At 56.9% G+C, this 52,045-nt stretch carries 74 protein-coding genes and 2 pseudogenes; 17 read left to right on the forward strand and 59 right to left on the reverse strand.

Going from position 1 to position 52,045, the window contains the following annotated elements; translation table 11 throughout:
• Positions 1 to 160 precede the first annotated feature (160 nt).
• From BN871_RS03255 to BN871_RS03270, 5 genes are all read left to right on the forward strand, one after another.
• On the forward strand, positions 161 to 730 hold the full coding sequence (locus BN871_RS03255) for a hypothetical protein (protein WP_053086929.1): 570 nt from the start codon (positions 161 to 163) through the stop codon (positions 728 to 730).
• Between the two features lie 18 nt (positions 731 to 748).
• Complete coding sequence (locus tag BN871_RS03260) at positions 749 to 2,368, forward strand: amidohydrolase family protein (protein WP_048744493.1); 1,620 nt, start codon at positions 749 to 751, stop codon at positions 2,366 to 2,368.
• A 130-nt stretch (positions 2,369 to 2,498) separates the two neighbouring features.
• Positions 2,499 to 2,963: a RidA family protein gene (locus tag BN871_RS03265; RefSeq protein WP_048744495.1), complete on the forward strand. Its 465-nt coding sequence runs from the start codon at positions 2,499 to 2,501 to the stop codon at positions 2,961 to 2,963.
• 221 nt (positions 2,964 to 3,184) lie between these two features.
• Positions 3,185 to 3,358: a hypothetical protein gene (locus BN871_RS28170; RefSeq protein WP_021881835.1), complete on the forward strand. Its 174-nt coding sequence runs from the start codon at positions 3,185 to 3,187 to the stop codon at positions 3,356 to 3,358.
• Between the two features lie 364 nt (positions 3,359 to 3,722).
• Positions 3,723 to 4,469, forward strand: a complete 747-nt coding sequence (locus BN871_RS03270) for an SDR family NAD(P)-dependent oxidoreductase (protein ID WP_048744496.1) — start codon at positions 3,723 to 3,725, stop codon at positions 4,467 to 4,469.
• A gap of 59 nt (positions 4,470 to 4,528) precedes the next feature.
• Here the strand turns inward: BN871_RS03270 and BN871_RS03275 are convergent, their stop codons facing one another.
• A complete protein-coding gene (locus tag BN871_RS03275; RefSeq protein WP_048744498.1) occupies positions 4,529 to 4,999 on the reverse strand; it encodes a TetR-like C-terminal domain-containing protein in 471 nt (156 codons plus the stop codon).
• A 268-nt stretch (positions 5,000 to 5,267) separates the two neighbouring features.
• Here BN871_RS03275 and BN871_RS03280 point away from each other — a divergent pair, with 268 nt between their 5' ends.
• The gene (locus tag BN871_RS03280; protein WP_157060186.1) at positions 5,268 to 5,603 is read left to right on the forward strand and encodes a hypothetical protein; all 336 of its coding nucleotides are present in this window, start codon (positions 5,268 to 5,270) and stop codon (positions 5,601 to 5,603) included.
• Between the two features lie 113 nt (positions 5,604 to 5,716).
• On the opposite strand, the gene BN871_RS03285 is transcribed toward BN871_RS03280, so the two are convergent.
• The 3 genes from BN871_RS03285 to BN871_RS03295 form a co-directional block, all read right to left on the reverse strand.
• Positions 5,717 to 7,213, reverse strand: a complete 1,497-nt coding sequence (locus BN871_RS03285) for an SWIM zinc finger family protein (RefSeq protein ID WP_157060187.1) — start codon at positions 7,211 to 7,213, stop codon at positions 5,717 to 5,719.
• Positions 7,207 to 7,389: a hypothetical protein gene (locus BN871_RS03290; RefSeq protein WP_021881083.1), complete on the reverse strand. Its 183-nt coding sequence runs from the start codon at positions 7,387 to 7,389 to the stop codon at positions 7,207 to 7,209. Before BN871_RS03290 ends, BN871_RS03285 begins: the two co-directional genes overlap by 7 nt.
• A gap of 123 nt (positions 7,390 to 7,512) precedes the next feature.
• Complete coding sequence (locus BN871_RS03295) at positions 7,513 to 8,193, reverse strand: hypothetical protein (protein WP_048744504.1); 681 nt, start codon at positions 8,191 to 8,193, stop codon at positions 7,513 to 7,515.
• 255 nt (positions 8,194 to 8,448) lie between these two features.
• On the opposite strand from BN871_RS03295, the pseudogene BN871_RS26505 reads away from it, so the two are divergent.
• Positions 8,449 to 8,595 (forward strand): annotated as a pseudogene (locus BN871_RS26505) (LuxR C-terminal-related transcriptional regulator); the annotation flags it as partial.
• A 38-nt stretch (positions 8,596 to 8,633) separates the two neighbouring features.
• Here the strand turns inward: BN871_RS26505 and BN871_RS03300 are convergent.
• The 33 genes from BN871_RS03300 to BN871_RS03455 form a co-directional block, all read right to left on the reverse strand.
• Positions 8,634 to 10,220 (reverse strand): recombinase family protein, encoded by a 1,587-nt coding sequence (locus tag BN871_RS03300; RefSeq protein ID WP_021881085.1) that lies wholly within the window; start codon positions 10,218 to 10,220, stop codon positions 8,634 to 8,636.
• 270 nt (positions 10,221 to 10,490) lie between these two features.
• The gene (locus BN871_RS03310; protein WP_021881086.1) at positions 10,491 to 10,970 is read right to left on the reverse strand and encodes an ArpU family phage packaging/lysis transcriptional regulator; all 480 of its coding nucleotides are present in this window, start codon (positions 10,968 to 10,970) and stop codon (positions 10,491 to 10,493) included.
• Positions 10,971 to 11,096: 126 nt separating this feature from the next.
• The gene (locus tag BN871_RS03315; RefSeq protein ID WP_021881087.1) at positions 11,097 to 11,789 is read right to left on the reverse strand and encodes a putative metallopeptidase; all 693 of its coding nucleotides are present in this window, start codon (positions 11,787 to 11,789) and stop codon (positions 11,097 to 11,099) included.
• 140 nt (positions 11,790 to 11,929) lie between these two features.
• The gene (locus tag BN871_RS03320; RefSeq protein ID WP_021881089.1) at positions 11,930 to 12,361 is read right to left on the reverse strand and encodes a hypothetical protein; all 432 of its coding nucleotides are present in this window, start codon (positions 12,359 to 12,361) and stop codon (positions 11,930 to 11,932) included.
• Positions 12,351 to 12,887, reverse strand: a complete 537-nt coding sequence (locus BN871_RS28780; RefSeq protein ID WP_021881090.1) for an ASCH domain-containing protein — start codon at positions 12,885 to 12,887, stop codon at positions 12,351 to 12,353. The genes BN871_RS03320 and BN871_RS28780 overlap by 11 nt, the downstream gene beginning before the upstream one ends.
• Entirely contained in the window at positions 12,884 to 13,357 is a 474-nt protein-coding gene (locus BN871_RS03330; RefSeq protein ID WP_021881091.1) for a hypothetical protein, read from the reverse strand. The genes BN871_RS28780 and BN871_RS03330 overlap by 4 nt, the downstream gene beginning before the upstream one ends.
• Positions 13,350 to 13,532 (reverse strand): hypothetical protein, encoded by a 183-nt coding sequence (locus tag BN871_RS03335; protein WP_021881092.1) that lies wholly within the window; start codon positions 13,530 to 13,532, stop codon positions 13,350 to 13,352. Before BN871_RS03335 ends, BN871_RS03330 begins: the two co-directional genes overlap by 8 nt.
• Positions 13,525 to 13,659, reverse strand: coding sequence for a hypothetical protein (locus tag BN871_RS29560; RefSeq protein WP_021881093.1), 135 nt, complete (start codon positions 13,657 to 13,659; stop codon positions 13,525 to 13,527). The genes BN871_RS03335 and BN871_RS29560 overlap by 8 nt, the downstream gene beginning before the upstream one ends.
• A gap of 30 nt (positions 13,660 to 13,689) precedes the next feature.
• Complete coding sequence (locus BN871_RS03340; protein ID WP_021881094.1) at positions 13,690 to 13,890, reverse strand: hypothetical protein; 201 nt, start codon at positions 13,888 to 13,890, stop codon at positions 13,690 to 13,692.
• A 47-nt stretch (positions 13,891 to 13,937) separates the two neighbouring features.
• Positions 13,938 to 15,116 carry a site-specific DNA-methyltransferase gene (locus tag BN871_RS03345; RefSeq protein ID WP_021881095.1) on the reverse strand — a complete coding sequence of 393 codons (1,179 nt, stop codon included), beginning with the start codon at positions 15,114 to 15,116 and terminating at the stop codon, positions 13,938 to 13,940.
• Between the two features lie 37 nt (positions 15,117 to 15,153).
• A complete protein-coding gene (locus BN871_RS03350) occupies positions 15,154 to 16,776 on the reverse strand; it encodes a DNA cytosine methyltransferase (RefSeq protein WP_048744509.1) in 1,623 nt (540 codons plus the stop codon).
• The gene (locus tag BN871_RS03355) at positions 16,776 to 17,153 is read right to left on the reverse strand and encodes a hypothetical protein (protein WP_048744511.1); all 378 of its coding nucleotides are present in this window, start codon (positions 17,151 to 17,153) and stop codon (positions 16,776 to 16,778) included. The genes BN871_RS03350 and BN871_RS03355 overlap by 1 nt, the downstream gene beginning before the upstream one ends.
• A 136-nt stretch (positions 17,154 to 17,289) precedes the next feature.
• Entirely contained in the window at positions 17,290 to 17,883 is a 594-nt protein-coding gene (locus BN871_RS26510; RefSeq protein WP_232312786.1) for a DUF3310 domain-containing protein, read from the reverse strand.
• A gap of 167 nt (positions 17,884 to 18,050) precedes the next feature.
• The gene (locus tag BN871_RS03365; RefSeq protein WP_048744513.1) at positions 18,051 to 18,500 is read right to left on the reverse strand and encodes a hypothetical protein; all 450 of its coding nucleotides are present in this window, start codon (positions 18,498 to 18,500) and stop codon (positions 18,051 to 18,053) included.
• Positions 18,497 to 18,670 (reverse strand): hypothetical protein, encoded by a 174-nt coding sequence (locus BN871_RS27395; RefSeq protein ID WP_021880965.1) that lies wholly within the window; start codon positions 18,668 to 18,670, stop codon positions 18,497 to 18,499. Before BN871_RS27395 ends, BN871_RS03365 begins: the two co-directional genes overlap by 4 nt.
• 79 nt (positions 18,671 to 18,749) lie before the next feature.
• On the reverse strand, positions 18,750 to 19,304 hold the full coding sequence (locus BN871_RS03370) for a hypothetical protein (protein ID WP_021880964.1): 555 nt from the start codon (positions 19,302 to 19,304) through the stop codon (positions 18,750 to 18,752).
• A complete protein-coding gene (locus tag BN871_RS27400) occupies positions 19,301 to 19,444 on the reverse strand; it encodes a hypothetical protein (RefSeq protein ID WP_021880963.1) in 144 nt (47 codons plus the stop codon). Before BN871_RS27400 ends, BN871_RS03370 begins: the two co-directional genes overlap by 4 nt.
• An 11-nt stretch (positions 19,445 to 19,455) precedes the next feature.
• Positions 19,456 to 19,710, reverse strand: coding sequence for a hypothetical protein (locus tag BN871_RS03375; protein ID WP_021880962.1), 255 nt, complete (start codon positions 19,708 to 19,710; stop codon positions 19,456 to 19,458).
• On the reverse strand, positions 19,710 to 20,063 hold the full coding sequence (locus tag BN871_RS03380; RefSeq protein ID WP_048744515.1) for a hypothetical protein: 354 nt from the start codon (positions 20,061 to 20,063) through the stop codon (positions 19,710 to 19,712). Before BN871_RS03380 ends, BN871_RS03375 begins: the two co-directional genes overlap by 1 nt.
• Positions 20,053 to 21,357: a DnaB-like helicase C-terminal domain-containing protein gene (locus BN871_RS03385; protein WP_048744517.1), complete on the reverse strand. Its 1,305-nt coding sequence runs from the start codon at positions 21,355 to 21,357 to the stop codon at positions 20,053 to 20,055. Before BN871_RS03385 ends, BN871_RS03380 begins: the two co-directional genes overlap by 11 nt.
• Positions 21,357 to 21,626: a hypothetical protein gene (locus BN871_RS03390; RefSeq protein WP_021880959.1), complete on the reverse strand. Its 270-nt coding sequence runs from the start codon at positions 21,624 to 21,626 to the stop codon at positions 21,357 to 21,359. The genes BN871_RS03385 and BN871_RS03390 overlap by 1 nt, the downstream gene beginning before the upstream one ends.
• A 2-nt stretch (positions 21,627 to 21,628) precedes the next feature.
• Entirely contained in the window at positions 21,629 to 22,447 is an 819-nt protein-coding gene (locus BN871_RS03395) for a DUF4373 domain-containing protein (RefSeq protein ID WP_021880958.1), read from the reverse strand.
• A 14-nt stretch (positions 22,448 to 22,461) separates the two neighbouring features.
• Positions 22,462 to 22,707, reverse strand: coding sequence for a hypothetical protein (locus BN871_RS03400; protein ID WP_157060188.1), 246 nt, complete (start codon positions 22,705 to 22,707; stop codon positions 22,462 to 22,464).
• Between the two features lie 294 nt (positions 22,708 to 23,001).
• Positions 23,002 to 23,424 carry a hypothetical protein gene (locus tag BN871_RS03405; RefSeq protein WP_048744519.1) on the reverse strand — a complete coding sequence of 141 codons (423 nt, stop codon included), beginning with the start codon at positions 23,422 to 23,424 and terminating at the stop codon, positions 23,002 to 23,004.
• Positions 23,424 to 23,825 carry a single-stranded DNA-binding protein gene (gene ssb, locus BN871_RS03410; RefSeq protein ID WP_048744521.1) on the reverse strand — a complete coding sequence of 134 codons (402 nt, stop codon included), beginning with the start codon at positions 23,823 to 23,825 and terminating at the stop codon, positions 23,424 to 23,426. The genes BN871_RS03405 and ssb overlap by 1 nt, the downstream gene beginning before the upstream one ends.
• Positions 23,826 to 24,464, reverse strand: a complete 639-nt coding sequence (locus BN871_RS03415) for an ERF family protein (protein WP_021880954.1) — start codon at positions 24,462 to 24,464, stop codon at positions 23,826 to 23,828.
• The gene (locus BN871_RS03420) at positions 24,457 to 25,005 is read right to left on the reverse strand and encodes a host-nuclease inhibitor Gam family protein (protein ID WP_048744524.1); all 549 of its coding nucleotides are present in this window, start codon (positions 25,003 to 25,005) and stop codon (positions 24,457 to 24,459) included. Before BN871_RS03420 ends, BN871_RS03415 begins: the two co-directional genes overlap by 8 nt.
• Before the next feature lie 192 nt (positions 25,006 to 25,197).
• Complete coding sequence (locus tag BN871_RS29565; protein WP_048744527.1) at positions 25,198 to 25,449, reverse strand: AbrB/MazE/SpoVT family DNA-binding domain-containing protein; 252 nt, start codon at positions 25,447 to 25,449, stop codon at positions 25,198 to 25,200.
• Positions 25,450 to 25,478: 29 nt separating this feature from the next.
• Positions 25,479 to 25,679 carry a hypothetical protein gene (locus BN871_RS03435; RefSeq protein ID WP_021880951.1) on the reverse strand — a complete coding sequence of 67 codons (201 nt, stop codon included), beginning with the start codon at positions 25,677 to 25,679 and terminating at the stop codon, positions 25,479 to 25,481.
• Positions 25,672 to 26,010 (reverse strand): helix-turn-helix domain-containing protein, encoded by a 339-nt coding sequence (locus tag BN871_RS26085; protein ID WP_021880950.1) that lies wholly within the window; start codon positions 26,008 to 26,010, stop codon positions 25,672 to 25,674. The genes BN871_RS03435 and BN871_RS26085 overlap by 8 nt, the downstream gene beginning before the upstream one ends.
• A complete protein-coding gene (locus BN871_RS03445) occupies positions 26,007 to 26,231 on the reverse strand; it encodes a hypothetical protein (RefSeq protein WP_021880949.1) in 225 nt (74 codons plus the stop codon). Before BN871_RS03445 ends, BN871_RS26085 begins: the two co-directional genes overlap by 4 nt.
• Positions 26,228 to 26,479 carry a hypothetical protein gene (locus BN871_RS03450; protein ID WP_021880948.1) on the reverse strand — a complete coding sequence of 84 codons (252 nt, stop codon included), beginning with the start codon at positions 26,477 to 26,479 and terminating at the stop codon, positions 26,228 to 26,230. The genes BN871_RS03445 and BN871_RS03450 overlap by 4 nt, the downstream gene beginning before the upstream one ends.
• Before the next feature lie 183 nt (positions 26,480 to 26,662).
• On the reverse strand, positions 26,663 to 26,869 hold the full coding sequence (locus BN871_RS03455) for a helix-turn-helix transcriptional regulator (protein WP_157060189.1): 207 nt from the start codon (positions 26,867 to 26,869) through the stop codon (positions 26,663 to 26,665).
• A gap of 188 nt (positions 26,870 to 27,057) precedes the next feature.
• On the opposite strand from BN871_RS03455, the gene BN871_RS03460 reads away from it, so the two are divergent.
• On the forward strand, positions 27,058 to 27,432 hold the full coding sequence (locus BN871_RS03460) for a helix-turn-helix domain-containing protein (protein ID WP_048744532.1): 375 nt from the start codon (positions 27,058 to 27,060) through the stop codon (positions 27,430 to 27,432).
• 167 nt (positions 27,433 to 27,599) lie between these two features.
• On the forward strand, positions 27,600 to 27,833 hold the full coding sequence (locus BN871_RS03465; protein ID WP_021882119.1) for a helix-turn-helix transcriptional regulator: 234 nt from the start codon (positions 27,600 to 27,602) through the stop codon (positions 27,831 to 27,833).
• A 214-nt stretch (positions 27,834 to 28,047) separates the two neighbouring features.
• Here the strand turns inward: BN871_RS03465 and BN871_RS03470 are convergent, their stop codons facing one another.
• The 11 genes from BN871_RS03470 to BN871_RS03510 form a co-directional block, all read right to left on the reverse strand.
• Positions 28,048 to 28,443, reverse strand: coding sequence for a LytTR family DNA-binding domain-containing protein (locus tag BN871_RS03470; protein WP_048744543.1), 396 nt, complete (start codon positions 28,441 to 28,443; stop codon positions 28,048 to 28,050).
• Between the two features lie 13 nt (positions 28,444 to 28,456).
• A complete protein-coding gene (locus BN871_RS29570; protein ID WP_021882117.1) occupies positions 28,457 to 28,591 on the reverse strand; it encodes a hypothetical protein in 135 nt (44 codons plus the stop codon).
• Positions 28,588 to 29,115, reverse strand: a complete 528-nt coding sequence (locus BN871_RS03475; RefSeq protein ID WP_021882116.1) for an accessory gene regulator B family protein — start codon at positions 29,113 to 29,115, stop codon at positions 28,588 to 28,590. Before BN871_RS03475 ends, BN871_RS29570 begins: the two co-directional genes overlap by 4 nt.
• Positions 29,116 to 29,745, reverse strand: coding sequence for a hypothetical protein (locus tag BN871_RS03480; RefSeq protein WP_021882115.1), 630 nt, complete (start codon positions 29,743 to 29,745; stop codon positions 29,116 to 29,118).
• 6 nt (positions 29,746 to 29,751) lie between these two features.
• On the reverse strand, positions 29,752 to 30,051 hold the full coding sequence (locus BN871_RS03485; protein ID WP_048744545.1) for a hypothetical protein: 300 nt from the start codon (positions 30,049 to 30,051) through the stop codon (positions 29,752 to 29,754).
• A gap of 92 nt (positions 30,052 to 30,143) precedes the next feature.
• Complete coding sequence (locus BN871_RS03490; protein WP_048744547.1) at positions 30,144 to 32,504, reverse strand: hypothetical protein; 2,361 nt, start codon at positions 32,502 to 32,504, stop codon at positions 30,144 to 30,146.
• A complete protein-coding gene (locus BN871_RS03495) occupies positions 32,501 to 33,184 on the reverse strand; it encodes a M23 family metallopeptidase (RefSeq protein WP_048744549.1) in 684 nt (227 codons plus the stop codon). The genes BN871_RS03490 and BN871_RS03495 overlap by 4 nt, the downstream gene beginning before the upstream one ends.
• A gap of 5 nt (positions 33,185 to 33,189) precedes the next feature.
• On the reverse strand, positions 33,190 to 33,651 hold the full coding sequence (locus BN871_RS03500; protein ID WP_048744550.1) for a hypothetical protein: 462 nt from the start codon (positions 33,649 to 33,651) through the stop codon (positions 33,190 to 33,192).
• A 112-nt stretch (positions 33,652 to 33,763) separates the two neighbouring features.
• Positions 33,764 to 33,907: a hypothetical protein gene (locus tag BN871_RS27405; RefSeq protein WP_021877622.1), complete on the reverse strand. Its 144-nt coding sequence runs from the start codon at positions 33,905 to 33,907 to the stop codon at positions 33,764 to 33,766.
• Positions 33,908 to 33,921: 14 nt separating this feature from the next.
• The gene (locus BN871_RS03505) at positions 33,922 to 34,179 is read right to left on the reverse strand and encodes a hypothetical protein (RefSeq protein WP_021877621.1); all 258 of its coding nucleotides are present in this window, start codon (positions 34,177 to 34,179) and stop codon (positions 33,922 to 33,924) included.
• Positions 34,163 to 34,984 carry a ParM/StbA family protein gene (locus BN871_RS03510; RefSeq protein ID WP_021877620.1) on the reverse strand — a complete coding sequence of 274 codons (822 nt, stop codon included), beginning with the start codon at positions 34,982 to 34,984 and terminating at the stop codon, positions 34,163 to 34,165. Before BN871_RS03510 ends, BN871_RS03505 begins: the two co-directional genes overlap by 17 nt.
• Before the next feature lie 173 nt (positions 34,985 to 35,157).
• Between BN871_RS03510 and BN871_RS03515 the strand changes: the two genes are divergently transcribed.
• Positions 35,158 to 35,391 (forward strand): hypothetical protein, encoded by a 234-nt coding sequence (locus BN871_RS03515; protein ID WP_048744553.1) that lies wholly within the window; start codon positions 35,158 to 35,160, stop codon positions 35,389 to 35,391.
• A 62-nt stretch (positions 35,392 to 35,453) separates the two neighbouring features.
• Entirely contained in the window at positions 35,454 to 35,690 is a 237-nt protein-coding gene (locus BN871_RS03520) for a hypothetical protein (protein ID WP_021877619.1), read from the forward strand.
• Here the strand turns inward: BN871_RS03520 and BN871_RS03525 are convergent.
• The 3 genes and pseudogenes from BN871_RS03525 to BN871_RS28790 form a co-directional block, all read right to left on the reverse strand.
• Entirely contained in the window at positions 35,634 to 36,866 is a 1,233-nt protein-coding gene (locus BN871_RS03525; protein WP_232312788.1) for a CofH family radical SAM protein, read from the reverse strand. The genes BN871_RS03520 and BN871_RS03525 overlap by 57 nt on opposite strands.
• 340 nt (positions 36,867 to 37,206) lie before the next feature.
• The gene (locus BN871_RS26515; RefSeq protein WP_374725872.1) at positions 37,207 to 38,382 is read right to left on the reverse strand and encodes a PLP-dependent aspartate aminotransferase family protein; all 1,176 of its coding nucleotides are present in this window, start codon (positions 38,380 to 38,382) and stop codon (positions 37,207 to 37,209) included.
• A 93-nt stretch (positions 38,383 to 38,475) separates the two neighbouring features.
• A pseudogene (locus BN871_RS28790) lies at positions 38,476 to 39,030 on the reverse strand (glycosyltransferase family 4 protein); the annotation flags it as partial.
• Positions 39,031 to 39,219: 189 nt separating this feature from the next.
• On the opposite strand from BN871_RS28790, the gene BN871_RS03535 reads away from it, so the two are divergent.
• A complete protein-coding gene (locus BN871_RS03535) occupies positions 39,220 to 40,386 on the forward strand; it encodes a diguanylate cyclase (protein ID WP_069202411.1) in 1,167 nt (388 codons plus the stop codon).
• A 3-nt stretch (positions 40,387 to 40,389) separates the two neighbouring features.
• Here BN871_RS03535 and BN871_RS03540 read toward each other — a convergent pair whose 3' ends face one another.
• The 6 genes from BN871_RS03540 to BN871_RS03565 form a co-directional block, all read right to left on the reverse strand.
• Entirely contained in the window at positions 40,390 to 41,094 is a 705-nt protein-coding gene (locus BN871_RS03540) for an HAD family hydrolase (protein ID WP_048744555.1), read from the reverse strand.
• A gap of 17 nt (positions 41,095 to 41,111) precedes the next feature.
• Entirely contained in the window at positions 41,112 to 41,837 is a 726-nt protein-coding gene (locus BN871_RS03545; RefSeq protein WP_048744557.1) for a metallophosphoesterase, read from the reverse strand.
• A 74-nt stretch (positions 41,838 to 41,911) separates the two neighbouring features.
• The gene (locus BN871_RS03550; protein WP_048744559.1) at positions 41,912 to 42,661 is read right to left on the reverse strand and encodes a DUF4247 domain-containing protein; all 750 of its coding nucleotides are present in this window, start codon (positions 42,659 to 42,661) and stop codon (positions 41,912 to 41,914) included.
• Positions 42,662 to 42,673: 12 nt separating this feature from the next.
• Positions 42,674 to 43,180, reverse strand: coding sequence for a DUF4178 domain-containing protein (locus BN871_RS03555; RefSeq protein WP_048744561.1), 507 nt, complete (start codon positions 43,178 to 43,180; stop codon positions 42,674 to 42,676).
• A 38-nt stretch (positions 43,181 to 43,218) separates the two neighbouring features.
• Positions 43,219 to 43,635, reverse strand: coding sequence for a DUF350 domain-containing protein (locus tag BN871_RS03560; RefSeq protein ID WP_048744563.1), 417 nt, complete (start codon positions 43,633 to 43,635; stop codon positions 43,219 to 43,221).
• Between the two features lie 65 nt (positions 43,636 to 43,700).
• Positions 43,701 to 44,366: a PspA/IM30 family protein gene (locus BN871_RS03565; RefSeq protein WP_048744565.1), complete on the reverse strand. Its 666-nt coding sequence runs from the start codon at positions 44,364 to 44,366 to the stop codon at positions 43,701 to 43,703.
• Positions 44,367 to 44,583: 217 nt separating this feature from the next.
• On the opposite strand from BN871_RS03565, the gene BN871_RS03570 reads away from it, so the two are divergent.
• Positions 44,584 to 45,663 (forward strand): AI-2E family transporter, encoded by a 1,080-nt coding sequence (locus BN871_RS03570; RefSeq protein ID WP_048744567.1) that lies wholly within the window; start codon positions 44,584 to 44,586, stop codon positions 45,661 to 45,663.
• A gap of 189 nt (positions 45,664 to 45,852) precedes the next feature.
• Here BN871_RS03570 and BN871_RS03575 read toward each other — a convergent pair whose 3' ends face one another.
• On the reverse strand, positions 45,853 to 46,626 hold the full coding sequence (locus tag BN871_RS03575; protein ID WP_157060190.1) for a DUF3891 family protein: 774 nt from the start codon (positions 46,624 to 46,626) through the stop codon (positions 45,853 to 45,855).
• Between the two features lie 160 nt (positions 46,627 to 46,786).
• Here BN871_RS03575 and BN871_RS03580 point away from each other — a divergent pair, with 160 nt between their 5' ends.
• A complete protein-coding gene (locus tag BN871_RS03580; protein WP_198158001.1) occupies positions 46,787 to 48,103 on the forward strand; it encodes a serpin family protein in 1,317 nt (438 codons plus the stop codon).
• A 7-nt stretch (positions 48,104 to 48,110) separates the two neighbouring features.
• Here BN871_RS03580 and BN871_RS03585 read toward each other — a convergent pair whose 3' ends face one another.
• The gene (locus tag BN871_RS03585) at positions 48,111 to 48,305 is read right to left on the reverse strand and encodes a hypothetical protein (protein WP_021877838.1); all 195 of its coding nucleotides are present in this window, start codon (positions 48,303 to 48,305) and stop codon (positions 48,111 to 48,113) included.
• A 226-nt stretch (positions 48,306 to 48,531) separates the two neighbouring features.
• Between BN871_RS03585 and BN871_RS03590 the strand changes: the two genes are divergently transcribed.
• From BN871_RS03590 to BN871_RS03600, 3 genes are all read left to right on the forward strand, one after another.
• The gene (locus tag BN871_RS03590; protein ID WP_048744573.1) at positions 48,532 to 49,560 is read left to right on the forward strand and encodes a LacI family DNA-binding transcriptional regulator; all 1,029 of its coding nucleotides are present in this window, start codon (positions 48,532 to 48,534) and stop codon (positions 49,558 to 49,560) included.
• Positions 49,557 to 50,555: an N-acetylglucosamine kinase gene (locus BN871_RS03595; RefSeq protein WP_048744574.1), complete on the forward strand. Its 999-nt coding sequence runs from the start codon at positions 49,557 to 49,559 to the stop codon at positions 50,553 to 50,555. The genes BN871_RS03590 and BN871_RS03595 overlap by 4 nt, the downstream gene beginning before the upstream one ends.
• Before the next feature lie 71 nt (positions 50,556 to 50,626).
• Positions 50,627 to 51,931, forward strand: coding sequence for a 6-phospho-beta-glucosidase (locus tag BN871_RS03600; RefSeq protein WP_021877841.1), 1,305 nt, complete (start codon positions 50,627 to 50,629; stop codon positions 51,929 to 51,931).
• Positions 51,932 to 52,045 lie beyond the last annotated feature (114 nt).

Raw genomic sequence — 52,045 nt, forward strand, 5'->3', positions numbered from 1 at the left:
CGCTGGAGGTCCGTCTCGAGATCGAGACGGGGCTCAGGCGCACGGGGGGTAGCGCCGGAGGCGGCGCTGCCGCTGGCGCGGGAGATCGCGGCGATGCCCGGCCTGGACCTGACGGGCATCTTCACGTACCGCGGCGCGATGCTCGGGCGGGGCGCCGACGATGGACCTGCGGGCGGCCGGCCACGAGGAAGGCCGCATGATGGCTGCCGTCGCACAGGAGCTGCGCCGGGGAGGCGTGCCGATCCGCGACGTGAGCGTCGGCTCGACTCCGACGGCGGTGTATGCCGCCGAGATCGAGGGCGTCACGGAGATCCGGCCCGGAACGTACGTGTTCCACGACCGGATGCAGGCGGCCTTCGGCCTCTGCAAGCTGGACGACTGCGCGGCCGAGGTATGGGTGACGGTCGTCAGCCGGCCGGCGACGGACCGCATCGTCATCGACGGCGGCAGCAAGACGTTCGCGACCGATGTGCAGCCGGGCGGCGCGCCGCTGCAGCTGCAGGGCTTCGGCCATGTCGTCGGCCTGCCGCATGCCGTGTTCGAGCGGATGAACGAGGAGCATGGCATCATCCGGGTACGGCCGGAGGACGACTGCCAGCCGGGCGACCTGCTGCGCGTCATCCCGAACCATATCTGCAGCACGGTGAATCTTCATTCCAGCGTGTACATCAGCGATAAGGACGGCGGGCTGCGGAGAGTTCCGGTCGCCGCGCGCGGCTGCATTCAATAGAAGGGAGCGAAAGGCGACATGCTGGATTTAGTGCTCAAAAACGGACGCATCGTGGACGGGAGCGGCAATCCGTGGTTCCGCGGCGACGTAGGCGTGAAGGATGGAATGATTGCCGCTGTCGGCCGCGTGGACGCGGAGGCGGCGCAGACGATCGATGTTCAGGGACGCGTCATTTCCCCCGGCTTCATCGACGGCCACTGCCATTCGGATCTCATGATCCTCGACCATCCGCTCAGCGAGATCAAGCTCAGCCAGGGCGTCACCGCCGAGGTCGTCGGCAACTGCGGACTCGCTCCGGCGCCGGTATTCCCGGACCGGGAGGAGCTGCTGCGCAGCTACATTTCCCCCGTCATCGGCAGTACCCGGCATGACTGGCAGTGGAATACGGTCGGCGAATACATGGACTATGTCGCCCGATCCGCTCCGGCTGAACATATGGCGACCTACGTCGCCCATGGCGCCCTGCGGATCGCCGTCATGGGCTTCGACAACCGCCCGGCCACTGCCGCGGAGCTGCGCCGGATGAAGGAGCTGCTGGAGGAGGGGCTGCGCGCCGGCGCCATCGGCCTGTCGATCGGCCTGCTCTACTCCCCCGGCAGCTATACGTCCAAGGAAGAGCTTGCGGAGCTGTGCACGGTGCTGCCACGCTACGACGGCCTGCTGAGCACGCATATCCGCGGCGAGGGCAACAATCTGCTGCCTTCGGTGCGCGAGGTCATCTGGATCGCCGGGAAGGCGGGCATTCCGCTCCACATCAGCCATCTCAAGGCGGCCGGAAAAATCAACTGGGGCAAGGTTCTTGAAGCGATGGAGCTCGTCGAGGACGCCCGTGCCAGAGGCATGGACGTGACGGTGGACGTCTACCCTTATTCGGCGGGATCGACATCGCTGACGACGATCCTGCCTCCATGGGTGCTGGAGGGAGGCATTCCGGGAGCGCTGGAAGCGTTCCGCGACCCCGTCCTGCGGCGCCGCATCCGCGAGGAGCTCGGCCGGGAGCAGGACGGCTGGGACAATCTGGTCTGCTCCACCGGCTGGCAGAGCGTGTTCGTCGCCTCGGCCGGCGGCGCCAATGCGACCTTGGAGGGGAAGCATATCGAGGAGATCGCCGCGATGCGCGGCGTCCATCCCGCCGACTGCATGATGGATCTGCTGCTGGAAGAGGACGGCCAGGTGCCGATCGTTTACTTCCACATGTCGGATGACGACGTCCGCCAGGTCATCGCCTATCCCCGCTCCCTGATCGCCTCGGACAGCCTCACCTGCGAGACGGGCAAGCCGCATCCGAGGCTGTATGGAACGTTTCCCCGCGTCTTTGCCAAATACGTGCGCGAGGAGCGGGTGCTGACGCTGGAGGATGCGGTGCGCAAGCTGACCTCGTTCCCGGTGCAGCGCTTCCGTCTCGGCAAGCGGGGCCTGATCGTGCCGGATTATGCCGCCGACCTCGTCGTGTTCAATCCGGATACGATTCAGGATACCGCGACCTTTGCCGATCCCAAGCAGCAGCCGGAGGGCATCTCGCATGTCGTCGTCTCCGGGCGCGTCGCCATGCAGGACGGCGTGCATACCGGAGAGCGCGCCGGAGGCTTCCTCCGCGCAGCCTCATGCGCCTGCGGCAGCGGGCATGGACATCCATGAGACAGCCCTGCCAAACGGACGGCCAAGGTCTCGGAGCCATATGATTCCATTCGAGCATGCCGAACAGCATGCAGTTTTTTGAGACCTCAAGCACTGCCCATTATAGTTCCTGATGAAAGGATCGATGAACATGTCTAAAATCGACCAACGCCTCGCCGAGCTCGGGATCACGCTCCCGGAGCTTCCGGCGCCGAAATTTTCCTACATACCGGTCAATCAGACCGGCAACCTGATCTACACATCCGGCTTCGACTGCCGCATCGACGGCGTTCTCATGCATGAGGGCAAGGTCGGCTCCGACCTGACGATACAGCAAGGCCAGGAGGCCGCCCGCCAGATCGTCATCAACCTGCTTGCGGCGATGAAGGCTTATCTTGGCGACCTTGACCGCGTCGTCAAAATCGTCAAGCTGCTCGGCTTCGTGAACAGCGCTCCTGGCTTCGGCGATCAGCCTTACGTCATGAACGCCGCCTCCGATCTGCTCATCGAGGTGTTCGGCGAGAACGGACGCCATGCCCGCAGCGCCATCGGCACGAGCGACCTGCCGTTCCATACGCCCGTGGAGATCGAGCTGATCGCCGAAATCCGCGAGTAGAGCCTAGTCGGACAGGCCATAAGGCCTGCCTGTCCCGCATATTGGGGATGTCCCATAAGTCATGAAAATGGCTGAGGGGCATCCCTTCGCTTGTTTGAGCGGGCCGGCTCCAATGAAAGCGGGGCAAGCTCGCCTCAAATCATCGACGGGCTGAATAATCCGCTCCCGCACTCGGGGAACCTATAGGGCAATCATTATGATTCCTTAGGAGGCCGACATCTATGTCAGGACGAAACAGCAAGCCGAAAAACTCAGGTCCCGCAGGGCATCCCGGAAGGCTGGATCAGTTCGGAGCCAAGCTGGGCTCCAGCAACGAGGTTGAATTCGCCGAGGCTCTGGGACAAGCATGCCGCACAGGAGAGAAAAACGATAAAGCTGAAAAGGATACCAAATAAATCCACCCAAAAGCGCGCCGCAGTTCATCTGCGCCGCGTTTTTTTCTTCCCTTCCGCTGTGATTCGCTTCAATAATCGTTGCGCTGTTCATTTCCATCAAGGCCGTCTTAAGCGAATCTAGGCTCTCCCTTTCTCCCCGTAATGTTCCTGCGAATCAAAAGTCGATTTCCTGGGAAATGACAGACGGAATGTCGAAGGAAGGCGGCTGCGGAGCAGATCATGAATTTTTTTCCAAACCCAACTTAATATACATATTGATCATTACTTCACATAATGGACGTAATGTCTTATACTTAACCTGCAAGGCTAAAGCGGTTACAAGAGCCGCTGCAGGACCAACCTTTATCCGAGAGGAGATTTTTATATGGCGCGTTTAGAGGGTAAAACAGCCATTGTAACCGGTGCGGCAACCGGCATGGGAGCGGAGGAGGCCCGCCTGTTCGCCCGCGAGGGAGCCCGGGTCGTGATGACGGATGTGAATATCTCCGAGCTGGAGAAGGTCGCTGCCGAGATCAGGACGGCTGGCGGCGAGGCAACAGCGATCAAGCATAATGTAGCTTCCGAGGAAGAGTGGCAGCATGTCGTCGACGAGGCTGTCCGCCTCTACGGCAAGGTGGATATCCTCGTCAACAATGCGGGCATTGCGTCGACGCGCACGATTGCGAGCTTCGACCTGACGGAATGGAACCGCGTCCTGGACATCAACCTGACCGGCTGTGTCCTCGGCATGAAAGCTGTCATTCCGGAGATGCAGAAGGCCGGCTCCGGTTCTATCGTCAACATCTCCTCGATCGGCGGAATCGTCGGCATGGCCGGATCGAGCGCCTACACGGCGGCCAAGGGCGGCCTCCGCACGCTGACCAAAGCAGCGGCGGTCGAGTACGCCAAGCAGAGCATCCGCGTCAACTCCGTCCATCCCGGCATCATCGTCACTCCGATGACGGAGCCTTCCATGAAGGACGCGATGCCGTTCTACCAGACGTTCACACAGCTTCCTTACATGGGCAAGCCGGAGGATGTCGCCTACGGCGTGCTGTTCCTCGCTTCCGACGAAGCCCGCTTCATGACCGGCGCCGAGCTGGTCATCGACGGCGGCTGGACGGCGCTCTAAGCCAGAACAAGCAGCAAGGCTGTTCCAAGATCGCATTGCGTGATCAGGAACAGCCTTTTTTACGTCGGACGGTCTTTTTGTTCCGGCAGCACCTTATAGGGACCGAGTATGGACAGATTCATCAGCTGGGCGGCGATATCCCTTTCCTCGTACGGCATCTGCTTCTCAATCCACCAGATGACGACCTCGAGAATGGCGGCTTCCGCGTATTTGACGGCAACCTCGCGCCTTGCCGTGAGCAGGCTGTCGTCGGGCTGGGCAAAGGCCATGCCGTCCGATACGAAGTCGTGGATGACATTCAGCATTCCCGAAGCAAGCTGGGGCACTCGATTGCGGACCAGCATGGCATAGTAGACGGAATAACGGTCGCTTATATGATGGAACAGCTTCACAAAGCTTGGATGCGGCTCGCCGCGGAGATAATCGAACCCTTCGCCATCGGCCTCGGAGGTCGAGACGGCATCCCGGAGCTCCTGCAGAAGCTCGCCGATATATTCGTCCAGCAAAGCCTGCTTGTCCTCGTAATGCAAATAGAATGTCGCTCGTTTGATCGTCGCCTGATCCGTCGCGAATGGCGGCCCGCAGCCTCCATTCCCCGCCCTGCTCCGGCTCCGCCAGCTGCAGGGCGACGCGGAACGGAAACGTATCCTTGCGCAGCCCGATTCCGATATACCAGTCTTCTTCGGACGGCGACTTGCGCTCCAGCACCTGGCCGGTCGCCCTCTCCAGATCATGCCATGCATTGCGGACGGTTCGGCTGCCCTCGATAAGCTCTTCCACAGCCGCGCTCAGCCATTCATGGACGACCGCCTCCCGATGGGGCTCGACGGCATCTATGGCCGGCTCCCAGCCTTCCCGCAGCCGCCAGCTTCTGCGCAGCTCCGACCAGCCCTGCCAATCCGGCTCGAACGCCCCGTCCAGCAGCGCTTGGCGAATCAGTCCGGCATAACGGGCAAGCCTGAGCAGCTCATCGTCGTACTCGATCGCCAGCAGCCGCACAGGCTGCGGCATGGCCAGGTAATCGCACGCGAGCAGCGGCGCAATGAGCAGGGACCTGCCCGCGCCGGTGCCGGGATCGGCTTCCAGCTGCTCCACTTCGGCTCCATACCAGGAAGGAGCGTGCCAGGCAAATAACAGATCGCGCAGCCTGGCGTCGAACTCGCCGGGCTCGGCAGCATGCAGCTGGATGCCGCTGCCGGTCCAGCGGCCGCTCAGCCTGATCGGCTTGGCCGTAGATAGTCCTCTCATCATTTCAGCAGGCTTCCTTTCCTCAGTTCCTCCTGGAGCGCCCGCATCCGCTGGTATTTCAGCGCGATTCGGGCCATATAGCGTTCCCAGGCTTCTGTATTCCGTTCGGCCTGGTACAGCTTCTCCAGCTTTTTGAGCTGCTTCACAGCCATCCGGTAGCTCTGGCGGTTGCGGATGCCGATCCAGCTCTCCACAGACTGGTGGTAGAGCGGAATCAGCATCGCAGGCGCAAGCTTGGCGACGGAACGGACATCCGCCGGATCGAGCTCGTCTGGCCTCAAGCCCATCGCAAGCTGCAGATCCGCCCATTGCTCGAAGCTGCCCTTATCCAGAAGCTGGTCGGACAGCGCCATATAGGAGAAGGGCAGCTTTTGCACCAAGTATTCCATCCAGATCGGGTTGTCGCTTTGCTCCATGTCCGCGCTCCTGCACAAAAGCAGAAACGGCTGGATCGCCGAGCCGCCCCGCTTGCCGTCCGTCGTCTTGGACAGATAGTCCATCCAGATGGCGAGTCCTCCCCAATCTTTGCTGTCCAGCCGCTTCCTCGCCGTATCGAGCGCCAATCCGGCCGCCGGATCGGATGGTCCCTGCAGCAGCAGATCAACGGCTTGCCGGTCATGGCCGCGGAACGCCTCCAGATGCGCCAGGGCAATGATGGGGAAATAGATCCTGGAATCTCCGTCGGCTCCGCCCCTTTCGTCCTGAGGCCGGCGGACGTCGTTCGCACCCGGCTCCGGAAGGAGCTCATCGGATGCAGCCTGCCTCGCCTTGCTCAGGATGGAGCGGAGCTGATCCGTCTCCCTCTCCATCCAGTCGTCCCTTGCATGAAGCTTCTCCGCCAAGGCATAGTAGAGCCGGTCCCAACGGAACAGCTTGCCGGCCGTATCGGCTCCCCGCTCGCGGAGAAGCCCGGTCAGGAAGTCGAGCCACTCCAGCTGCCTGCCCTTCATCAGGGACGGCTCGAGCTCCCCGGCCAGCGCATAGAAATGATCCACCCATGGCTCCGCCATTCGGGTGAAGCTCATCTCCTGATAATAACGGCTGAAAGCATCCGCTAGCCGCAACGCGCGCTCCGCCTGCTCGAGGACGAACAGGATCGAAGCCATCCAATGAAGCTTCTGCAGCGGCTTCGGCCAGTCCCGGGCCGAGCCTTTGAGCGCCGACAGCACCGGCTGCAGCGGATGGAGAGTATGCTTGCAGCCGTGCCAGGTCTCTCCGTACGATCTGTCCATCCATTCCAGCCACTCCTCCGGACTGGCTTCCTCCCCGGGAGAAGAGGTCTGGCCGGACGGACGGCCGGAGCTCGAAGGCTCCGCATTCGAGCCGATGCGGCTGATCGTCACCGGTCCGCCGCCGGTAAGCCGCTCGAGCGCCCGCTCCGCATCGCCGCCGTTCTCCTGCAGGCCTTTGAAGAATACGGCCGCCATATGCTTGCACCATCCGCTGACCGGACAATCGCAGCTGCAATCGTCATGCCTGGTTCCCAGCATCACCATGTAATCATGCTGCCGCTGACGACGGCAGCCAGCTTGGAGCCGACCATTCGAACCGCGGCGACCTTGCCCCTGCTGGAATAGTCCCAGCCTCGACGGATGGCATCCGGCCGCATATATTTGGAGATCATTGCCTCCATGTCCATGAAGAAGGGATTCACCCTGCTGTCCGTGCCCATTCCCTTCCCCCTCCGCTTCTGTTCGGCATTCTTATCATTATACCAAAAAAAGAACAAAAAAAAGAGCAAGGACGGCTTATGCACATGCCGCAATGCTCTTCTTTTTCTTTTTGGAGCTTCAGCTCAGCCGGCGTTTTTGCGCAAGAAGCACAGAAGCGCCCAGCGCCTTTCCTGGCGCTTTTTGTAGCGCGGCAGCATCCGGTACAGGCGAAGCCCTTCCTCGCAGGCCTCCTTCGCCTGCTCCGAACGGCCGAGCTCGCTCTGCAGCCGGCCCATCCTGTAGTAGCCTTCGCAGGAAGAGGACTGGATGCGGCTGAACGCCTCCAGCTCCCGCAGCGCCTTCTCCTTGTCCGAAGCCGCAAAGTATGCCGCCAGACGCAGATGCGGCTGCCCGTACTTCACTCTCGGGTTCAGCTCCAGCGCCTTGCGGATGCAGGCTTCACCCTCTTGCGGCTGCCCCGTATGCAGCAGGCTCGTGCCGTAATCGTCCCAGAACTCGGCCGACTCCTCCATGACGAGCGTTTCCTTGAGCGGCTCCAGCGTCCTGCGCGCTTCTCCGTACTTGCGGCGGTCCAGGAGCAGCTTGGCGAGCTCCAGGCGGGAGCCGCTGTTGCTCGGATTGGCGTCGATCTCCCTGCGGAGCGCGGCTCTCCGGCTGCGGGCGCGGATCGGCTTCAGCAGGCTCGGCGTCAGGCCGATGAATCGGCGATCCAAAATATACAGGACGGCAAGCAAGACGATCAGGGCAAGGAAGGGATTGCCGAGAAGAGTCCATAACAAGCCGAACAGCAGGAAAATTTTCATGGATAAGGCAGCCCCGTTTCTCCCTAAGAATGCAAGTTGTCCATCAGCCCACATCATAGCATATGCCGGCGGTTTGGAAAATCGGAGGAAGGCGAAAAAGCGCGGCCCGTCTCCTCCTTCCGCAATGTATTCCGGCTGATGCGCCCATTTCCGCAATCAGCCGCACCCTGCAGGGCGGTTGTTCATAAGATAAGTTGACTGTATCCCTTAACCTTGTTGTATCCCACAAAAACCCGAGCAAGGAGGGGTGGCATTTTGAAGGGCACCGATCACAAAAACAAATTTCTGCTGACTCACCGGGAACGCGAAGTATTCGAACTACTGGTCCAGGACAAGACGACAAGGGATATCGCGCAGCTGCTGTTCATCAGCGAAAAGACTGTGAGGAACCATATCTCCAACATCGTATATTTTCAAGTACGCAAAAAAAATCCTGGAGCTCAAAAGCGCCCCAGGAAGCTATGGATATCAACTTCGCCGTCCTTATCGATTTCTATTCGCTGAATCAACTTGCTCAGCGGACCCCTTACCAGCTCAACATCATCCAAATTGGTGATGGACTTCAATGCATTCACACTCTTTCCGACTTCTTTCAAGACCCGTTCCTTATTCTTGAGTTCTTCGGATCGTTTATTAAGCCCCATCAACTTGAGTTCGCTTTCCTTAATCTCCTTCTCGTATTGACTCTTCTCGAATTCATACTGCTCCGTGTCGATCTCGTCGTTCATACTCTGACGCCGAATCTCAAACAGTAGCCGGCGGTTGTTACTGATCTGTTTCTCCAACTTCGTGATGTCCTTCTCGAAATCCTTAGCTTGGATGGTCAGTTGCTTTTCTGCTGCCTTGTCCAATCCTTCAATACCCTCACCTACACGCGAGAGGCGTTCGATGATCTGTTGAATTAAACCGTCTCGTAATTCGTAGTATGGAACCCAACTCGAATTGTCGCATCCGTTGACGCCTTGCCTGCGCCGCTTACTGCACATGAGATATCGATAGTAGGTCATATCTCCGCTTTTACGCTCGCGGCCGCTTGCCATTGTGACCATCGCTGAGCCGCAATGCTTGCAGAATATAAGCTTGGCAAAGACGTTTACATACGATCGTCTTCCTCCGCGGCTGCCGCCGCCTCTGATAAGTCTTATACGCTGAGCTTCGTCAAAGAGTTCCTTTGATACGATCGCCTCATGGGTTTGGAACTCAGTCTTCTCCCATGCCCCCTTATCCCGCTGCACCAGCTTCTTCCGGCGATTCTGAAGATCATTCACATCTTCATAGACCTTGATAGACTCCATCTTTCCGTAAACGAGAAAGCCGGTATAGTTCTCATTTTGCAGGATCCGCTGAACTGACGATAAGCCCCATACCCCGCCTTTGGAGCTTGGAATCCCCAAATCGTTTAAATATACGGTCAGGCTTTTTTCTCCCATGCCTTGGTTGACATACCGATCATACAGGTCACGGACTACCGCGGCCTCTTCAGGTACGACTTCAAGTGTTTTCCTTCCATCGACAACGACCTTCTTATATCCGTATGGAGGAACTGAACCAGTGAAGTTTCCCTTCTTGGCGGACTGCCGGATGCCGCGTTTTGAGGACTTACTCGTATTCTCGGACTGTTGCTGGTTAACCGAGGAGATCATAGTGAAGACCATCTCGTTATCCTCTTTGCCTGAATCATACATATCCTCAATTGATATCACCCGAACACCGAGGGCATTGACGAGAATCCTTTTCAGAGAAATTGCGTCCAGCGTGTCCCGGCTGAAACGGGAGAGAGAGGCAAAATAGATGGTATTGAATTTCCTCTGTTTCGCATCCTCAACCATCTGCTGAACATCTTCCCGTTCAATTATATTGGTCGCTGTGCCTTTGTCCGTATAAACTTGATCGATATCCATGTTGTCCGAAAGAGCACGTTCGCGGATCAGGCCTTCCTGATGCTCTGGGCTGTCTTTTTGGGCATCTTTAAGAGTAGAGACGCGAACATAAGCCCGCGCCTTTGAATTGATATTATTTTTATGCATTAGAACACATCACACCTTCAAGTGGTTACGGATAATTTCTTTAAAGCCTATCTTAAAGGATGCTCCATGCCTTGCCAACACAGAACTTACATTCGGGTTGAGAGCTTGATAGATTGCCTCTACGGGATCTTCGTCGGTGGGGATCCAGTTGTACTTGAGTTGGAGCTTTTTTCTGGGTTTCTTGCCGGACTCGTTTTGTCCCATTCGCATCACCCTGTATATTTTATGAGCGAGGGCTCGGCAAACTTGCCGACCCAGGCTCTTTATGTGTTAATGATTCCTTGTCAGGTCCTTGACCTGGAGCAACCGGAAGTCGTGGAAAATGAATGCGAGGCGGTAGAAAGCGCGGAGCCGGATCTCCATATAGCGGTTTTTTCCCATTGGCATGTCCGTCTGGAAGACGTCGAGATCACGCTTGTACTCATCCTGCATGTATCGGAAGTCAATTAGAGTGCGTTCGGTAACCGGGAGCTTACGAACGCCAGCCCTGACCTTGTCCATGAAGATTCGGCGGCGCTCGGGTTCGTCAACGTTGTACATGGCGATGCTACCCGTCTGGTCGCTCGTCGTACCAGTGTAGCTGCGGGGGATGTCGGAGTAACTGGCGATCGTGCTCGCCTCGCGCTCCTCGAAGGTGATGCTTTTGTAGAAGAGATATTTCTCGAAGACGGCCTCGATGGCAGCCTGCGTCTTCTTACCGTCCAGGTCGTTCAGGTTCGGCAGCGGACCAAGATCGAATTCCTGCTGCACTTCGGCTCACCTCCAGCTAAAAGGGGCCGAAGCCCCTCCCTATTTATCTAAGCAGCCACCATGCCGCCAGCCAAAAACAGAAGCACAACAGGAGTACGGCCAGCGCGCCCCAATTGAGCCTGCGCATCAGAACGGCTCCGGATCATCCACGTCATGCATCGGGTCGTCGGCTGCTGGAGCATCGCTTTCGGCTGCCGCTGCGGCCTGCTCGAGAGTCAGCTGCCGGCTTTCGTCCCACTCCTCGTCGACATCGACGGTTCCGTCCGGATTGATCTTCCCTCGGACTCCATCTCGCGGCAGCTCCGGCGGTTCTCCTTGAGCAGCGACGTCATCGATTGTGAGTTGATCTTGGTTCGTTGCATTCAGCGCCTTGGAGAGATTCTTCACATCGTCCATGACAATGCCGTGACGACGGATGACGTTGTTGAATGCCTCGATGTCCGGCGGGATCGACTTGAGAATCGGCCTGCCGTCAGCTGCTTCCTTTGTATCGCCGTCCTTGTTCGTTGAAACCTCCAACGAGTAAAGCTGGTGATCGAGGATGTAGCGCTTCTGGGCTGGGTTCATCGCGAACCACATATCAGCGTTGAGGATGAGAGCGGCGTCGCGGCCCGTCTCCTGGCGGTAGAGTTCACTGAAGATCGTGAACTTGCCGAACACCGTCTTGCCCTTCGCCTTCCATCCGCCGTGGCGCAGCTTGATGATGATCTCCGAATCCTGCAGGTCCTGGTGATGCTTTTCGATCAGTTCTTGCAGCAGGTCGTATGCCTCCTGCGGTGCGTCGGACAGGTACTTTTCCTTCTTTGGTGCTCGTGCCATCTATGTTTGCTCCTCTCGCGGGTTAGTCCCCGATAAAATGATGATTCATGGGCTCGCCTTGGAACTCGATGCAGGCGTAATCTTGCTCACCTACCGCTTCACTCTCAAATGGACAGCGGCCGGCGTCAAAGTGGGCGCATTCACCGCACGTCTCCATTGTCTGCCTCCGATCTCAGCGCCAGTATGGCCGCTATGGTGATGGCGTGGGGGGCTGATTCAGACTCCTCAGCCACAGAGGCGACGTATCGATTTAGCCCTACGTCCCACTTGTCAAACCTGGCTCCATGGCCGCCAGAGTCAAGGGACTGCAAAATGTAGTCCCACCCCCGCCGCCGCATCTCCTCGATTACCTGTCCGGCGCCTTCCCAGGTGGCGGACGGTTGCCAATCAATCGACTGCCCGCTCGGCTTGCGCACGACGTAGCGGTTCCCGTACCGTACGACTACGCCCTGCGCGTGATCGGTTTGTTGCCGCCGCTGTAAGTCTTCCTGCTCTGTTATGGCTTTGTATCCAAGCGCCCGTGCCAGCTCCGCATCCAACTCCGGCCCCGCAGGCATCGTCCTAATGTCCATTGGGGGCCTCCTCGACTTTTTTGAGGAACTCAGTTGCGAAGCCGCCGAAGTAATCTTCAAGCAGCACGACCTCCGAGCCGCAAAGGTCCCAGGGGTTGGAGCGCACTGTCCATACACGATCCTTGTACTTGCGTTCCTCATAGCATCCTGACATGATTACCTTGTCGCCAGGGCTAAGCGGCCGATCAAGATTAACCCAAATAACTGCCCCTTGCGGATGATCGTATGGCCGCGGCGTCTCGTAAATCACCGGATCTTGCAGCACCCAAGCCCAGGGTGTACGGTACGGAATTGCACCGAGCGGGACAAGATGCTTGTGCTGGTTTGCGACGAGCAGGTCTGGATCATCCTCGCCGTGAATCGGGATACAATCCACCAGATCCACCGTGCCGTAGACCCGACCGCTGCCGCTCTTGATAATGCCAACCCGGCCCCGGATGTGCGTTTGCCTGCTGCGGATTTCCCAGGTCTTCATCCCGCTTAGGATGAGATCAGCCCAATAAGGTTTGATGATGAGTCCCTTCATCCCTCTCCCTCCTTGAGCAGCCCTCTCAGTTGGTCCTCCGCCGCTCTATGTGCCTTTGCCAAGAAGCTTTCTCGCTTCAGCCCCTCACGGACTTCCGACTGGAGCGCCTTCACTTCTTCTTTGGCCTCTCCCAGCTGCTGACGGTACTGGTCTACCTCATCCCGTGCCTTGCGCCTCTCGTCCATCTCCTGCATGTGCAGGTTGTGCTCGTGCTGGACCTGCTGCCGTAGCTGGTCGTTCTCGGCCTGTAGGCGCTTAACTCTCTCCTCTTCCTCTATCCATTTTCTATGATTGTGCTGAGCTAGATTTCTCAAACTTGCTCGGCTCTCATCCAGAATGTCTGTTTCCGGCTGTACCTCGTTGGTCAGACGGTTTCTAACGGATTTGACCTCAGCCTGCGTGAATGCCTGCAACTTTGTCAGCCGCTCTATCTCCGCCGTCATGGGCTTGGGCTGCTGTTCGTTACTCATGGGGGATCGGAACCTCCTTGAGATCAATAAATCCATGTTGTTGGCTGTGTTTACTGCAAGCATTGACCGAGATTAAGCCGTCCTTATTCTTCGGCCCAAACGCCATACCGCGCGTTGTTGCTCTGGCAAAGCATCCGGTATGGTCGCATAATGCCACAGGCTGTTCGTCACTCATGGGCGACCTCCTTGCTCCGGCGATCCAGTTCCCGCCGCGTGGCCCGCGCGTCGCGGAACCATTCCGGGCGTTCCATCGCCATGACCCACATGCGGTACAACACTTCAATTTGATCGACTTTGTTCACTTCCTATCCCTCCTTGGGAAGCCTTAGCCTCTAAACTATCGTTACGACTTCTTCGTTCTCCTCATCAAAAACAGCGACCCAAGGAACTGTCTTCAACTGCTTGCCGCATTTGCATTTGAGCTGCTCGAAATGACCTTCGCCACCCTTGACCCAATCTTTGAAATCATAATCGGCGTATTCAAAATGCATTGGCCCCTTGCAGGCCGGACACGAAAAAGTCAGTACTGGCATCCTTACATCCTCCTTGTATGGGAAGCCTTAGCCTCCCTGTGTTGTGCCTAAAACTGCATTTGCGGCTGCACCGTGGCTGTCCGCCGCCGTGCGATGTCGATGTACTGCTCGCCGAGCTCGATGATAGTGCAATCCCTCTCTTGCTCTAGCGAGACCTTAAGCGTCGTGCCGGAGCCGCCAAAGGGGTCCAGCACCTTCCCGCCGGGCGGCGCCCCGGCGATAATGCACGGCTCGATCAGCTTTTCGGGGAAGGTGGCGAAGTGAGCTTCGGGAAATGGCTGAGTGGCCACCGTCCAGACGCTGCGCTTATTTCGCATGCCGCTGTATTCGACATCCTCGCGATCTGAACGATGCTGCGCTGGTTGGCCGGGTGGTGGAGACTCTTTTACATTGCGAGCAAAAGAGTTCGCCTTGCTCCTACCCTGACGATGAACCGTCCCGTGGGATCCGGACTCCGTATCCCAGCCTGCAGGAACTTTGAAATTGCCTCGCGCTTTCCGCTTGCCGCCGTCCTGATTGTCGAATGTGCTGCCTTCCGTGTAGGAACCGCCACGAAAGCCATTTGCCCATTCGTCCTGGACACCCGGTTCCTTGATCGCTTGGTTGTCGTAGTAATATCGCTCCGATTTGCTCAGCAGGAACATGTACTCATGAGCTTTGGTGGGCCGGTCCCGTACGCTCTCCGGCATCGGGTTTGGTTTGCTCCAGATGTTGTCCATCCGCAGGTACCAGCCGTCAGCCTGGAGCGCGAAGGCGACACGCCAAGGGATACCGATGAGGTCTTTGGGCTTCAGCCCGATTTTGGCCAGATGCTTATGACGATCTACACGGCCCTCTCGCGGCGCAGAGGCGTCAGCAGTCGGCCCGACACATGAATTCGGTCCGGCTGCAGATTCCTTCCGATCTCCGCCGGTACCAAAATAGCTGTCGCCATAATTGAGCCAGAGCGTCCCGTCCGGCCGCAGCAGCCGCCAGACCTCCCGGAAGACAGCGACGCTGTGCGCGATAAACATCTCCGGCGTCGGCTCCAGACCCAGGCAGCCGCGCCAGGCCGGTACCGTTACGGCAGGCAGTCCGGGCATCGGCGTGTAGGCCATCTCCGGCCAGTCGCTCGGCGGGATGCCGTAGTCTCGCAGTCCCCAGTATGGCGGGCTCGTCACGCAGGTATGGAATTGCTCCGGCTCCAATCCCCGCATAACCTCTATGCAATCTCCTTGTAGGATCATGACTTACCTCCTCCCTGTGTTGTGCTGCCCCTGGGGGCTATATACTGAGCTGCAGCTGTCCTTCATCGGCGGTTGCGTATCGCTCGAACGCCAGCACCTTTCCGGAGCCGACGCAGAGCTCAGGGAGGTTGGCGCGGACAAGCGCCGTCGCCAGCGGCGGGCAGACGCTGTTTCCGCATCGAGCGACCTGCGCGGATTTGGGTACTGCCTTGCCGTTCGCGTACTTGTCGATGATGTAGCTGGCCGGGAAGCCCTGCGCCGCGAACAACTCGTGCGGCTCCAGCATCCGCATGCCAATGTCGACGATCTGATAGTCGACTCCCGCGATCGTGACCAGCCCGAACCGGTCCTTGGTCGTTACCGTGTGCAACGGATCCGTCAGCATCTGGCCGTTATCTGCGCTGCCGTAGTACTTGAGGAGAAATGCCCGGACCTCGCCGACGTGCAGGCCGCCGGCCGTGATGGTCGGCATTGGCTCTGTGACCGGCTGGCCGTCCGCACAGGTACCGCGCAGCTTGACGAGATGGCTGCTGACAAGGGCGTGCTTGGCTGCTCCAGCAACGACCGTTCCTAGAGGGCGCTGCAGATCGAGAGCCCGCGGCGCCTGCCCTTCCCGCTCGCCGTATCCGGTCTGAATCAGGGTGGGTGCAATGTCAGCCGTGACGAGCGCGTTATGATCGACAGTTGTCACCGTGCTGAGTGGATCGCTAAGGTCACTCCCTGGTCCGGTATATCCGCCGCCGTAGTGTTTTGCAAGGAAGGCAGCTGCCAGACCAAACTTATTGCCTCCAGCTGTAACCGTGCCGACTGGCTTATCAAGATCCAGTATCCGGCGGCCTTCCGGGTCGCCGTACCCCATCTGGATGAGCACATGCGCGGCGTCCTTGAGTATGAAGGGGTTAGGGTTGTCGATGACAAACCGCTGAATGCCCCGGGCTATCCGGCGCTCCGTATTTTCCGCTAGGGGTTTGGAGCGTCCGAAGATGCTTTTGCACGGGATGGACCAGTCGATGATCTCCGCCGCCGTACGCCAGGGGAGCAGCCGTCCAGACTTAACTGCCTCGCTTTCCGGGTCTCCGTGTGTTGGCTCAGGCCATTCGATCGGGCGGCCGTCACAGCGCGCCGCCAGGAATAGCCGCTTGCGTATCGTCGGCGCGCCGTAGTCGCATGCCCGCAGCTCCCGCCAGTCGACCTTGTAGCCCTGTCGCTTGAGCGCATTCACAAAGCAATTAAAGGTCCTGCCCTTCTGCTTTGGATCCGGGAATCCATCTTTCAGCAACGGCCCCCACGTTTTAAATTCCTCGACGTTCTCGAGCATGATGACCCTCGGTTTAACCGTCGCCGCCCAGCGAACGGCCACCCAAGCGAGCCCGCGGACGTTCTTCTGCACTGGTTTTCCGCCCTTGGCTTTGCTGAAGTGCTTGCAATCCGGACTGAGCCAGACGAGGCCGACCGGCTGCCCGCCGGCGGCTTCTCGCGGATCGACTTCCCACACCGAATCGCAGTAATGGCGCGTCTCCGGATGGTTCGCCTCGTGCATCGCGATTGCGTCCGGGTCGTGGTTGATCGCCACGTCTACACTGCGGCCGATAGCGATTTCGATGCCAGTGCTTGCCCCGCCGCCGCCGGCAAAGTTGTCGATGATGAGTTCCGGCGTCATTAGAGCACCTTGCCGCCGTGCCGGACCGGGCGGGTGGCGTTGTAGGCCATCTTTTCCGCAATGGCCGTCTCCAGGTCGATGCCGTACCGGCCCGCGGCGTCGAAGACCCGAATGACGATGTCGGCCATCTCGGACGGGATGCCGCAAGGCTTGTCGCCGTTCTCGTACCAGACCTCAGTCGGCTGCTTGCCTACGCGGAAGTCCTCCAGCGCCTCGGATGCCTCGCTGTGGATGAGTGCGATGACTTCGCCGAAGCTGCGCTCCTCGGCCCACCAGCCCTTGGCTACGGCGTTTTTGTGCGCAGCGTTCACCAGGTCGTTGATGCGGGCCGGGGCTACTCCCTCCGGCAGTGGTACGGTTTTGATTGGCTTGGTCATATCTATCGCTCCTCAAAATTGGATTGATCCGTAAGTTCTCCAATGCATTTCAGGCAGACGTCCTTTTCGTTCCAGCGTCGCAGCTGCTTAGCGGCTCGGCCGCAGCACTCACAGCGAGCAAGGGTGATGATCTGGGTCATGGCTGCTGCCCCTTCAGATAATCTTCCAGGTACCAGTGAGCTTTCTCTAGGTCCTGGTCTCCGGCTTTGTGGTTCGAGCGCCAGCAGTATTTGATCACATTGCCTTTGATGAATCCCCGGAACTCCTCCGGGGTCAAGGCAGCGCGGATAGCGTCAATGCACTCGATACCGCCGGCGTTGTAATGGTTGGGGTGGTTCACCGGGCCGCCGCGGGTCGGTTCGGTGGAAGGTATCAATGCGGCCGGTTCGACCTGGGCTCGTTTTTGCTCTACTGACTGAGGATCCGGCTGCGCTTGAGGTTCGAGCGCGAGCCTCGGCGGCGGCGTTTGTTCGGTAGCCTTCGGTTCCACCGACGGCGGAGACTCGGACTTAGCGGCCGGTTGCGAGACTGGCGGCGCTGATATCGCTCTGCCCTTAGCCGGAACCACCACCTTTGATTCACGCTTTGTCTCAATGCCCCATTTTTTAAAGTAGACATATTTCAGGTTGTGGAGCGTGATCCCAAGCTTCAGGGCAATTTCCTTGTCATCGAATTTAAGTCCCTTCAGCCGCTGGTACTCGGAAAGGGTGACCTTCGGTTCTTTCGGCACCTGCTGCGCCTCCTTTGGCGGTCGTCCAGCACCGCGTCTTTTTACTTGTGTCCTGCGATCAGGCCGATCCATGGAGGCCAGTTCTTCGGGTGTCATTTGTCGCGTGAACACTGGCCCGGATCCTTGGCTCGACAACTCTGCTTTGTAACTCCGAATCGGAGTCCCCATCATTTCTGCCCTCGACTCTGAAATTGCGGATAGAGGCTCCATTGAATCTTCAAATCCTCTGCCGCCTTCTTTATGGCACCAGGCTTAATGCGATAGGCCATTCCGATTTCGGTGTGCCGCATGCCTGCCTGGTAGTGCAAGATCAGATTGTCTCGGCTAAGAGTCTTCTTGCCTCCGCCAATCTTCTCGAGCTCGACTTCTTTCAGGTCGCCTTTTGTGTTGCTGCGGCTGACGCGCTCTATCGTCTCTCTGATCTTCGCTCTGTACTCAGGATTAGAGCCGAGGAGAGTAGATGCTTCAGCATTGGGAGCCGGATATGTGGACCAGTGGGCATCTATTTCTTCGCGGGACCAGATCGTCGTCTTGCACTCGCTGGCGAGGTTGGGGCGTTCTCGACTTGCATCCGGCCGGGGCATCGGCCTGTGTCCGCGGGTCCCGAAGTCGCTCATCGCGGCAACCTCACCGCCTTCTTGTACTCCACACGGCCGTTCGGCAGCTTTCGCCGGCGATGGATCTCTTCCGCCACCGCATGCTTGTCTAAGGCAGTAGCCATCGGGTCATCGTAGAGGATTACATAAAGTTGAGCGCGGCTTGCCTTGCGAAAATCAGGTTCAATCACAGCTCTCCCTCCTAAAAATGAGAACACTCGTTTGGTCTAATGGGCGTAAGAGGCCCCTGCCGAGCGGGATGCGCGGCATTTATCTGGTTTTTTTCTTTTTTTCAACCGGGGGATTTTTCATTGCTTGGAGCACTTCGAGTTGGTAGGAGTAGTAGTCCCCGTCGTGGATATCTTCTGCGCCGCTGAGCCCTCTTGCAATTTGGGCAAGCACGTAAGCGTCTCGGACGTTGTCGCTAGGGTGTTCGAAATTCCAAAGCCTCAGGATGGGGATAGTCATGTTATCTTTGGTCGTGTTGCCTTTGCCTGTGGCGAACTTCTTCACTTGGCTCGGTGTCGGCTCCCAGAAGCTAAGTCCCACACTAAGAAGTTCATACCGTATAGCGTATCCTACCCCGTATTGCGTACTGACACCTTGACCTTGAGACCCGTAGGAAAATCCCTCGATAGAGATGACACTCCCTGGCGGTACAAAACTCACGATCTCGCGCCCGTATTCCTTCATCTCCTTGGCAGTGGACTTTATGCCCCGTTCCAACTGGATTTCTTTCCGGAAGATGTCGTTGCCATCCTTGTCCAAGATGACGATCCCCGTTTTGGTCGATGGGTCAATTCCCACCGCATGGGTGTAAATCATTTGCCCTTCCGCCTCCTCTGTTTCTCAATTCGATCCCATAGCAGCTCCTGGACCGTGAACACCTCGGCCAGTAGTCGGCCATTATCGTCATAGATGATGTCGTAGGGAATGTCTTGCATGATGGGGTCAACCCTTGGCATAGCCTGACCTCCTAGAAATTCATTTTCACTTGTCCAGGTATCATGCCGGCTCGATTGGGATCCGCTTCGGCGGGCTGTGCTTCGGGATCAAGGTAATCGTGTCCATGGATCGCAACTCGGATATGCCTGCGGTACTCTTCAACTAGGGCATCGTACTTCTTGTGAGCCGCCGGTAACCTCTTGTCTCCCGACGGAAGCGATTCGATGAACTCGGCTCCCTTGACGATTCTGACGTGGAGATCGGCATAGTACTGATCATCCTGCATCAGCCCCACTCCTCTGCCTTAAAATCGTCCAGCAGCCGCGTGAGAGTCTCAACGTTGCGCTCCATCTGCTCCCGCTCGTGATCCATAAGCCCTCCAAGATCAAGCGCGAGCTGCTGCAGGTTCCGGTGCCAAAAGTGATACTGGTAATCCTCTTCCGACTCGATGTCACGGACCAACATCGTTTTCCTCAGCAGCAGATGCTCGAAATCCTTGTCCGCCATGTTGTCGATGATCGCGTCCAGGTTGTCGATTAGGTAGTCCTCATAGGCTTGGGAAGCCTGACCACCTTTTACCGCAAGCCGGCTCATACGGAGCGTAATTGACTTGTACTCCTCTCGGATATCATCTTTCATCCGACGGAATCTCCGTGATGTACATCCGATCCTTCACAAAGCTGCACCAGATCGTGCCACCCTTTTCGCCGCGGCGGACCTTCTTGTTCGTAATCTTGTGCGTCGCTCCGACCGGACAGGTATTGATCTCTTCCTTGCCAACCGGACCAAAGAAGAACATCCCGTCAGCTTCGTTCGCCATCGACTTAGCGCCCTGCAGCTTACCTTCCTCGTTGAGTTGCGCGATGAGGATGACGCAGGCGTTGATTTCTTGCGCCAGGCGTTTGCAGTTTCGGGAGATGTCCCGCATAACCTGCCACTCCTGCTTGCCGCCAGGGGATTCAAGCTCCATGCGGCCGACATAGTCGATGACCAAGAGGTCCAACTTGCCGTATCGCGTCTTGAACTGGCGGGCCAAACCGCGGCTGCGCTCCGGTGTCAGGATGGGCAGGCTGGAGATGTAGACCCTCGACTGCGCGAAGGTATCGAACTCCTTCCGCACTGCCTCCAATTCGGCACCCTGCAGCGTGCCGCCGTATATCCCGCGGAAGGACTTTCCGGACATCTGCGAGATGAAGCGAAAGACCATTTCATCCGGGTTCATCTCTGTGTTTTGGTAGTAGGTCTGGAAATTCTGATGGATGCTCGCATGCCTCACCAGATTCTGAGCCAGTGCTGTCTTTCCCTCACCAGTCTCTGCTGCAACGATGATGAGGTCTCCGCCCTTCAGTCCGCCCAGTGCTTCATCAAGGCTCGGGAAGCCGTCTGTGCCTGGCACGCCATTCCGCGCGGTAGGTCGGGAGAGCTTTACGCCGTGAATCTTCACAGGGGCTGCCTGGCGCCGCTCGAATTCTGCTTTGGCTCGCATGCCGGCCTGCTGCGGCGGAATAATCTGATCGGCTGACTCAAGGTTACCGGCCATCAGGATCCGTTCCTCTACCAGCTCTCTGATTTCTGAGACCGGCCGTTCCGATCGACAGAGGTCTTGGATCGCCTTGGCCGCGTTCCAGTAGTTCCGACGAGCCTGCTGATCGCACAAAGCATTGAGCCAGTAGCCAAAGCTGCTGTCAGCTACAGCCGTACCGCGCAGCTCCAGAAGCTTTTCTGAATCCGGTCGGTTTCGTAGCTGCTTGTAGATGATAGGGAAGTTCGGAGGGGATTCCTGCGCCAACTTAGCGGTAAGCTCGTAAGCCTCTCGAAGAATCGGTTCCTGAAAATGATCGGAGCTCAGAACGGCCAGACCGTCGTAAAGCATATTCTCCGAAGCCAGCATGCCGGCAAGCACGTAAACTTGCGTCTGGATGTCTGCTGCCATTACGCCCCTCCTCGCATGTCATCCGGCAATTCAATTGGCTTGATCTTATCCGGGTCAAAGTCGTTTCTGTAAAGCTCCAGGATGTCGGCCGGCATTGGAGCGAATCTGCTAGATTCGAAATGTCGGAACAGATATTTTTCAGCATCTGCATATGACATCTTGTCGCCTATGACACGCATCCAGACTTTCACCTTTCCCTTTGTAACCGGCTGATTAGGAGCGGTCTCTGCCACAAGCTTCAGCAGTTCATTTACTTCAGCAGCGGTCATTCTCAAAAGAGTCCTCCTCCTTCCAGTTCCTGCAGTTCATCTGCGCTCAGCGAAGTCTTAACCCCAGGCTTCTGAGTCTTCATCTCGCGGCGACGCTGATCCGAGCGAATCCAATTTCGAATGGACAGATTGTGATCCGCTTTTATTTTTGAAGGTTTAGATTGGTTTTGAACGTGGTAATCGCTCAACTGGTTGATCCAGTACTGAGTCTCTTTCAAACCGAAGTCATTGACGAGGCGGTCATGTTCTTCTTGAGAGAGGAACACTATTTCAGCGAATTGGAGTTTCCCCTTAGGGGGACTATAGGGGGATCTTTTATTTCCTTTACTTTCTTTTACTTTACTTTCCTTTAATGCATCGCTTTCGCATGAACTTCGCATAGAATCTGATGCGTTCGCATCACTTTCGCATTTTTCGTTTTCGGTTGATTCTGAAGATTCCTTATCTGGCGCGGCTTCCCGGCTCCATCTCGCATTTGCTGAATTCCTGGCTTTCTCAGATTTCTTCTCTTTCTTCTCCATTCTCCGAAGTAGCGACTCGCTCCAGAAGGATGTTCCATCTGACTTGAAGAGTCCGAATTCTTCGATACAGTCCTTGATAAAATCCTGCGCTTCTATGCATTCGCATTGCATTTGGGATGCGAACGCATGAAAGGCGTACTTCGATTGCATATCAAGTCTGTACTCATCCGATTCCCTCATCATCTCGACAAGAATCCAATACCACCCGTATCCCTTAGGGCCGTATACCCCACGCATAGCGGTAACCTTTGGATCGTGACGAGCGTTGCTGTCATGGGAGAAGTAATAGGCGTCCTTCATCTCTCCTCACCCGTTCATGATGATCTGATAAGCTGCCTCAATGCACCAGCTGCTTCGGTTACGCTCAAAATGCTGCTCTCAAGAATTTGCGCCGTTCGTTCGATCATTCTTCGGTCCTTTGCTTCCTGAAGCTCTTCTTCCAGTGCTGCGATATGAGACAAGAGTAGTTCGACTGTGTTTCGGGTATACCTTCGCTCGCCCATTTCCAAGCTCAGTTGTAGACCTTTCATAGCCATCGGCGGCATTCGTTTTCCATTCACCCTCCATCACCTCCATAGAGTCGTTTGCGGAATGTTTCTGCCCATTCCTTGCCTGCCCTGCTATAGTCCACCCACCAGTGGCATGTCCCGGAGTTGACCGAGGGTCCACAGAGCATTGCTACATCGCGCTCGGTTGTCTCCTCCAGCGTCCAGCGCCGGACTAAATGAGCGCATTGCAGCATCCAGGCATCGCGCCGGCCGCATCGTTCACAGCGTCCTCCGGCCCTCTCGGCAGCCTTAGCGTATACCGCGGGGCTTATCTGTCCTCGCTGCTTGGCGGTCTTCTTCGCCCGCTTATGGACGGGCTTGGGGGCCGGATTGAATCCGAACATAGTCGGCACCTCCGTCAGCGAAGTCGATTTTCATCTTGAGCTTGAGAGCGTGGATCTCTTCTTGGGTAGATGCGAAGGCATTGCGCCATCGGTTCATGTATTCATAGGCTTGGGATTCTTCGTCGCGGATGTGCTTGATCGCTATTTCTGCGTTTGCGGAGCGTGGGGGCTTGGCTTCTTTCTCCGCAAGGGCTTGCTCGTATTTGCGGCGGGCGTAGGTTCGTTTGTATTCGCCGTCGAAGTGGCTGGAGAGGCGGCCGATATATGTGAGGCATTTTGCGAGATAGAAGACTTTGTCGATAAGTGCAGCCGGGTTATCCTCTGGCAATTGGTCGGCTAGTTTGCGCAGGCGGATGATCTCGCCCAGGTGTTGGTCGATATCCATCAGAACGGAAGGTCGTAATCGCTGATGTCTACTGACTCGCCATCGTCGCCCAATGGATCTTTCTTAGGACTGCTGCTCGAGTTCTTGTCTTTGTGCTCAAGGAATCGTACGTTGTTCGCGATGATCTCAGTGACGTACACCTTTCGGCCATCTTTCTCATAGCTGCGGGTCTGGATTCGGCCCTCGACTGCTACCAGCATCCCTTTGACCGTATAGTTCGCAACCGATTCAGCCTGCTGCCGCCAAACAACGATTGGGATGAAATCAGCTTCTTTCGCCTTGTCCTTTCCAACCGGACGGTCGACAGCCAGGGTGAATTTTGCGTTAGCGATACCGGTTGGCGTGTAGGAGAGTTCCGGATCCTTAGTCAATCTTCCGACAAGGACGCAATTATTTAACATCTATTTCCCTCCATTCTTCTTCACGAGCTTCTCGGTCAGCCAAGTCTCGATTGCAGCATCATCCATGCTCTTGTCGAGGCATTTGGCATACCAGTCTTTCATTCCATCGGGCTTGCCGTAAAAGGTCGTGTACTTGGCTGCGATGACCGAGGGGACAGTGATACTGTTGAGGTACTCTTCACGCTTGCGGCGCTCTGCTTCTTCTTTTTCCCGCTCTGCGGCCTGCTTGGCGTCGAGCTCAGCGCTGCTGATCTTATCGGGGTCTTCACCTGTCGGGATCGCGAATGTCCGGAGCAGGAGGTATTTGTAAGCATATGTCATTGCTTTGCCGACTCCCTTGTCCTGCGTGTCAGCGCCAGTACCACTGGAAGCGAGGATTTCATACTCACCGGTTTCGATGTCGACAATCTTATATTCCGTGTCGACGGTAGTCAGCGTGCCGTCGCGCTTGTGATCCTGCTTAACCGGAAGGATGATAAGACCATGGCGGAGAAGGCTTTCCCGGACCGTACTTGTTACCTTCTCTTCGCTGATAGCCTTATACTTGGTCTCCTTGAAGGCGATATTGTCATCCTTTGAGAGATACCGAACCTCACCCATGACCTTGCTGATTTTCTGATAGAGGGCCGGTTTACTCACGAGGTTCCACCACCAGTTTGTCGGGTTGAACGATGACCTGGACCCCCTCCAGGACTGAACCCGTTTCCGGATCAACCACGAGCCCATCCTTCACCGCAACACGCTTCTTGAGTTCGACTTTGTTTGGTTCTTCCTTCACTCGAATCAACTCCGTAAGGCCGGAAGAGCGTAAGCTGTCCAGCAAGGCAGCATCGTCATACTCCCACTTGTCCTGCTGCTTCTTGAAGGCTACCGATCCATAAGGCGTGGTGAACTTTTTGAATTTCGGATCCTGATCCCGCTGCCGGTAAGCATATTCACTCAGCAATCCATTGAAGTAAGCGGTCGAGTCATCAAGCGACGTGCTCTCCCACTCCAGCCATTGCTTGATACGCTTCATTTCTTGCTCGGCCAAGGCTTTGATTTCATTACGCTTGGCTTCAATCGCGGAAAGTTTGCGGAGAGCCCAGTTCGCTTCCTCAACGGTGTTCACCGAAAAGCGCTGTGGTTGCTCCTTGATTTCTTCAATGTCCAGCAGTTCAGCAGCCTGCAGTTGGTTCATTCTGATCAGCTCCTTTGAAGGGATCGTCTTTCTCATAAGGGGATAGGCCGGCATCGATCATGAAGATTCGGTTTACTTTGGAGAAAGTGTTGAAGGGGACTCGGTCATCAGCGTTTACTGCGCCGAATATTCGTTTCAAGCAGTCTTCATAGTGAGCACACTTCTGCTCCAAAGTCATATTGGAGACATGCATTAGGATCCAATTCCCTGTTGTAAACTTCGAACGCATTCCCGGCAAAGATGCTTTTCTCCAATCCTGCGGTGAACGGTCTGACTGCCGCAGAAATTGCAACCCGGACTATACTTGCGAAGGATGATTTTGTCTCCGTCTACAAAGATTTCAAGAGGATCCTTTTCACTTATTTCCAACGTGCGGCGCAGCTCCATCGGGATAACGATCCTTCCGAGCTCATCGATTTTACGGACAATACCTGTTGCTTTCATATTTTTCACTCCCACATTAGATTTTGGTTTTACAGTGCAGTGACGTCTGATGCGCCGATCGATTCAGCCAAGCATCGCAGCGAGCAGTAATGATCGGCCCCATGCTTCCAAATCTTCTGGCCGGCATAGATTGGCTTCGAGCATTCAAGATTCTCGCACTCGCTGATCGGCTCCGGCTGGTGCTCCTGCGGATCCGGAAGTCCCTGTGCAAAGCGGTCAAGGCTAGGCATGCTGCGTCTCTCCTTTCAACCGGGCTTCAAGCGCATCGATTTTGGCTTTCAGTTCTGCCTGGATCGCCGGGCAGGGTTCGTCCAGCCATTGCATAAAGAGCCGCTGACGTTCGATCTTCCGATCCAGCAAATAGTCCACCGTGACGTTTAGTGCGTCTGCCATAGCGGCAATCGTCTCCAGGTCAGGCTCTCTCCTGCCCATTTCGTAGTGGCTGAGGCTAGCCCGGGAAACTTTCATTTTTGTTGCAGCAGCTTCTTGTGTCCATCCCAGACGCTCCCGGATGTTAGAGATTCGTGCGCCGACTCGCACTTTCATTGATGTGCTGCTCATGCTGCGTTCCCTGCCTTTCTAAGGTCGGATTCAAGGTCTGCAATTTCTTTGTCGAGCCAGCATTCCGCGGCCTCCAGGATGATTCCGGAGCGCCGAAAGGCTCTCAGCTTGGCGATGTGCCGAACCAATTCGGCTCTCTCATGCAAGGGCATTGGCTGCCTCCGCAAAAACTGTGCGAAACGGATCGATTCTTGATCAAATATTCCTTCTTCAATGGTCATATCAGCGTCGCCTCCAGATCTTCGATCTGCTTGCAGATATCCATGTGCCATTCGGTATCGCCTGCTTCGTAAGCGAGCTGGGAGAGATTCTTAAGCTCGTCCATTTTGCGGACCAGGCGAAGATTCTCCTTCAGCAGAGTCACGAGCTCCAAGCGTTCTTCCCTCGTCATTGCCAGATCGCCGTTTTGCTCCAGGCGGTAATTGGTCAACTCCGCCAGACGTCGATGCGTCCTGCTTATCGCTATCATCAGAATCAACTCCTGGTTTCGAGATGGCATTGAGAAACGCGATAAAGTCCAACCCTCTGTTATTCATAGTGCGAATTCCTTTCGACGGAAAATTACCAAATGAATACAGTTCGGGTATTGCGGAATATAAGACAAAGCCTTATACTCATTTCAGAGGGATTCTCATAAAATGAGACTTAATTCTCAAAAAAAAATGTTTGGTTCAACTTCAAGGCCTTTCGTACATATCGCTTCAAAATCTTCAGCGCGGATCGGTACATAGCCAGACATAAGATGATAGAAACGCTTGCGATTAATACCAGAACGATCGGCAACGCGGTTCAGGATAAGGCCTTTGGCATCGATATAAGAACGGATGCGCTTATGCATGGGTACCGGTTCAGCTGCCACCAACTTGGCACCTCCTTCCTTGGACTCAAGCTTGTTGGAAAGCTTGGACCGATTTGGTAACCCTAATATAATTCTCATATAGCGAGATTGTCAACACTTATTTCTCATTTTCTGAGAATAAAATCTTGGACTATCGGATATACTTCTCAAATGTGATATGATCGGATCGATGAAGGAGGCTTGTAATTATGCTGCCTATACATGCGCAAAGGCTTAGCGAAGCCCGTAAAAACAAGAGACTCACGCAAGTGGAAGTGTCTAAAAAGACCGGAATAAACAACAAGACCCTGAGCCATTATGAGCAGGGCAAGAGCAAGCCGGATCTCGACATTCTGAAGAAGCTCTGTGATTTGTATGAGGTAACCACGGACTGGGTCTTAGGCAATACGAACAACCCTTCAGTGGAACTTAATGCGGATCAGCGCTCTGTGTCCCAAGCCGTGCAGCTGGGTGATTTGGAGAGCTTCATGAAAACGGAGATCTACATCGGAGAACGTCTCGTCAGCGACGAGGAGAAGAAAAAATTGTTTGAACTAGCGAAGATTGTTCTTTCAGATCGGTAGCCACATTGCCGATAAAAAGATTATCCAGCAATTCAGGTTTGGCAACTGCTTGCAGAAAATCTTTGAAGTCGATTTTCATATGTATGGCCCCTTTGCGTTCTGTTATTTGGATTATATACGAACGAATGTTCTTGTTACAACCAAAAACTTCATAGCGGAGGAACTAAATGGCGGCGCTTCGACTCGGGAGGTGCCTGTTGCGTTTACGCCGAGAAGAGGCGGACAACATGTCCCAGGAAGAACTTTCGCGCCGGCTTGAAGCTCTAGGAGTACATATTTCGCAGACGAAGATATCAGCCATCGAGACAGGCAAGCGGATCATGGATGCTCTCGAGCTCAAGGCTTGTTCGGTCGTTCTGAAATGTGACATGGAAGACCTTTACGAATTCACCTCTCGTTAACCCCCCGCAACAGGCGAGCAGATTAGCTGCTCCCCACCAGTCGATTCCACCCACAAGCCCCTTGAAACTGATATGTCAAGCACTTCCATCTGATTCCATTTTGCCTCCTATCATAAATAAAGTAAACACATGTTCGCGGTCACGAACGGAGTCTCTCTTCGCTATTATTCGACAGAAAAAATGCAAAAAAAAAGAAGCCGCTCTTCGCAGCCCCTTAGTGGATCCAGCTCAACAACTTCGACTTAATTTGAAATTCTCTACGTTCCTTCTCCTGTCCCAGAAGCTTCACGATCTGCTTATAACAAGGATCGGAAAACTCGCAAGACATGTCTTGTTCCCCAGGATTCGTAACAAAGAAGGCTCGCTTGAACTGGTGATCAATGTGCTTTATCAGCCGAAGGTTTACGATTTTGTCACGGTCCGCCTGCACAAATCCATGTGGCTTTAAAGCTCCGATCCAATACTGACAAGCCCCATTGACATATGATTCATCGTGCTCCGTATAAACCTTCATCGACTTGCCTCGATCCACCTGCAGGAATCTTACCTGATCAAGTGGAATTGCCATTGCCCCACTTTTCCCCGTTCTATCTCTAGTAACGGTGAGCATACGAATCAACCCCTTATTTCAATAGTTCAGCGGGAGTCGGTTCTTGGTGTACGAAAAGCCAGCTGCCATACGTTTCGACGAGCGCTACAGTCATCAGGCTAAGCGCAGATGCCATCATGTACGTTGCATATTTGAGTTTCGTTTTCATGATTCTTCACCTCCTTTCAGGCGAATCAGTGTCAAAGCCTGCACGAAGAATGCCATGGCCAACACGGGTTCGTTGAAGGTGAGGTTCGCAAGAATGAAAATGACTGAGGCCGCTTTACACGCTGGATAGAGAGACTTAGGTATTTTCGACTGTTTCTCGATCCTTGATGGTGCGTAAGCCAACGCCAGGCCAGCAGCAGCCAGCGTAAGAATGGTTGTCCAAACTGATGAAAGGCTCGTCATAGAGATTAACGTCATCAAACATATACTGGTTGCAATGCAGAGCAAACCGGATTTTAAATGTATTCCACCGGATATCTGACGCAGAACGGCGAACCCCGCCATTGCCATAATCGCGCCACCGACATGATCGGTAAGCTGCGCCACCAATAAAGTGCCTAGAATAATTGAGAAAGTATTGATCAAAAAGGATATGCCATACGACAGCACGGCTACACTTGAAGGATGCTCCGGAACGGTGTCTTTAATCTTGGTTGCCAGTCTTGTTGAAAGACTCTGAATCATTTAGCCCTCCTCATTTTCCTTCCGAATTGCGTAAATCAGGGATACCACCAATGCGAAAGCGAAGAGCAAGAAGATGATGGGAGCATGCTTGAAGTAAAGCATAACGGCCAGCCAAACCAGCAGAATGGAGATGATTAGAATGATCAACATCTGCTCCCAGCGCTTTCTATGGGGAGCAAAATCGAATGAGAAGCCGTAACCAAATTTGTAGGCTAGCCAAGAGATGTATGTACCGATGAAGCCTGTAATTGTTTGCAAAAGGTAGCCCTTGGTTGCTACGGTTTGAACCTCATTAATGGAAAGGTATCCGAACGACAGCAAGACAACCGTTACCTGGATCAAGCCAAATGCAAAGTAGCCGGACACCCCGACGACCATCGCCCAAAGGATGGGAACTCGAACAATCAAGGCCATGAAGAGGATTGTAAAGATGATGTTAATGATTGGATTTAGGTACGAGTAATCAGGTTCATAGCTCAACCCGTAACCAAACAAATTCAGCAGTGTCACGATTCCAAGAACTGGCCAAAGGTATCGTTTTAAATTATACCGGAATGCATAAAGCGTAATTGCGTAGACCGAAAATCCCTCGATCGTGGAAAACAGCATGTACAGCAGGAACTCTCCCATCCAACTTCACCCATCCCCATCTTCTTTTTTGACACCCTGCTTTATTGCGCGGTAGTCATAAATCTCTGATTCGAGCCAAAACGGACGGGTTCCAATCTGGGTGAAGGGCTCGGGGAAAAACTTTGTCTTTCGTGCATGGCTCAGGTTTTTGATGCTGATTTCCAAGACGTCGCATGTCTCGGTGGCGTTAAGCAATTTCGGCATCTTGGCTTTTTGTAGTTGTTCAATTTCTGCCAACAATTCCTCTATCGCCTCGCCCATCTCTCCACCTTTCTCTGCGAGCTCACGATACTTCCGTAGGTCCATTGGAGTAATCACCTCCGTAATCAAAATATAAGAGTTTGTCTTATAAAATACAAGAGTTTGTCTTATATAATCTCAAAAAGAATAAGCCTGCGTCAATGGGCAGGCTTTACAGGTCTGGGAAGTCGCGTTATGAATCTAGCATATCCTTCCTGATTTTTTATGAGATTGAGAGAATGGTACCGCGGCAGCTTGAGCAGATCCTCCTCCTGGTATGGGTGAAGCTCCGATGCCAGCTCCGAATAGTTCTTTTTGTCGCAGCCACTGATGAGCATGTAGCTCGCGTTGGCAGACCGCAGCTCCTCGCGGATATGCTTGATCTGGTTGAGATAGTGGGCCGAGATGATCGGCTTGAGCCCAAACTTGGCGTACTGGCTAAGTTTGCTGCGCATGAACTGCTCAGTGTGCTGGACCTGATAGAGCTCGTCGACAACCAAGTTGACCTTGACCATCTTGGACCGGTCACCGCCGAGCCGCTTGCTGCGCATTTGCAGCGCAAGCCAGATTTTCGTGCTCCAGTAGGTCGTATAGACATCGCGCTCCGAATCCGTGCCAAACATGTCGGACGGCATGCGGATGCAGATCAACTGGTTACGCTGCATCTCTGTGACCAAGTCGACGTTGCCAGCGGTGCCCTTATCGAGCATCCGTTCCATATATGCGTTTTGCTCCAATTGATTCAAGCGGTCGATGATCCCGACGACATACGTCTCTTTGGTGCCCACGACGGCGCCGCCGCCCTTCTCTCGTTCATCCAGCTCGCCGAGTGACCGGATGTATTTGCGGAGGTTGTCACGCTGGGCAGCTGGCACGGCCTTGATGAGGCGTTCACGGGTCTCGTGATCCTGCAGGCAGTCAAATACGTCCCGGACGCTGCCGCCGCTGATAAAGGCCACCAAGGCGGCGCTGACCAGGTATCGCTGCATCTTGGCGGACAGTTTGGTCTCTTCGGCATTGATGGAGTTGACCAGCGTCAGCAGCTGCGTCGTCTGCTTCTTGGCACCGTCGTAAGCCTCGAACGGATCGGCACTCTTGCCGACCTCATTGTAGCCGATGCCTTGCAGCCGGCGCGGGTCCGCGCAGTCGATGACGAGCGTCTTGTCGCGTGGGATCGCTGCGGCAACCTCCCTCGACAGCTCACACTGTCCAACAAAGTCAAAGATGATGACGCACTCCCCGGCGGCGATGGCGTCACGGCTCAGGTTGCCGATAAGCGTCGACTTGCCAGCCCGCGTTGGCCCGATCAGCACGGTCGTGAGGTTTTGGTACTCCCGATCGGTCGACAGGAAGGCGGCTTGCTCGTGCCCCCTGTAGGTGTTGGTTCCGATGCACATGACGCCTTGCTTGAGATCGTCGGGGACCTCCGTCTCCTGTGTCTCGACGCGCTCTATAAAGTTGTACCGCTCGAGCACGTCACGTCCGGCCAAGGCAATAAAGTTTTGAGCCTCCTCGTCGCCGATTTTGTTGCGGCCGGCACGGATGTCTCTAGCCGTCATGTTGAGCTGCCGACGGAATGGGCGGTACTGCAGCCGATTGTCCTCGCTCACCGTATCAAAGGACTGCGCCAGGCTCCGAGCCGCGTTGCGCTGCCGCATGCCGTCTGCGCTCTCGGCCATGACTACAATCTGCGTGTCGAGGACAGTTGCCGTGGCCTTTTTGCTCGTGCTCTCCGACACTCTACGCGCCCCGTTGAGCCGATCGAGCAGTGCGTCCATATATTCGCCGCCCCCGGACGCTCCGGACGTCTTGCGGCCGCTGCCGAGCGCCTCGCCGATCTCCTTAAAGATGACGTTGCCGGCAGCGAGCAGATATTTCAGCGCGTAGGCCGTGCCCATCTTGTTGCGGTCCACCGGTAGCCGGCGGTTGACCTTGTCAATCGTGGCACGGTACAGATGCCGCCAACTGATTTGGCTGCCGGGCAAGAAGTTATAGAAGACCCCGAGCCGGTCGCCTTCCTCCAGCAGCTCCACGGCATTCAGGTTGCTGTTCAGCAGATCATTGGATCGCCGATCGACGGCAAGGCTCAAGGCATCTTCCTTCTCATAAATCAGTTCGTAGCGTGTGGCCCCCTCGCCGAATGCCGGCAGCTCCTTCACCTCCTCGATCGTCACCTGCCCCCAGACGTCCGACATTTTCTCGCTCAGATATGCCAAGTGTGGCCGCGGCACGATGAAGAAGAACTCCACCTTGCGCTGCTCCATGTAGATGTAATAGGAGACTTTGGCCGGCAGCGTCCAGCTGTACCGCGTGCCGACTACGAAGTCCCGACCGAGCGCCTTGATGGTGCGCTGCTCCTCCGCCTTTATGTTAGCCAAGGCGCCCTTGTAGAGCGCAGCGATTGCGCGGGCGATCTTATGTGTTCCCTGGTTACGGACGGCATTGTTTGGCTTAATGCGCAGGTAGGCATACTCCGGCTTGATGACCTGCAGCAGCTGCGTAAATGGAATGCCTTTCATCGGCTCAGCCCTCCTCCGAGCAGTCGGATAAGAGAGTACGCCCCGAAGACCAACCCGGACCAGCGGTAGCCGTCTCGTAACCCCAGCGCGCCCAGGATGATCAGGACGCTGCAGCCGATCAGGCCGATGCCATAGCTCAGGTCGACGAGCACGCCTGCGGCCTCGCTGAGCCAGTGAATAATGTGCTCGCGGGCGCCGTGCGCGACATGCTCCGCAGCATGATCCACGACCTTGTCAGCCACCCAGCCCGCCGGCCCCTTGATGCCGAGAATGGACGGTCCGGCAATCTCCCCGCTATACCGCTGCAGGTCCGGAATCAGGCCAGTCGGATCAGCAAAGCCGCCATCCTTGATCAGCCCAAAGTGGAGATGTGGACCGCTGCTGTGTCCGGTGTTGCCGCTCATGCCAAGGAGCTCGCCGGGGAATACCCGCTCGCCAGCATGCACCGCGACGCTGTCCATGTGGCCGTATACGTGCAGCTCGCCGCTATCTGTCCGGACAATGACGCCGCGGCCGATGTTGTCGGCCCCATGATTGACGACCCGCTCCACGGTGCCGGACGTGATACTGTGCAGCTCCGTCCCCTGCGGCATTGCCAGATCGACACCATGGTGCTCCCGGCCGCCGCGGATCTCCTCGAGGACGCCGTATTCGGAACTGACGCGAAATTTCATCGGCATGCTGCTCACATCCCCTCGAAGAGAAGCTCGACTTGCCCAAACGCCCAGGGTAGCCCAAGTAGGATCGCATAGACCATGAGGTAAGCGAGTCCGGACTTGCGAGCCTGAACAAAATCTCCCTGCACCGTCGCCTGGATTGTGTCGAAGGCTCCTTTAATGATGATGACCCACTTTCCAATGCTGATGAGCTTATGGTAGAGCTTCTGAGCACCGACATCCAGAACGAGCCCGGAGGCGTCACTGGCCGCGAAGACTTGATGCAATCCGCCGGCGCCAAGCAGCACCATGATCGTTATCGCGCCAATCCGGTAGATAAGCTTGTGCCGCTCAACGTGCTCCACGACGATCGTTGCGCCGGCCTGAAGCCGCTCAATGAGCAGGCGCCGGGTCCGCTCCGGTATGGCTGATGCCGCCGCCGGGCGCAGATCAACCCGGTAGCCGGTTGGCCGCATGGTTAAAGTCGCCATAAAATATCCTCCTCGCAATTAGTGATGTACTGGCATCTTTTCGGAGCCCGCCGCATATGCTGAGGGTAAACCGCCCGCAGCGCCCTAGCCGGACTCTGCCTTGGCGGTTTTTCTATTTCCGGCCAGCCCGCAGCAGCCACACGACCGCCCGACCCGGGCTGATAATGAACGCCCAAAAGTCCTCGATGACCTCCATGCGCCTCTGCTCTTCTGCCGCCAGCTCCGCCGGGTCCTTACCGTTAATGATCGTCTTCATTCCGCTCGCCTCCCTCATACAAAGGCTGCCGCAGCGCTGTATGCCAAATCCCTTGGCTCAACTGGCTCGCTGGCTTTTGCCGGCCGTAGCACCGCTCCCTTGGCTGGGATTGTCACAGTCACCAAGCCGCCTGCCGCATCCATATCCCTCTGGATCAACCGCTTGAGATAGCCTGAGCGGTTTTTTCTCGTCTTCACCCAGTCAAGCATCGCTGCTTGATCTGGATCAAGGACGTTAAAGCAAACCGGGACTTTTTCAATCTGTTTGCCCATTCGCATACAGCCCCTTCGCGATCCGATAAAAAGCGTCGACATTGGCGTACTCACTCATCCCGGGCTTGAGCAGCTGCGCCGACCCGAAATACTTCACCAGCTCGCGCTGCAGAGGGTCTGCTCCGCCTCCACACAGATAGACTGTGTCTTGGCTGCCCCAACCCTTGTTGACCGCGTAGGCGGCAATCTGGCGGGCAAATGAGTCTAGGTCAGGGTTGCGTCGCGTCTCCATCCCCGTCACCAGCGTAAAGCTCTCCAAATCCTTATACCGACCGTCCAGCAGCGTGCCGTAATTGACCGTCCCGCTACCGATGTCGATGACCCTTACTTGCCCCTTGGTACCCGCCAGCAAGCCGGCAGAGACGCCTTCAGCGGCCACCTCGCAGCGGTTGATCGTAATGACCTTACGCCGGCCATTGATTGTAATCTCGTGCTCGCCGATCAGCAGCTTTTTGATGAGTTCCTTTTGTCCCTTGGTGTGAGTGCCGATCGGCTGCCCCACTACGATGTCATGCTCTGGCCCCGCCGCGTACTGGTGGAGCGCGATTAGGACGCGCAGGCGGGCTTCCGGGTGCGCTTTACTGTCCCCTTTGAGGGAGTCGGCCATCTGGCTTTCATGTAGCGCCAGCGTGCCGGCAAAGCCCCGTCGACCATCGTAGGCCCAATCATAATCGTGCTCGCCGTGCTGCTGCTGCAGGTGTCGCTCCCGCCAGTCGTAGCCGATTGCGCTGGGAAACTGCCTAAACTGCCGACCGTCGTACAACTTAACCGCGGATCCGCCGGCGTCGATGCCAATGATGCTCATGCTGTCATCCCCTCCGTTACATCACCCGTGACGTCACCAGGCGGCTGCCGGATGCTGTCGTTGCGTCACTGGTTATGTCACTAGCCTATGGGGATGGCTTGGGTGAGTTTCTTCAACTGCTGAATATTTTTTTCAAAGATTGTCCACCCTGCTGATAGGAGGCGGTGGGCATTATGTTTGGAATCGGGAAGAAAAGATCGGCTTTCGGGAGCTATCTGGATAAGCATGGGATAAAGCAAGATGAGGTTGTTTCAAAGTCTGGGGGATTGAGCAGGAATGCAGTCTCACGGCTTTGTGATGGAGACCAAGACCATGAAAAGCTTCAAGTAAGAACAAAGTCGATGGCTATTTCTGCATTACGAAAAATGGGGCACGACGTTCGCCCAGAAGATTTTTGGAGTTTTTGAGGCATAGGAAGATTCGGGGCGTATATGCTATAATCAAACCAAAATTTTCTAGGAGGACCATAATGGAACCTCAAACGGATTGGCAAAAGCGTAGCGCTGCAGAAATTGTCGCTGAGAACCGGAAGTCATCCTTGAATTTCTATTCGGTCATGGCATGGGTAGTCCCGATCGTCGGCTTATTATTCAGCTTCTTCACAAGCATCGACGTCCTTCTCATCGGCATAGGCTTTGGTGTAGTCATCTCAGCTCTCGGCAAAATCGTCAGCGCCATTTACGATAAGCAGTACAATATCCGATAACGCAAAAAAATCCCCCACCAGCCGCGAGGCCAGTGGGGGATTTCGTTTATTCGACGGGAATGCCAGCGCACACGCGCAAAGAATTTGCCATCTGATTAAAGCGGCTGGGGTCTCTGCCCTCAGCTTTTGCTTTAAGCCATGCCGGCGACAGCCAGTTGTAGATGATCTCCTGAGCGTTACTCTTGAGCAGCCCGGCTCCCGCCGCCGCGGCGCGAACGTTGGCCGCCAGACGCTCGAAGTGTCCAGCTTCCTCGCGCAGCCCCTGCCGATCTCCGGCCCCATCGTCACCCAGCTCGCCTGCATGTTCGGGATGTTGTCCAGCATGATCCGGTTGATGGCCACCATTTTGAGGTATTCTTCCGGCTTGGATTTCTCCCGCTTGAGGTTCGTATTGTCCGGCTGGAACGGCCACGTAATGAAGGCCAGGAAGCCGGGAGAAGGATATCCGAGCGCCTTGCACTCGTCCTGCGCTTCGCGGACGCGAAGCATATGCAGGGCCCGCTCCTCCATCGATTCCCCGAATCCGTACACCATCGTCGCCGTCGTGTTCATGCCGTTGCGCCAAGCCGCCTTCATCGTATCCATCCAGTCGGTCCAGGAGCCCTTCAGGCGGCTGATCTTGCGGCGGGTGCGGTCGTCCAGAATCTCGCCGCCGCCGCCCGGCAAGGAATCGAGTCCCGCCTCATGCAGTTTCAGCAGCGTCTCGTCCAGCGACAAGCCGGAGAGCACCTTCATCTTCTGGATTTCCGCCGGCGAGAAGCTGTGCATGGTCACTTCAGGGAAACGGTCCTTGATCTTGCGCAGAATATCGAGATAGTACTGGAAAGGCAGATCGGGGTTGACCCCTCCCTGCATCAGAATCTCGTCGCCGCCGACATCGACCGTCTCCTGGATTTTCTGCAGGATCGTCTCGTCCGGCAGCACATAGCCTTCCTTCGAGCCCGGAGGGCGGTAGAAGGCGCAGAAGCGGCAGTATACGTCGCAAATATTGGTGTAATTGATGTTGCGTCCGATGTTGAACGTCACGATCGGCTCGGGATGCCTGCGCACCATGAGCTCATTTGCGACTCGTCCCATTTTCTCGATTTCGTCCGATTCCAGAAGCACGATGCAGTCCTCGAGACTGATTCTCTCTCCCTGCAGCGCCTTATCCAGCACGCGGTCCACTTGTTGCATCCGGCAGCCTCCTCTATGCAAGCCAGGTCGTTCCCGGCCGTAATTGTTCCCGATTTCACAAAGTACGTTCCTATTTTCACAACCTAATCCTAACATGAACTAGGCCCCATCGTCACTCTCCAAAAAGACGACGAATCTCCAGCTACGGTGAGAAGAAGAAGCTAAAAACCGGCTTGCAGCCTCAAGAACGCTCCACATCGCCTCTCAAGGGCGTTTTGGACCGTTCCCAAATCGGCCCGGCTGTGCCAATAAAGCTCAGAGTCCACTTCTTATCTGCATACCGATTTATTGAGAAGCCGTAAAAAGAGCACCGCCGAAAGCGGCGGTGCCGAAGCTCCGGTCAAGCTTCCCGAAGCGCTTCTTCGAGATCCTCGATCAAGTCGTCGATATGCTCCAGCCCGACCGAATAGCGCAGCAGGCCGTCGCCGATGCCCCGCTGCGCCCGCACCTCGGGAGGCATGGCCGCATGCGACATCATCGCCGGATAAGAGAGAATGCTCTCCACGCCGCCAAGGCTGACGGCGACGATCGGCAGACGCACCTTGCTGAGCACTTCCTTGGCCCTCGCCGCGCTGCCGGTGTCGAACGACACGACCGCTCCATAGCCGAGCGACTGGCGCTCATGGACTTCGCGGCCCGGATGATCCGGCAGCCCCGGATAATACACGCGGCCGACGCCCGGATGCCGGGACAGCCAGTCCGCCAGTCTCCGCGCGCTGTTCTCGCTCTGGTCCATCCGCGCCTGCAGCGTCTTCATGCCCCGCATGAGCAGCCAGGCCTCCTGCGGAGCCAGAACCGCGCCAAGGCCGTTCTGGAGGGCGTAGAGGCGCTTGCCGAGCTCCTCGTCGGCCGTCACTGCGAGGCCCGCCAGCACGTCGCTGTGGCCGCCCAGGAACTTCGTGGCGCTGTGCAGCACGATATCGACGCCAAGCTCCAGCGGGCGCTGGTGGTATGGGCTCATGAAGGTGTTGTCCACCATCGTCAGCAAACCGTGTTCCTTCGCCCATGACGCCACGGCGGCGATATCCGTAATCTTGAGCGTCGGATTGGACGGAGTTTCCATGAAGACGACGCGGGTATTCGGCTTCAGCGCCGCCTTCACCGCGCCCAGATCCGTCATGTCCACGAACGTCGTCTCGATGTTCATTCGGCTGAGAACCGTCGTCAGGAAGCGGTAGGTGCCTCCATAGACGTCTTCCGTCACGATGGCATGATCTCCCGCCGACAGCAGCAGGAAGGCGGTCGAGATGGCCGCCATGCCGGAGGCGAAGGCGAAGCCGCGGGCGCCTCCCTCCAGCAGCGCGATCGCTTCCTCGACGGCCGCGCGGGTCGGATTGCCCGAGCGGCTGTAGTCATGCCTGGGCGGGTTGTAGATGTCGTGGTGATGGAACGTCGACGCCTGCACGATGGGCGTGCTGGAGGCGCCCGTGAACTCGTCCACCTCGGAGCCGAAGTGGATCAGCTTCGTGGCGAAGTGCCCTTTCGCCTTCAGCTCCGCGCAGGCATGAAGCAGGATGTCGATGCCCTTGGCCGGGACGAGCCGGCATACCGTAATGAGCTGGGGAACCGCATTTTCATGGCTGATCGGCTTGAATCTGCGCTCGTCGAATCCGTTGGCGATGATTCCGATCTCTTCGGGGCGCTCCACATAGGGCGCCAGATAGGCGCGGAATGAATCCGATACCGTCAGGATCCGGTCGGCGGTATCCTCGATTTCCTTGTAAATGGATGTCAGGAACCGGTGTTCGGGACCGCCCTCCTGGATTTTGCCGTTCAGGATCAGCTCCCTCTCGTAGCTGGAATGAATCGTGACGACCAGCGGCGTATCCGGAAAGACCTGCTTCATGACTAGCGCCGCTACGGGATGATGAGCATGGATCAGATCATAGGAGCGCTTGATGCGCAGCTTTGTCCACCACAAGTAATCCCGGAGCGTCTGCAAATATTTGGCCGTAATCGGATTGTCCTCGAACTCCCCCGCCTCCAGATGGAGGAACGGAAAGTCCTCTTTTCCTTTGCCCCGGATTCTTTTGGGCAGAGAGAACAGCTCCGTCGGCCAGCCGACTTTGTTGAACCTCTCCTGCATGTACGGAACCATGGAAGAAACGCCGCCGGGCTGTTCCGGCGGAAAAAACAAGGCCTGTAAAATTTCCATCGTCCGCATCTCCTCCGAACAGACATGATCATGTTATACTAGAACGGACGTTCCCTCTAATATCTTCCTCCCGTCAAGCCGATACCGCCATTGTAGCATGAAATGGACTCTCGGTAGATTCCAGGCAGCAAGATCATGAAGATCGAGATCAGAAGTCGCAAGAAGAAGAATCGTTGAAAAAGACGGAGTGTAATCGCTATGACCAATTGGATGTCCGATCCTTCCATCGGACTGTTCGCTTCAGCCTGCTCCCTCACCGTGCTGGCCATGATGATGTTCATGTCCGTGCGCCTGTACCGCAGCTACCGGCGGCATCCCGTCTACCGGCTGCTGATCGTCGTGCTGCCGCTCCTGATGATGCTGCAGCTGCTTCAGGCTGCCGGAGCCGACGGCGGGACCTCTCCGCCGCTTCTTCAGCTCGGGACCAGACTGCTGGGCATCTTTGCTTTCATCATTATAAACTTTGTGTTCATGAAATTATACAGCCATCCCGCCGTCCGCCTCAAGGGTGCGCCCTTTTTCCTGATGGCGCTCGCCGCCGCTTTCATCGCGGGACTCGAGATCGCATTCAACCCGCGTCTGCTGGAGACTTCCGCCGGCGCGCCGATCCCGTTCGTAGGCCTGGATTTCTATGGGATTCTCGTCAATTTCCTGATTTTGCTGGATACGAGAGGGGTCGAGCTGCGCACGAAGTATTCCGTCGGCCTCATGATTTACTTTGCGGGAGACCTGGCCCGCGTCACCGACCGCTACGTCTTCCAAGGCAGCGTGCCGATGCTGCTGCTGCTCTCGAGAATGCTGCCCGTCATTTACTTCATCCTGCTTTTCCTGCTGCTGTTCGAATGGGTAGTCGACAGGCTGCTGACGACTTACCGCTCATCCATTACCGACGGGCTGACGGGATTGTACAACCGCAAGCACTTTCATCAGAAGGCCGGCCAGATGATGGTCCGCGGCAAGGGAATCGCCGTCATCTTCGGCGACATCGACAACTTCAAGAAGCTGAACGACACTCATGGGCATCATCGGGCGGACGGGGTGCTCAAGCAGGTCGCCGAGATCATGCGGGAGATCAGCCAGAGCGGGGGCATAGCCGGCCGTTATGGAGGCGAGGAGCTGCTGCTCGCTGTCGGCTCCGGGGACAAGGCCGCCGAGATCGCGGAGCTGCTCCGGCGCCGGGTCGAAGAAGAATCCATCGTGACGATGAGCATCGGCGTCAGCTATTCCCGCAGCGGCAGCACCGTGGAGGAAGTCATCCGGGAAGCCGATGAAGCCATGTACCGCTCCAAGACGACGGGCAAGAACAAGGTGACGGTCGTCAATACGCCGGTCCGTTCGGGACGCGGCAAAAAAGCGGCTCCCTGAACATCAGGAAAGCCGCTTGATGGATGATGCCGTCTGGCCCCATGCATGCCGGATCGCGTCGGGAAGCTCGGCCAGGCTGGAGATGACGGCATCGGGCATGACCGCGATGGATTCGTTCCAGGGCTGGCTCCGCTTGAGCCATACGGCCCGCATCCCGCTGAGAAGAGCGCCTTCGACGTCGTTGACGGGATGATCCCCGACGAAGAGACCCTGCTCGGGATTGACGTCGAGCTCAGCCAGAGCCTGGGCGAATATGAGAGGAGACGGCTTCTTGATACCGGCCGACTCCGAGACGACGATGGAGCCGAACCAGCCCCGAATGCCCAGCTTGTCGATCTTGCCGTTCTGGATGTCGTCCCTGCCGTTCGTGACGATGCCGAGCCTATAATAGGGACGAAGCGCGGACAACAGCTCTTTCATTCCCTCCATCGGAACGGCGGAAGCCACATAGTGCGTCTGGTAGTATCGGTACAGCTCTTCCCATCCCGCCGCCGGCCTGCACGGAAGGCGCTGCAGTATTTCCCGGAACAATTGCGGTTTGTCCTTGTATCCGTCTTCATCCCATTCGACGACAGAGTCGATCCAGCTCCGGCGTTCCTCGCCTTCGGCATCGGCGTAATCCTCCGCCAGCCTGGTGGCAAAGCGGAGGAAAGCGGCCTGGCGGTCGAGCAGCGTGTTGTCCAGGTCAAACAGGATCGCGCGTATCATCGGCATCGCCTCCACTGTCAAATCGTTTTGCCGCGATAACGGCCGGTTCTCAGCTCCAGCGTATAAGCCTCGGTATCGGGCATGCCGGCCTCGACGGCCAGCCGAACCGCCTCCTCGATATCATACGGCACCCGGATCAGCTGCAAGGAGAACGGAGCCATGTCGTCCTCCTGCTGCGATCCCTCCAGAACCGCATAAGAAGCTTGGGTCATATCCAGCGGGTTGCCTACGCTGCCGCAATTGAACAGCAGCCGGCCGTCCAGATGCTGGGCATAGGCTTGGTGGATATCGCCGTATCCAAGCACATCGGCCCTCTCCGCCTCTCCAAGCGGAGGCTCGAACATCGCCAGCCTCGTCTCTTCGGAATCCCAAGGCTGCACGCGCTTATACACGCTTTCCGGAGAGGCATGGAGCAGTCGAATGAGTCTGCCGCTCCGCACATATTCCGCGGAAAAGGGAAGATCGGCCAAATAGCGGAGCCGTTCCTCCCCGAGACGGGTTTGATGCCACCGGATGAATTCGAGCTCGGATTCCTTGCTGATGAAGTCGTCCCAGTTCCCCTTAATGACGGCTTCGCAGCTGCTGCGGATCCTGTCGACGGCTTCAGCCGAGCCCGGCCCCTTGCCGATCAGATCGCCCAAGCAGACGATCCGGCCGATTCCCCGTCTGGCGATGTCGCCGAGCACAGCCTCCAGCGCCGGCATATTGCCGTGGATATCCGAGATGATGGCGATTCTGTCCATAAGGGCTTCCTCCTTGATGAAGCGCGCCTGATCTAATCTATGCCGATGGCGGATTCGGCATATCTATCCGCCGGTTATCGTCGGCGCCTTATTTTGCCGGAGCTGCCGAACTTCGTCTTCGGCACGCTCTTGCGCGGAGACAGCCACGATCCGCTGCTGTCCGAGGAGGATCCGCTGCCCCGCTTGATCGTTCCTTTGCTTCCGCTCGAGGTCGTCGGATTGCGGTCGAAGAGGCCTCCGCTGTCGCTCGGACGATCCGTGACCTTGCCGCCTCGCTTGGTGATGAAGCCTTTTCCGGGCACGGTCAGAGGGGGCGCCATCTTTTTGTCCGACACGGTAGGCGTCCGGTACGAGCCGGTCGCCGGCTTGTAGACATCGCGGCCTGTATACCCGCGGTATTTGCCGTAGCTCCCGATTGTGTCGAACAGCTGTCCGACCAGCACAGCCGTCAAGTAGCCTTCCAGGAAGGAAGGGTTGTAGTTCCGCTGTATGAATTCCTTATTGTCGATCTCGATCAGCGTATCCCGGGGCTCGGCCGGATCCCTCTGCAGATGGTACCACTGGTCGGAATAGACGAGGAACATCCGCTCATCGTCCGAATCCGACATCTGCTGAGGCTTCTTCTGCTCCGCCAGCCTCGCCGCGACTTCCGGAACGGTCTCGCCGGCAGCCCGGTACACATAGGATGTCTGGCCGCCTTCCTTGCTTACCGACACGAGCGGGTACTGATCGCTTACTCTGGGAGCTCCGCAGCCGCTGAGCAGCGATACGACCAGCGTCGCGGCCAGGACCCACTTAAGGGCGTTCAACCACTTTTTGCCCATCTGCTAGCCCTCCTAGCTTCCCCGCAGCACCTTCACGTCGGCCGTAAGGATCGATTCCCCTTCATAGAGAAGAATTCTCCCTTCCTGCCATTCGATGCGGAGCAGCCTGCGGTCGTCGGATTGGTACTGCCATACATGTAGCTCCCCCGCCGCCTGATGCGGCGAGCGGCCCGTCACCTGGACCGGCGACGAATAGTTCTCTTCCAGGTAATAGTCTCTTCCGTCCAATTCCATTGTGGAAGGGATTTCTTCCATGGAATCCATTCTTCCGTCCACCGGAGCATACAACGTATACTCGGTGCTCTGACGGTCTTCGATATGAAGATAGCGCAGCTCCGTCCCGTCCTGGAGGGACAGGAACGTTTCCTTGCGCCTGACGTTCTGCGTCTTGCCGATGACCTCATAGGTGACCAGAGACACCTCGCATATATCGCCGGGTCCCAGCGTGAGCACGCTCTTTTCAGGCTTGGGCGGCTCCGGCTTCCGGAGGATGCCCGAGATTCGTTTGAACAGGCTCATCTCCCGTTCCCCCTGTCTATAAGTTCCGTCCTTGTGCGTTACAGCGTAGAAGCGACAATCAGCGCCCCGGTGAGATGCAGCGATCCAGCCAGCAGCGCATGGGCGATTTTGCCGTCCTTCGTACCCTCGTCGAGATGGAAGCCTCCAAAGCGGTCCAGCAGCCGGCGAACGACAAGCTCGATGATCAGCAGGATGACAAAGGAGACGACCGACACGATCAACGCCTCGGACAAGCTGTAAGAGGTGCGCACCGCTTGGGCGAGTATGTATCCTTGTGCAAATAATTTCATGATAAACCGAGTCGTCACCGCTACATTCCCCTTGCGCATCTCCGCAAGATCCTTATAGCGGGTCGTCAGCGAATCGACGGCCATCAGCAAGGCCAGAAGCAGAGCTCCGGCAGCCGTCCAGGCGAAAGTTCCGGTCAAAAGCCGGACAGCGGATTCAAGCGTCATCAGAAGTTCCCCCGTTCATTAGATAAGGGGCGGCCGCGCCATGCGGCACGGCCTCCCCTTACAGCTTATTTTTCGTATTGCTTCAACAGGGCGGCCAGCTCATCCTCAACGGCCTTGTCCTTGCCCAGAGCCTCGAATTCCTCGTCGAGCGACTTGCCCTTGTCGTTCAGCACGTTGCTCGCCTCGGCTTGCGACTCCATCTGGAGCACCTTCTCCTCCATCCGCTTCAGTCCGGCCATTGCCGTATCGTTGCCGAAGCCGTTCATCGTACGGTTGATGTCCACTTGGGCTTTGGCCGCATTGGCGCGGGCTACGAGCGTCTCGCGCTTGCTCTTGAGGTCGGCCAGCTGCTTCTGCATCTGGCCGAGCTTCTCGCGCAGGTTGTCGGCGGAAGCCTTGTTGCTGTCGTAAGCGGTCTTGAATTCGTCGCGCTTAGCTTCCGCGGATTTCTTCTCTTCCAGAGCGCGGCGGGCCAGATCGACATTGCCGTTCTGGGCGGCGAGATGGGCCTGCTCGTTGCGCTTCTGCACGAGCGCTTCCTGCTCTTCATACTGCTTTTTGAATCTTTTTTCAAGCGCGATCTGGGCGGCGACCGCCTTCTCGGCATCCTCCAGATCGTCGGCCATGTCACGGATGTATTGATCGGTCATTTTCACCGGATCCTCGGCTTTTTCAATCAGGGAGTACACATTGGAGAGCGTCAGGTCGCGAAGTCGTTTGAACAGGGACATGGTTTGTTTTCCTCCTTGGGTCGGTTCTGAATGGAATCGGCATCAGCATAGTTAGCTAGTAAGAAGCTCTGAACCGAGTTTTTTCTGCCGTTGAATCTACATACGGCGCAGCGGCAGGAAGGTTTCTTCCGCACCGCCTTTTTTTGCATGGATTAGAGCATGCGCCGTCAGGGTACAACTGTGGTAAAAGCTTCAACCGTTAATGGGGGTCTGCCGGGTGAAAATCGGACGTTTTTATCAAATCTGCATCAGCATCATTCTCGTGCTGCTCATCTTGTACCTGATGTCCAAGCTGGACTTCGTCTATCGTCCGGTGCTGCTTGCATTCAACATGCTCCTGCTGCCGTTTGTCGTGTCCTTCTTCTTCTATTACCTGTTCAGGCCGCTCGTCACCCAGCTCCACAAGTGGAACCTGCCCAAGTGGCTGGCCGTGCTGCTGCTGTTCATCCTGATCTTCTCCGTCTTCGCTCTGCTGATTGTGCTCGTATGGCCGCCTCTGCAGTCCCAGACACAGGAATTCTTGAACAACCTGCCCGCCTTGGCTTCCGCCGTTCAGGACCAGATCGACTACCTGCAGCAGCAGAGCATCGCAGGCTTCAGCCTGAAGGAGCTTGATCTGACGACCAAGGTGTCGACCTATCTGGAGCAGTTCATCAACTACGCTTCCACTTATCTCCAGGGTGCCGTATCGATCGTGACTACAGTGTTCCTCGTCGTCGGCACGGTGCCGGTCCTCCTCTACTATATGCTGAAGGAAGACCGGAAAGGCTATACGTCGTTCGTCCGGTTCTCTCCGGCCAAATACCGCAGCGATGCCATCGAAATCTTCAACTCCATCGACAAGATGCTCAGCGAGTTCGTCATCGGGCGGGTCGTCTGCTGCCTTGCGCTCGGCGCTTTCTGCTACATCGGCTTTTTGATCGTAGACCTGCCGTATTCGCTGCTGCTGGCGATTTTTGTCGGCTCCATGAACATGATTCCCTATATCGGCTCCATTATCGGCGCGGTGCCATGCATTCTGATCGCCTTCACCGATTCCTTCTCGTCCGCCGTATGGGTTCTCGTCATCATCCTGATCGCCCAGCAGCTGGAAGGCAACCTGATCTCCCCGTTCGTCTACGGGCGGACGATGGACATCCACCCGCTCACCACGATCGTCGTCGTGCTGATCGCCGGGGCGGTCAGCGGCATCGTCGGCGTCATGATTTCCATTCCCGTCTACATGATGGCCAAAATCATCATCCTGCAGATCGCGGAGCATTACGAGAAGAGATCTCAGCCGGAAGGCTCTCCTTGAGCACGAAGGGAGACTCGGCCGGAAGGCTCTCCTTGCTTTGGGAGCCGACTACGACAAGCTTGAAGCCTGCCTCTCCTTCAGCGGAGCCCGCTCGTTCCGTCCATTGGCATTTGCAAGCAGCCGCCTGTACCCAGGCGGCTTTTGGGCTTGCGGACGCAGCCGCATCAGGCGGCTGTCCCCGAGTCCGAATCACTCCGGCGGCAGCCAGGTAATCTCTTCGACGGTCCAAGATGTGCCGCTGTAAGCCGCGTCGATTCCGATCTCGCGTGCGAATCTTCTCGGAATTCTCTTCACCGGAAGCGAGGTCGTCAGCTCCCGCTTCAGCACGGGAGCCGAGAACCGCACCGCGCCGGGCCCTTCCCAGCCAGCGGACAAAATGTCCCTGTCCGGAAACAGCTTGCGGGAAGCGCCGAACCCTGCCCGGTACCACGGATGCTCCTGATCCTTCGGCGTGCCGGGATCATTGAGGCAAGCGTACAGCGACAGGCTGTCGAACAGCTGCAGCCGCGCCATATCCAGCGCGGCCTCTTCCGCACTCGCACGCATATTCATGCGGATCCGCCTTTGCCTTACCTCCTCATGCTTGCGGAAGCCATCGACCTGCGCGCCTTCGAACCCTTCGAAAAATGCGGTGTAGAACAAGCTGATCAAAAGCCCCGCATAAGGACATACAGTCTCCGCCTCTTGTATGCCTCTCCGGTAGTAGGCCATCTTGGGCAGGAGAGGATAATCCTCGAATGCGAACGGCCTACCGGCGGCGTCATTCCAGATCGGGGTCTCGTCCAGCTCGATCCAGCCGCGGTCATGCTGCTCGATCGCATACAGCCGCTCCGCGGAAAACCTTCCGATCGGCAAAAAGCTGTCGCACGCCGCTCTTGCCAGCGCCGCCGACAATGCGGCATGGTCATGCTGGCGGATCAGGACGAACTCTTCTTCCATTTCCCGAATGATCAGGGCAAACACCTCCCTACTCAGCTTAAAAAACAGCTATTGAACGGCTTCTTGCTGCCAGCCCTGTATGCCTCCCACTTTACCACATCCGCCAAGGGATGGAAAAGTCTGCAACTTCAAGCTTCCTCTTGCCGTCTTAAGGATAAAATCGTACCCGGAGAGGAGCGGCATAATGCCAATCAGACGAAAGGCCCGGATGTCCGCGGTTGTCCTCCTCGGCACGTCCATGCTCATGGCCGGCTGCGGAATGTCTGCCCAAGACAAGGAAGCGAAAGCGGAGAAAGAGTTCCGCAAGCAGTCCAGCCGCATCCAGAATCAGGAGCAGGCGCGGTCAGAGGCGGCTCTCAAGCTGAATGAGCCTTATGTGCAGGCAGCCGATGCCTTCGGGCTGTCGCTGTTCCGCGAGCTGGCCAAGACGGACAGGGACAAGAACATCGTCCTCTCTCCATACAGCGTCTCGGAGGCTCTCGGAATGGCTTGGAGCGGAAGCGGCGGCGGGACCAAGGCGGAAATGGCGAAAGCGCTTGGCTGGAACGGCTCTCATCCGGACGAGATCGCAGCCGGCTCAAAAAAGCTTCGTTCCTATCTCCGCCTTCCGGCGGAGGGCATCAAGCTCAAGGCGTCGAATTCCTTCTGGTATCAGAAAGGCCTGCATCTCCTTGAGCCTTATGAAGCCGCGCTCAAGAACAGCTATGAGGCCGACCTGCAGGCCGTCGACATGCCTTCGCCCAAAACGGTCAAGGCTTTGAACGAATGGGTCTCCAAGCATACCGAGGGGATGATCGAATCCGTCTTTGATCCCTCCCAAACGCTGAATCCGGATGATCGCGCCATCATGATGAACGCCGTTTATTTCAAAGGGGCCTGGAAGGATGAATTCGACCCTGTCCGGACAAAGCCGGAGCCGTTCCACACGATGGACGGGAATGTTCAAAAGGTCCCGATGATGCAGAGATCCGGTTCTTATGCGCATGTGAAGACGGAACGCCTGGAAGCGGTCCGGATTCCGTATCTTCAGGACAAGCTCGACCTGCTCGTCGTCGTGCCGCAGAGTGGGCTCGGCGTTCCGGATATCGTCGCCGATCTGGAGCGGTACGGGGTTTGGAAGGACGAGCTGGCTCTCTCCCCGGGATCCGTCGCGCTTCCGAGGTTCAAGGCATCTTATAAGGCCGATCTGATTCCGGTCATGAAAACTTTCGGCGTGCAGGACGCCTTCTCGAGCGGAACATCGGATTTCACCGGCATGTTTGAGCCTTCCGCCCTTTCTTCCGGCCTTTTTATCAATCTCATCCAGCATCAGGCTGTCCTCGAGGTCAATGAAAAAGGAACCGAAGCGGCAGCCGTTACTGCGCTCGGAATGGCCGGCTCGAGCGCTCCCTCCGATCCTTTCTCGTTCCGAGCAGACCGCCCGTTCTTTTATGCCGTCGAAGACACGACCTCGGGGATGTGGCTGTTCCTCGGCGCCATCAACGATCCTCTCGCAGCGTAAGTGCCGTTCAGGCTTCCCCTCGACCGGGAGGCCTGCCGCGGGTTTCCATGATATCGATGATCCTTCCGATTCCAGTGAGCAGCAATCCCCCTATCAGGCATGCCAAAAAGCTGATATAGATATAGTCGCCGGCAATGCTGAAGCTGAACGCGCTTCCGAATACGGCGATCAGAATGCCTGCGATCATCAAATATAAACCCATCCGCATCCTCCTTTTGTTGCGTTTTGTTCCGATATGACCACAAAAAGATTGCCATTAAGCCTCATAGCCGATACAATGGGAACAAATAAAGTTTAAGGGCTTTAACTTTGGTTCAACCCCGTTTCGGCTTTGCAAACCGCAAAATTTTTTTTTCGTCAAAAGTTTAAGCGTTATAACTTTCGAATTTGCCGCACCAAGGAAACTTTCTACTCAGGGGGCACGGCTCATGAAACCAAGCATATTCGATGTCGCCAAGCGCTCCGGCTTGTCGGTCGTGACGGTATCCCGAGTGCTCAACGGGAGCGGCAACGTCCGCGAGAACAACAGGCTGAAAGTGCTCAGCGCGATGAAAGAGCTGGACTACCGTCCAAGCGCCGCAGCCCGGACGCTGGCGCGCGGAAGCACGGGCGTCATCGGACTCACCCTTTCAACGCTCCAGGATTCCGTATTCGACGCCATCGTAAAGAGCGTTCATGACGAGCTGTCGGCTCAAGGCTATTTTCTGGCGCTGTCGATCGCGCCGGAATCCGGCGAGCCGGGCAGCAGCTATCTCATCCGCGAGAACCGGGTGGACGGGGTCATCGTCCTGTCGCCTTCCGACGAAGACGAAATCGTCCGCGAATTGGAGCAGAGCGGCATTCCATACATCGTCATCGACAGTCAGGACGCCAAGTCCGCCCCGTCCACCGTCAAGGTCGACCATGAGACCGGAGGCTATATGGCCTGCAGGCATTTAACGGAACTGGGGCTGCGGAAGATCGCTCATCTGAGCGGGCCTGCTCATTACGACAGCACTCGGGAACGCAAGAGCGGGTTTCTGAGAGCTCTTCAGGAGGCCGGACTGGAGCCGTTCCTGATCGAGGCGGGCGACTACTCCATCGAGAACGGCTACCGCAGCGCAAGACGCTGGCTCGAAGAGAACCGGCTTCCGGAGGCTGTATTCGCGGGGGACGATTACATCGCAGCCGGAATCATCAACGCCCTGCAGGAAGCGGGGCTTTCGGTGCCGCGAGACCTTTCCGTCGTCGGCTTCGACGATCAGAACCTGGCCTCCCTGCTCCATCCCCTGCTGACGACGGTCCGGCAGCCGGTCCTTCCCATCGCCCAGGCGGCCGTGCACGCCCTTATGGCCCGAATGGAGGATGGCGCAGCGCCGGAAGGCGTCGTTATCCAACCGGAGCTTGTCATTCGGGAATCGACCGGACGAAGTTCAAGCCCTATGGTGGACAATCAGGAAAAAGGAGACACTCCATGAGCTATTATGTAGGAATCGATGCCGGAGGCAGCAAAACGTATGCGCTTGTGTGCGACCATACAGGCCGGATTGCAGGCAAAGGAAGCGCAGGCGGAGGCAATCATCAGAACGGCTATGAGGAAGCCCGCTCCAACCTCTCCATCTCCCTCCAGCAAGCTCTCGACGAGGCGGGAATTTCAGCCGCAGACGTCGATCATGCCTGCTTCGGGCTGGCGGGAGCCGATCGGGAGGCGGACTTCCGCATTCTGCATCGGCTTGTGAACAGCCTCGGCTTCACGGAAAGGTATACGATCGTCTGCGATACGATCATCGGCCTGCGCGCAGGCACCCGCCGTCCCTACGGGGTTTCCGTCATATGCGGCACCGGAGTGAACTGCGCCGGCGTCGCTCCTGACGGCCGGACGTACCAATGCGGCGGCTTCAGCTACATGTACGGGGATTGGGGCGGCGGAGGCGGCTTATGCGTCGAAGTGTTCCGTGCGGTCGTCCGCTCCTGGGACGGCCGAGGCGCCGCCACGCAGCTGACGCCGCTGCTGCTCGGACTGCTCGGTTACGGCACGGTCGACGAGATGTTCCATGATTATCTCGACCATAACCGCAGCGTGCCGCTGGATGCCGTGCGCCTGCTGTTCCAGGCCGCCGGGAGCGGGGATGACGTCGCTCTGGGCATCCTGCGCGAACAGGGCAAGGAGCTGGCCTTGTCCGTCCAAGCGGTCGTCTCCAAGCTGGGCCTAGGCGGAATCCCGTTCGACGTCGTGCTCGCAGGCAGCCTGCTTACACGCGGCGACGCCGGCTGGATCAGCGGCCCTATCCAGGCGATGCTGAAGGATGCCGCTCCTCTGGCTTCGCTCGTGAAGCTGGAGATCGAGCCGGTCATCGGTGCGTTATGGAGCGCGCTCGACGCCTGCGGCCGGGAGATTACCGGCGAGATGTATGCCGCCATGGGCCGGTACCAGAATTTCGAGGACATCCGGCCTTCAGGCGGGCAGCTCTGATTTCCGGCGCTTCCCTGCCAGCTTCAAGCGGCATGACAGCCGCCCAATCCAACGGAAATGAGTGATCGTGCATGAGCAAAGGATTAAAAGTTGCCGTCATCGGCGGAGGCTCTTCCTATACGCCAGAGCTAGTCGAAGGATTTATCCATTATTACGATTCCTTGCCGGTAAGAGAACTGTGGCTCGTCGATATCGAAGCCGGCTTGTGGAAGCTGAACATCGTTGGAGAGCTGGCCAAGCGCATGGTGGAGAAGTCAGGCCTTCCGATCGAAGTCCATCTGACGACGGACCGCCGGCTCGCCATCGCCGGTGCCGACTTCGTAAGCACGCAGATGCGGGTAGGCATGCTGGAGGCGCGCGGCCAGGATGAGGCGATTCCGCTCAAATACGGAGTCATCGGTCAAGAGACGACCGGCCCCGGAGGCATGATGAAGGCGCTGCGCACGATTCCGGTGCTGCTGGATATTTGCCGGGATATCGAAGAGCTGGCGCCGCAGGCGTGGCTGCTCAACTTCACCAACCCGGCCGGCATGGTGACCGAGGCCATCCACAAGCATTCCTCGGTCCGCAGCGTCGGATTGTGCAACGCTCCGATCGGCCTGCTCAAGTGGCTTTCCGGCAAATACGGCACGACGACGGACCGGGTCTACGCCGAGTTCGTCGGCCTCAATCATCTTCACTGGGTCAGCCGCGCCGAGGTCGACGGCGTCGACCGCCTGCCGGAGCTGCTGCGCGGCGACGATTCCTTCTCCGCCGCCAACGTCGCAGCCGGGGAATGGGACCCCGCCTTTATCCAAGGACTTCGTTCGCTGCCTTCCTACTATCTCAAATACTACTACATGACGGATGCCATGCTTGCCGAGCAGCAGGAATCCCTGCGCAAAAACGGCAACCGTGCCGAGGTAGTGAAGCGCGTAGAGGCCGAGCTGTTCGACCTGTACAAGGATCCCGACCTGAGCGAGAAGCCGAAGCAGCTGGAGCAGCGGGGCGGCGCCTATTATTCCGAAGCTGCCGTCAACCTCATGCGCTCGCTCTACAACAGCACCGGCGACGTGCAGACGCTGAACGTGGCGAACAACGGCATCCTGGATTTCCTCCCGGACGACGCTTGCATCGAGGTCAACTGCCTCGTTACCTCCCAAGGTCCCGTTCCGCTCCAGCTGACGGCCGTCCCCGCGCAGGCCAAAGGGCTCATCCATGCCGTCAAAACGTACGAAGCGCTCGCGATCGAAGCAGCCGTAACCGGCGACCGCAGCCTGGCGCTGCAGGCGATGGCTCATCATCCTCTCGTTCCGTCCGTCGCTGTCGCGAAGGAGCTGCTGGCTGAAATGCTGGAAGCGAACCGCAGCTACCTGCCCAAGTTCTTTCCCTCTTGACGCATGGCTGACGGCAGCCCGAAAAGAGGCCGGATAGGATGCGTTGAACATCGCCAGTAGAGCGGGCAGCCTCAAACAAATCCGCCTCGTCTGCCTTTGGAATAAAAAGAGTCC

It is taken from the genome of Paenibacillus sp. P22, assembly GCF_000469945.2.
Classification (GTDB): domain Bacteria; phylum Bacillota; class Bacilli; order Paenibacillales; family Paenibacillaceae; genus Paenibacillus_O; species Paenibacillus_O humicus.

Coding starts and splice junctions, on each gene's coding strand:
- BN871_RS03260 (WP_048744493.1), top strand. CDS start 749: ATGCTGGATTTAGTGCTCAAAAACGGACGCATCGTGGACGGGAGCGGC.
- BN871_RS03390 (WP_021880959.1), bottom strand. CDS start 21,626: ATGACCGCTGCTGAAGTAAATGAACTGCTGAAGCTTGTGGCAGAGACC.
- BN871_RS28780 (WP_021881090.1), bottom strand. CDS start 12,887: ATGAAGGGACTCATCATCAAACCTTATTGGGCTGATCTCATCCTAAGC.
- BN871_RS03435 (WP_021880951.1), bottom strand. CDS start 25,679: ATGCCTAGCCTTGACCGCTTTGCACAGGGACTTCCGGATCCGCAGGAG.
- BN871_RS03255 (WP_053086929.1), top strand. CDS start 161: ATGGACCTGCGGGCGGCCGGCCACGAGGAAGGCCGCATGATGGCTGCC.
- BN871_RS29570 (WP_021882117.1), bottom strand. CDS start 28,591: ATGAAAACGAAACTCAAATATGCAACGTACATGATGGCATCTGCGCTT.
- BN871_RS03395 (WP_021880958.1), bottom strand. CDS start 22,447: ATGAAGGACGCCTATTACTTCTCCCATGACAGCAACGCTCGTCACGAT.
- BN871_RS03535 (WP_069202411.1), top strand. CDS start 39,220: ATGACCAATTGGATGTCCGATCCTTCCATCGGACTGTTCGCTTCAGCC.
- BN871_RS03300 (WP_021881085.1), bottom strand. CDS start 10,220: ATGCATAAAAATAATATCAATTCAAAGGCGCGGGCTTATGTTCGCGTC.
- BN871_RS29565 (WP_048744527.1), bottom strand. CDS start 25,449: ATGAAAGCAACAGGTATTGTCCGTAAAATCGATGAGCTCGGAAGGATC.
- BN871_RS03345 (WP_021881095.1), bottom strand. CDS start 15,116: ATGATCCTACAAGGAGATTGCATAGAGGTTATGCGGGGATTGGAGCCG.
- BN871_RS03480 (WP_021882115.1), bottom strand. CDS start 29,745: ATGGGAGAGTTCCTGCTGTACATGCTGTTTTCCACGATCGAGGGATTT.
- BN871_RS03565 (WP_048744565.1), bottom strand. CDS start 44,366: ATGTCCCTGTTCAAACGACTTCGCGACCTGACGCTCTCCAATGTGTAC.
- BN871_RS03495 (WP_048744549.1), bottom strand. CDS start 33,184: ATGCCGATGAAATTTCGCGTCAGTTCCGAATACGGCGTCCTCGAGGAG.
- BN871_RS03380 (WP_048744515.1), bottom strand. CDS start 20,063: ATGAAAGATGATATCCGAGAGGAGTACAAGTCAATTACGCTCCGTATG.
- BN871_RS03270 (WP_048744496.1), top strand. CDS start 3,723: ATGGCGCGTTTAGAGGGTAAAACAGCCATTGTAACCGGTGCGGCAACC.
- BN871_RS03320 (WP_021881089.1), bottom strand. CDS start 12,361: ATGGACATTAGGACGATGCCTGCGGGGCCGGAGTTGGATGCGGAGCTG.
- BN871_RS03485 (WP_048744545.1), bottom strand. CDS start 30,051: ATGGACCTACGGAAGTATCGTGAGCTCGCAGAGAAAGGTGGAGAGATG.
- BN871_RS03355 (WP_048744511.1), bottom strand. CDS start 17,153: ATGACCAAGCCAATCAAAACCGTACCACTGCCGGAGGGAGTAGCCCCG.
- BN871_RS03490 (WP_048744547.1), bottom strand. CDS start 32,504: ATGAAAGGCATTCCATTTACGCAGCTGCTGCAGGTCATCAAGCCGGAG.
- BN871_RS03350 (WP_048744509.1), bottom strand. CDS start 16,776: ATGACGCCGGAACTCATCATCGACAACTTTGCCGGCGGCGGCGGGGCA.
- BN871_RS03265 (WP_048744495.1), top strand. CDS start 2,499: ATGTCTAAAATCGACCAACGCCTCGCCGAGCTCGGGATCACGCTCCCG.
- BN871_RS03330 (WP_021881091.1), bottom strand. CDS start 13,357: ATGAGTAACGAACAGCAGCCCAAGCCCATGACGGCGGAGATAGAGCGG.
- BN871_RS27400 (WP_021880963.1), bottom strand. CDS start 19,444: ATGCCAAGGGTTGACCCCATCATGCAAGACATTCCCTACGACATCATC.
- BN871_RS03515 (WP_048744553.1), top strand. CDS start 35,158: ATGTTTGGAATCGGGAAGAAAAGATCGGCTTTCGGGAGCTATCTGGAT.
- BN871_RS03510 (WP_021877620.1), bottom strand. CDS start 34,984: ATGAGCATCATTGGCATCGACGCCGGCGGATCCGCGGTTAAGTTGTAC.
- BN871_RS03385 (WP_048744517.1), bottom strand. CDS start 21,357: ATGGCAGCAGACATCCAGACGCAAGTTTACGTGCTTGCCGGCATGCTG.
- BN871_RS28170 (WP_021881835.1), top strand. CDS start 3,185: ATGTCAGGACGAAACAGCAAGCCGAAAAACTCAGGTCCCGCAGGGCAT.
- BN871_RS03450 (WP_021880948.1), bottom strand. CDS start 26,479: ATGATAGCGATAAGCAGGACGCATCGACGTCTGGCGGAGTTGACCAAT.
- BN871_RS03475 (WP_021882116.1), bottom strand. CDS start 29,115: ATGATTCAGAGTCTTTCAACAAGACTGGCAACCAAGATTAAAGACACC.
- BN871_RS03445 (WP_021880949.1), bottom strand. CDS start 26,231: ATGACCATTGAAGAAGGAATATTTGATCAAGAATCGATCCGTTTCGCA.
- BN871_RS03560 (WP_048744563.1), bottom strand. CDS start 43,635: ATGACGCTTGAATCCGCTGTCCGGCTTTTGACCGGAACTTTCGCCTGG.
- BN871_RS03295 (WP_048744504.1), bottom strand. CDS start 8,193: ATGAAAATTTTCCTGCTGTTCGGCTTGTTATGGACTCTTCTCGGCAAT.
- BN871_RS03370 (WP_021880964.1), bottom strand. CDS start 19,304: ATGATTTACACCCATGCGGTGGGAATTGACCCATCGACCAAAACGGGG.
- BN871_RS03315 (WP_021881087.1), bottom strand. CDS start 11,789: ATGGCACGAGCACCAAAGAAGGAAAAGTACCTGTCCGACGCACCGCAG.
- BN871_RS03470 (WP_048744543.1), bottom strand. CDS start 28,443: ATGCTCACCGTTACTAGAGATAGAACGGGGAAAAGTGGGGCAATGGCA.
- BN871_RS03420 (WP_048744524.1), bottom strand. CDS start 25,005: ATGAACCAACTGCAGGCTGCTGAACTGCTGGACATTGAAGAAATCAAG.
- BN871_RS03290 (WP_021881083.1), bottom strand. CDS start 7,389: ATGGGCACGGACAGCAGGGTGAATCCCTTCTTCATGGACATGGAGGCA.
- BN871_RS03600 (WP_021877841.1), top strand. CDS start 50,627: ATGAGCAAAGGATTAAAAGTTGCCGTCATCGGCGGAGGCTCTTCCTAT.
- BN871_RS03595 (WP_048744574.1), top strand. CDS start 49,557: ATGAGCTATTATGTAGGAATCGATGCCGGAGGCAGCAAAACGTATGCG.
- BN871_RS03545 (WP_048744557.1), bottom strand. CDS start 41,837: ATGGACAGAATCGCCATCATCTCGGATATCCACGGCAATATGCCGGCG.
- BN871_RS03285 (WP_157060187.1), bottom strand. CDS start 7,213: ATGGTGATGCTGGGAACCAGGCATGACGATTGCAGCTGCGATTGTCCG.
- BN871_RS26085 (WP_021880950.1), bottom strand. CDS start 26,010: ATGAGCAGCACATCAATGAAAGTGCGAGTCGGCGCACGAATCTCTAAC.
- BN871_RS03465 (WP_021882119.1), top strand. CDS start 27,600: ATGGCGGCGCTTCGACTCGGGAGGTGCCTGTTGCGTTTACGCCGAGAA.
- BN871_RS03520 (WP_021877619.1), top strand. CDS start 35,454: ATGGAACCTCAAACGGATTGGCAAAAGCGTAGCGCTGCAGAAATTGTC.
- BN871_RS27405 (WP_021877622.1), bottom strand. CDS start 33,907: ATGAAGACGATCATTAACGGTAAGGACCCGGCGGAGCTGGCGGCAGAA.
- BN871_RS03365 (WP_048744513.1), bottom strand. CDS start 18,500: ATGAGCGACTTCGGGACCCGCGGACACAGGCCGATGCCCCGGCCGGAT.
- BN871_RS03500 (WP_048744550.1), bottom strand. CDS start 33,651: ATGGCGACTTTAACCATGCGGCCAACCGGCTACCGGGTTGATCTGCGC.
- ssb (WP_048744521.1), bottom strand. CDS start 23,825: ATGTTAAATAATTGCGTCCTTGTCGGAAGATTGACTAAGGATCCGGAA.
- BN871_RS03590 (WP_048744573.1), top strand. CDS start 48,532: ATGAAACCAAGCATATTCGATGTCGCCAAGCGCTCCGGCTTGTCGGTC.
- BN871_RS03340 (WP_021881094.1), bottom strand. CDS start 13,890: ATGCCAGTACTGACTTTTTCGTGTCCGGCCTGCAAGGGGCCAATGCAT.
- BN871_RS03375 (WP_021880962.1), bottom strand. CDS start 19,710: ATGCAGGATGATCAGTACTATGCCGATCTCCACGTCAGAATCGTCAAG.
- BN871_RS03550 (WP_048744559.1), bottom strand. CDS start 42,661: ATGGGCAAAAAGTGGTTGAACGCCCTTAAGTGGGTCCTGGCCGCGACG.
- BN871_RS03335 (WP_021881092.1), bottom strand. CDS start 13,532: ATGAGTGACGAACAGCCTGTGGCATTATGCGACCATACCGGATGCTTT.
- BN871_RS03405 (WP_048744519.1), bottom strand. CDS start 23,424: ATGGATATCGACCAACACCTGGGCGAGATCATCCGCCTGCGCAAACTA.
- BN871_RS03585 (WP_021877838.1), bottom strand. CDS start 48,305: ATGGGTTTATATTTGATGATCGCAGGCATTCTGATCGCCGTATTCGGA.
- BN871_RS03460 (WP_048744532.1), top strand. CDS start 27,058: ATGCTGCCTATACATGCGCAAAGGCTTAGCGAAGCCCGTAAAAACAAG.
- BN871_RS03540 (WP_048744555.1), bottom strand. CDS start 41,094: ATGATACGCGCGATCCTGTTTGACCTGGACAACACGCTGCTCGACCGC.
- BN871_RS03505 (WP_021877621.1), bottom strand. CDS start 34,179: ATGGGCAAACAGATTGAAAAAGTCCCGGTTTGCTTTAACGTCCTTGAT.
- BN871_RS03555 (WP_048744561.1), bottom strand. CDS start 43,180: ATGAGCCTGTTCAAACGAATCTCGGGCATCCTCCGGAAGCCGGAGCCG.
- BN871_RS03280 (WP_157060186.1), top strand. CDS start 5,268: ATGGACGACCGCCTCCCGATGGGGCTCGACGGCATCTATGGCCGGCTC.
- BN871_RS03580 (WP_198158001.1), top strand. CDS start 46,787: ATGCCAATCAGACGAAAGGCCCGGATGTCCGCGGTTGTCCTCCTCGGC.
- BN871_RS03525 (WP_232312788.1), bottom strand. CDS start 36,866: ATGCAACAAGTGGACCGCGTGCTGGATAAGGCGCTGCAGGGAGAGAGA.